The sequence below is a fragment of the Dietzia sp. IBK-p2-15D genome, assembly GCF_057773105.1.
Genome location: NZ_JBYMTK010000007.1, coordinates 55771 through 113441, shown reverse-complemented (window position 1 = coordinate 113441; position 57671 = coordinate 55771). Strand labels below are relative to the sequence as shown.

The 57671-nt window shown below is 71.4% G+C and carries 48 protein-coding genes and 1 tRNA gene (1 of these 49 running past the window's edge); 23 read left to right on the top strand and 26 right to left on the bottom strand.

Annotated elements, in window-relative coordinates:
* Positions 1 to 122 precede the first annotated feature (122 nt).
* Positions 123 to 1892 carry a phosphoenolpyruvate--protein phosphotransferase gene (locus AC3DEV_RS10990; protein WP_488372120.1) on the bottom strand — a complete coding sequence of 590 codons (1770 nt, stop codon included), beginning with the start codon at positions 1890 to 1892 and terminating at the stop codon, positions 123 to 125.
* A 140-nt stretch (positions 1893 to 2032) separates the two neighbouring features.
* On the opposite strand from AC3DEV_RS10990, the gene AC3DEV_RS10985 reads away from it, so the two are divergent.
* The 9 genes from AC3DEV_RS10985 (at position 2033) to AC3DEV_RS10945 (ending at position 10115) form a co-directional block, all read left to right on the top strand.
* Positions 2033 to 2800: a DeoR/GlpR family DNA-binding transcription regulator gene (locus AC3DEV_RS10985; RefSeq protein ID WP_463059680.1), complete on the top strand. Its 768-nt coding sequence runs from the start codon at positions 2033 to 2035 to the stop codon at positions 2798 to 2800.
* A complete protein-coding gene (locus tag AC3DEV_RS10980; RefSeq protein ID WP_488372119.1) occupies positions 2797 to 3756 on the top strand; it encodes a 1-phosphofructokinase family hexose kinase in 960 nt (319 codons plus the stop codon). The genes AC3DEV_RS10985 and AC3DEV_RS10980 overlap by 4 nt, the downstream gene beginning before the upstream one ends.
* A 113-nt stretch (positions 3757 to 3869) precedes the next feature.
* On the top strand, positions 3870 to 5939 hold the full coding sequence (locus tag AC3DEV_RS10975) for a PTS fructose transporter subunit IIABC (RefSeq protein ID WP_488372118.1): 2070 nt from the start codon (positions 3870 to 3872) through the stop codon (positions 5937 to 5939).
* 64 nt (positions 5940 to 6003) lie between these two features.
* Positions 6004 to 6261, top strand: a complete 258-nt coding sequence (locus AC3DEV_RS10970; RefSeq protein WP_096906493.1) for an HPr family phosphocarrier protein — start codon at positions 6004 to 6006, stop codon at positions 6259 to 6261.
* Entirely contained in the window at positions 6258 to 7169 is a 912-nt protein-coding gene (locus AC3DEV_RS10965) for an NAD(P)H-binding protein (protein ID WP_488372117.1), read from the top strand. Before AC3DEV_RS10970 ends, AC3DEV_RS10965 begins: the two co-directional genes overlap by 4 nt.
* Positions 7170 to 7315: 146 nt before the next feature.
* Positions 7316 to 8530, top strand: coding sequence for an oxidoreductase (locus tag AC3DEV_RS10960; RefSeq protein WP_488372115.1), 1215 nt, complete (start codon positions 7316 to 7318; stop codon positions 8528 to 8530).
* Between the two features lie 84 nt (positions 8531 to 8614).
* A complete protein-coding gene (locus AC3DEV_RS10955) occupies positions 8615 to 9112 on the top strand; it encodes a beta-class carbonic anhydrase (protein ID WP_488372114.1) in 498 nt (165 codons plus the stop codon).
* Positions 9113 to 9251: 139 nt separating this feature from the next.
* Positions 9252 to 9770, top strand: a complete 519-nt coding sequence (locus AC3DEV_RS10950) for an HdeD family acid-resistance protein (protein WP_488372113.1) — start codon at positions 9252 to 9254, stop codon at positions 9768 to 9770.
* 168 nt (positions 9771 to 9938) lie between these two features.
* Positions 9939 to 10115, top strand: a complete 177-nt coding sequence (locus tag AC3DEV_RS10945) for a hypothetical protein (protein ID WP_317469498.1) — start codon at positions 9939 to 9941, stop codon at positions 10113 to 10115.
* Positions 10116 to 10205: 90 nt separating this feature from the next.
* Here AC3DEV_RS10945 and AC3DEV_RS10940 read toward each other — a convergent pair whose 3' ends face one another.
* The 6 genes from AC3DEV_RS10940 to AC3DEV_RS10915 form a co-directional block, all read right to left on the bottom strand.
* Positions 10206 to 11636, bottom strand: coding sequence for an MFS transporter (locus AC3DEV_RS10940; RefSeq protein WP_488372112.1), 1431 nt, complete (start codon positions 11634 to 11636; stop codon positions 10206 to 10208).
* A 220-nt stretch (positions 11637 to 11856) separates the two neighbouring features.
* Complete coding sequence (locus AC3DEV_RS10935) at positions 11857 to 12420, bottom strand: dihydrofolate reductase family protein (protein WP_488372111.1); 564 nt, start codon at positions 12418 to 12420, stop codon at positions 11857 to 11859.
* A gap of 123 nt (positions 12421 to 12543) precedes the next feature.
* A complete protein-coding gene (locus AC3DEV_RS10930; RefSeq protein WP_488372110.1) occupies positions 12544 to 13935 on the bottom strand; it encodes an NAD(P)/FAD-dependent oxidoreductase in 1392 nt (463 codons plus the stop codon).
* Positions 13936 to 14052: 117 nt separating this feature from the next.
* On the bottom strand, positions 14053 to 14745 hold the full coding sequence (locus AC3DEV_RS10925; protein WP_488372109.1) for a phosphatase PAP2 family protein: 693 nt from the start codon (positions 14743 to 14745) through the stop codon (positions 14053 to 14055).
* Between the two features lie 31 nt (positions 14746 to 14776).
* Positions 14777 to 15481 carry an ABC transporter ATP-binding protein gene (locus AC3DEV_RS10920; protein ID WP_488372196.1) on the bottom strand — a complete coding sequence of 235 codons (705 nt, stop codon included), beginning with the start codon at positions 15479 to 15481 and terminating at the stop codon, positions 14777 to 14779.
* A 164-nt stretch (positions 15482 to 15645) separates the two neighbouring features.
* On the bottom strand, positions 15646 to 16698 hold the full coding sequence (locus AC3DEV_RS10915; RefSeq protein WP_132064123.1) for an FtsX-like permease family protein: 1053 nt from the start codon (positions 16696 to 16698) through the stop codon (positions 15646 to 15648).
* Positions 16699 to 16866: 168 nt separating this feature from the next.
* Between AC3DEV_RS10915 and AC3DEV_RS10910 the strand changes: the two genes are divergently transcribed.
* On the top strand, positions 16867 to 18183 hold the full coding sequence (locus AC3DEV_RS10910) for a sensor histidine kinase (protein ID WP_488372108.1): 1317 nt from the start codon (positions 16867 to 16869) through the stop codon (positions 18181 to 18183).
* Positions 18180 to 18812, top strand: a complete 633-nt coding sequence (locus AC3DEV_RS10905; RefSeq protein WP_067713118.1) for a response regulator transcription factor — start codon at positions 18180 to 18182, stop codon at positions 18810 to 18812. The genes AC3DEV_RS10910 and AC3DEV_RS10905 overlap by 4 nt, the downstream gene beginning before the upstream one ends.
* Here the strand turns inward: AC3DEV_RS10905 and AC3DEV_RS10900 are convergent.
* Positions 18760 to 20058, bottom strand: coding sequence for an MFS transporter (locus tag AC3DEV_RS10900; protein WP_488372107.1), 1299 nt, complete (start codon positions 20056 to 20058; stop codon positions 18760 to 18762). The two genes, AC3DEV_RS10905 and AC3DEV_RS10900, sit on opposite strands and share 53 nt — an antisense overlap.
* A 184-nt stretch (positions 20059 to 20242) precedes the next feature.
* On the opposite strand from AC3DEV_RS10900, the gene AC3DEV_RS10895 reads away from it, so the two are divergent.
* Both AC3DEV_RS10895 and tal read left to right on the top strand, forming a co-directional pair.
* Positions 20243 to 21052 (top strand): SDR family NAD(P)-dependent oxidoreductase, encoded by an 810-nt coding sequence (locus tag AC3DEV_RS10895; RefSeq protein WP_488372106.1) that lies wholly within the window; start codon positions 20243 to 20245, stop codon positions 21050 to 21052.
* 95 nt (positions 21053 to 21147) lie between these two features.
* Positions 21148 to 22260 (top strand): transaldolase, encoded by a 1113-nt coding sequence (gene tal, locus AC3DEV_RS10890; protein ID WP_488372105.1) that lies wholly within the window; start codon positions 21148 to 21150, stop codon positions 22258 to 22260.
* Positions 22261 to 22389: 129 nt separating this feature from the next.
* Here tal and AC3DEV_RS10885 read toward each other — a convergent pair whose 3' ends face one another.
* The 6 genes from AC3DEV_RS10885 to AC3DEV_RS10860 form a co-directional block, all read right to left on the bottom strand.
* Positions 22390 to 23190 (bottom strand): metal-dependent hydrolase, encoded by an 801-nt coding sequence (locus tag AC3DEV_RS10885; RefSeq protein ID WP_488372104.1) that lies wholly within the window; start codon positions 23188 to 23190, stop codon positions 22390 to 22392.
* A 175-nt stretch (positions 23191 to 23365) separates the two neighbouring features.
* The gene (gene dnaB / locus AC3DEV_RS10880; protein ID WP_119192298.1) at positions 23366 to 25189 is read right to left on the bottom strand and encodes a replicative DNA helicase; all 1824 of its coding nucleotides are present in this window, start codon (positions 25187 to 25189) and stop codon (positions 23366 to 23368) included.
* 486 nt (positions 25190 to 25675) lie between these two features.
* The gene (gene rplI / locus AC3DEV_RS10875; RefSeq protein ID WP_067720010.1) at positions 25676 to 26128 is read right to left on the bottom strand and encodes a 50S ribosomal protein L9; all 453 of its coding nucleotides are present in this window, start codon (positions 26126 to 26128) and stop codon (positions 25676 to 25678) included.
* 115 nt (positions 26129 to 26243) lie between these two features.
* A complete protein-coding gene (locus AC3DEV_RS10870; protein ID WP_067720013.1) occupies positions 26244 to 26819 on the bottom strand; it encodes a single-stranded DNA-binding protein in 576 nt (191 codons plus the stop codon).
* 105 nt (positions 26820 to 26924) lie between these two features.
* Positions 26925 to 27212 carry a 30S ribosomal protein S6 gene (gene rpsF / locus AC3DEV_RS10865; protein ID WP_067720016.1) on the bottom strand — a complete coding sequence of 96 codons (288 nt, stop codon included), beginning with the start codon at positions 27210 to 27212 and terminating at the stop codon, positions 26925 to 26927.
* 157 nt (positions 27213 to 27369) lie between these two features.
* The gene (locus tag AC3DEV_RS10860; protein WP_067720216.1) at positions 27370 to 27630 is read right to left on the bottom strand and encodes a LuxR C-terminal-related transcriptional regulator; all 261 of its coding nucleotides are present in this window, start codon (positions 27628 to 27630) and stop codon (positions 27370 to 27372) included.
* A gap of 279 nt (positions 27631 to 27909) precedes the next feature.
* Between AC3DEV_RS10860 and AC3DEV_RS10855 the strand changes: the two genes are divergently transcribed.
* Positions 27910 to 31806 carry an NACHT and WD repeat domain-containing protein gene (locus AC3DEV_RS10855; RefSeq protein ID WP_488372103.1) on the top strand — a complete coding sequence of 1299 codons (3897 nt, stop codon included), beginning with the start codon at positions 27910 to 27912 and terminating at the stop codon, positions 31804 to 31806.
* 49 nt (positions 31807 to 31855) lie between these two features.
* Here the strand turns inward: AC3DEV_RS10855 and AC3DEV_RS10850 are convergent, their stop codons facing one another.
* The 4 genes from AC3DEV_RS10850 to AC3DEV_RS10835 form a co-directional block, all read right to left on the bottom strand.
* On the bottom strand, positions 31856 to 32047 hold the full coding sequence (locus AC3DEV_RS10850) for a hypothetical protein (protein WP_119192320.1): 192 nt from the start codon (positions 32045 to 32047) through the stop codon (positions 31856 to 31858).
* Entirely contained in the window at positions 32044 to 33606 is a 1563-nt protein-coding gene (locus tag AC3DEV_RS10845) for a glycosyltransferase family 87 protein (protein ID WP_488372102.1), read from the bottom strand. The genes AC3DEV_RS10850 and AC3DEV_RS10845 overlap by 4 nt, the downstream gene beginning before the upstream one ends.
* A gap of 42 nt (positions 33607 to 33648) precedes the next feature.
* A complete protein-coding gene (locus AC3DEV_RS10840) occupies positions 33649 to 35958 on the bottom strand; it encodes a transglycosylase domain-containing protein (protein WP_269529510.1) in 2310 nt (769 codons plus the stop codon).
* 130 nt (positions 35959 to 36088) lie between these two features.
* Positions 36089 to 36577 carry a DUF5318 family protein gene (locus AC3DEV_RS10835; protein WP_253702278.1) on the bottom strand — a complete coding sequence of 163 codons (489 nt, stop codon included), beginning with the start codon at positions 36575 to 36577 and terminating at the stop codon, positions 36089 to 36091.
* Between the two features lie 188 nt (positions 36578 to 36765).
* Here AC3DEV_RS10835 and AC3DEV_RS10830 point away from each other — a divergent pair, with 188 nt between their 5' ends.
* The 5 genes from AC3DEV_RS10830 to AC3DEV_RS10810 all read left to right on the top strand — a co-directional run bounded on the left by AC3DEV_RS10830 (position 36766) and on the right by AC3DEV_RS10810 (position 40003).
* On the top strand, positions 36766 to 37317 hold the full coding sequence (locus AC3DEV_RS10830) for a PadR family transcriptional regulator (RefSeq protein ID WP_067720031.1): 552 nt from the start codon (positions 36766 to 36768) through the stop codon (positions 37315 to 37317).
* Positions 37314 to 38402: an inositol-3-phosphate synthase gene (locus AC3DEV_RS10825; protein WP_067720034.1), complete on the top strand. Its 1089-nt coding sequence runs from the start codon at positions 37314 to 37316 to the stop codon at positions 38400 to 38402. The genes AC3DEV_RS10830 and AC3DEV_RS10825 overlap by 4 nt, the downstream gene beginning before the upstream one ends.
* A 21-nt stretch (positions 38403 to 38423) precedes the next feature.
* Positions 38424 to 38996 carry a hypothetical protein gene (locus AC3DEV_RS10820; protein WP_488372101.1) on the top strand — a complete coding sequence of 191 codons (573 nt, stop codon included), beginning with the start codon at positions 38424 to 38426 and terminating at the stop codon, positions 38994 to 38996.
* A 133-nt stretch (positions 38997 to 39129) separates the two neighbouring features.
* Positions 39130 to 39798: a HemK2/MTQ2 family protein methyltransferase gene (locus AC3DEV_RS10815; protein WP_488372100.1), complete on the top strand. Its 669-nt coding sequence runs from the start codon at positions 39130 to 39132 to the stop codon at positions 39796 to 39798.
* Positions 39799 to 39832: 34 nt separating this feature from the next.
* The gene (locus tag AC3DEV_RS10810; RefSeq protein ID WP_067720218.1) at positions 39833 to 40003 is read left to right on the top strand and encodes a CDGSH iron-sulfur domain-containing protein; all 171 of its coding nucleotides are present in this window, start codon (positions 39833 to 39835) and stop codon (positions 40001 to 40003) included.
* 168 nt (positions 40004 to 40171) lie between these two features.
* Here AC3DEV_RS10810 and AC3DEV_RS10805 read toward each other — a convergent pair whose 3' ends face one another.
* Complete coding sequence (locus AC3DEV_RS10805; RefSeq protein WP_488372099.1) at positions 40172 to 41188, bottom strand: iron-containing redox enzyme family protein; 1017 nt, start codon at positions 41186 to 41188, stop codon at positions 40172 to 40174.
* Between the two features lie 9 nt (positions 41189 to 41197).
* Entirely contained in the window at positions 41198 to 42472 is a 1275-nt protein-coding gene (locus AC3DEV_RS10800) for a hypothetical protein (protein ID WP_488372098.1), read from the bottom strand.
* 193 nt (positions 42473 to 42665) lie between these two features.
* Between AC3DEV_RS10800 and fdh the strand changes: the two genes are divergently transcribed.
* The 3 genes from fdh to nrfD are packed head-to-tail and all read left to right on the top strand — an operon-like array spanning position 42666 to position 47998.
* Complete coding sequence (fdh, locus tag AC3DEV_RS10795) at positions 42666 to 45920, top strand: formate dehydrogenase (RefSeq protein ID WP_488372195.1); 3255 nt, start codon at positions 42666 to 42668, stop codon at positions 45918 to 45920.
* A 3-nt stretch (positions 45921 to 45923) separates the two neighbouring features.
* On the top strand, positions 45924 to 46892 hold the full coding sequence (locus AC3DEV_RS10790) for a 4Fe-4S dicluster domain-containing protein (protein ID WP_488372097.1): 969 nt from the start codon (positions 45924 to 45926) through the stop codon (positions 46890 to 46892).
* Positions 46892 to 47998, top strand: a complete 1107-nt coding sequence (gene nrfD / locus AC3DEV_RS10785) for an NrfD/PsrC family molybdoenzyme membrane anchor subunit (protein WP_488372096.1) — start codon at positions 46892 to 46894, stop codon at positions 47996 to 47998. Before AC3DEV_RS10790 ends, nrfD begins: the two co-directional genes overlap by 1 nt.
* A 71-nt stretch (positions 47999 to 48069) precedes the next feature.
* Here nrfD and selB read toward each other — a convergent pair whose 3' ends face one another.
* From selB to AC3DEV_RS10770, 3 genes are all read right to left on the bottom strand, one after another.
* Positions 48070 to 49833 (bottom strand): selenocysteine-specific translation elongation factor, encoded by a 1764-nt coding sequence (gene selB / locus AC3DEV_RS10780; protein ID WP_488372095.1) that lies wholly within the window; start codon positions 49831 to 49833, stop codon positions 48070 to 48072.
* Positions 49833 to 51095 carry an L-seryl-tRNA(Sec) selenium transferase gene (gene selA, locus AC3DEV_RS10775; RefSeq protein WP_488372194.1) on the bottom strand — a complete coding sequence of 421 codons (1263 nt, stop codon included), beginning with the start codon at positions 51093 to 51095 and terminating at the stop codon, positions 49833 to 49835. Before selA ends, selB begins: the two co-directional genes overlap by 1 nt.
* 119 nt (positions 51096 to 51214) lie before the next feature.
* A tRNA-Sec gene (locus AC3DEV_RS10770) sits at positions 51215 to 51310 on the bottom strand.
* 71 nt (positions 51311 to 51381) lie between these two features.
* Here AC3DEV_RS10770 and selD point away from each other — a divergent pair.
* Positions 51382 to 52392, top strand: coding sequence for a selenide, water dikinase SelD (gene selD, locus AC3DEV_RS10765; RefSeq protein WP_488372094.1), 1011 nt, complete (start codon positions 51382 to 51384; stop codon positions 52390 to 52392).
* 166 nt (positions 52393 to 52558) lie between these two features.
* On the opposite strand, the gene AC3DEV_RS10760 is transcribed toward selD, so the two are convergent.
* The 3 genes in view from AC3DEV_RS10760 to AC3DEV_RS10750 are tightly spaced (each overlapping or abutting the next) and all read right to left on the bottom strand, a layout consistent with a single transcriptional unit that may run on beyond the window.
* A complete protein-coding gene (locus tag AC3DEV_RS10760) occupies positions 52559 to 53746 on the bottom strand; it encodes a M20 family metallopeptidase (RefSeq protein WP_488372093.1) in 1188 nt (395 codons plus the stop codon).
* A complete protein-coding gene (locus tag AC3DEV_RS10755; protein ID WP_488372092.1) occupies positions 53724 to 55613 on the bottom strand; it encodes a S9 family peptidase in 1890 nt (629 codons plus the stop codon). Before AC3DEV_RS10755 ends, AC3DEV_RS10760 begins: the two co-directional genes overlap by 23 nt.
* Positions 55606 to 57671: the 3' portion of a glutamate-cysteine ligase family protein gene (locus tag AC3DEV_RS10750; RefSeq protein ID WP_488372091.1), read on the bottom strand. 541 nt of this gene lie beyond the right edge of the window; only the last 2066 of its 2607 coding nucleotides appear in the window; the start codon falls outside the window, past its right edge; the stop codon is at positions 55606 to 55608. The genes AC3DEV_RS10755 and AC3DEV_RS10750 overlap by 8 nt, the downstream gene beginning before the upstream one ends.

The window sequence follows — 57671 nt, the reverse complement described above, 5'->3', positions numbered from 1 at the left end:
GGTAACTCCGCGATCCGAGCACCACAGCCCGGTCGCGCAGAGCGGGACGGTCGCACCGAGCGGGACGGTCGCACCGAGCGGGACGGTCGCGCCGAGCGGGACGGTCGCGCCGAGCGGGACGGTCAGTTCCGGGCGGCCAGCACCGCGTCCCTGGCCTCGAGCGCCGTGTCACTGTCCAACGCCAGGGCCGCGAGCTCCCGGCACTGCTCGAGGGTGGCCCCCGCCAGGGCGGCTCCGACGAACGGCAGCGCGGCGGTGGCCACGGAGAGCGAGCTGACTCCGAGCCCCAGCAGGACGCACGCCAGGTTGGGGTCCGCCGCCGCCTCACCGCACACCCCGACCGGGATCGTGCGACCGTCCGGCGACCGGCCCGCGGCCTCGGCAACCGCCCGGATGAGCCGGAGCACGGCGGGTTGCCAGGGGTCGGTGAGGGCTGCCAGGTCGGACGACATCCGGTCGGCGGCCATGACGTACTGCGTGAGGTCGTTGGTGCCGATCGACAGGAAGTCAACGTGCGGGAGGAACCTGTCGACGGCCACCGCGACCGACGGCACCTCGACCATGATCCCGGGGGTCAGGCCGCGCCGACGGCACCGGTCGGCGAAGTCGCGGGCCTCGTCGACGGTGGCGACCATGGGGGCCATGACCCACGGTGAGGACTGCGCCCCGCCCACCCGGCGGCCGGCCGCGGCGAGGGCGTCGAGTTGCCGGTCCAGCAGCCCGGGGTCGATGAGATCCACGCGGATGCCGCGGACGCCCAGGGCCGGGTTGTCCTCCTCGGTCATGCCCGCGAACGCCAGCGGTTTGTCCGAGCCCGCATCGAGGGTCCTCGTGACGACCCGGCCGTCCGGGAATGCGCCGAGCACCCGGGCGTAGAGGTCGACCTGCTCGTCGTGGGTCGGTTCGGCGGCCCGGTCGAGGAACGCCAGCTCGGTGCGGAACAGGCCGATCCCGCCGGCCGGGCCCGACGCCGCGTTCTCGGCGCCCTCGCCGTCCTGGACGTTGGCCAGCAGGCGTACGGAGTGCCCGTCGGCCAGGACGGCGGGGCCGCTCCAGTCGGCGGCGGCGGCCCGGGTGCGCCGGTCCGCCTCAGCGGCCGCTCGGGCCGGGCCCTCCTCGGGCTCGACGGTGACCGTGCCCGCGGCGGCGTCCACCAGTACGTTCGTGCCGTCGGTGATCGCGGCGAGTCCCCCGGCGGCGACCATGCACGGGATGCCGAGCTGCCGGGCGATGATCGCCGTGTGTGAGGTGGGCCCGCCGTGCTCGCAGACGATCGCCAGCACCATGTCCGGGTCGAGCCCGGCGGTGTCCGCCGGGGCGAGGTCGTCGGCCATGAGCACGCCCGGCGCGTCGAAGTCGGGGACGCCCGGTTCGGGCAGGCCGCGCAGCTCGGCCACCACGCGCGCGCAGATGTCGCGGAGGTCGGTGATGCGTTCGGCCTGCCGACCGCCGACACGCGCGAACATCGCGGCGAAGGTCTCCGTGGCCGCCACCGCCGCGGCCTCGACCGCCACGCCCTTCTTCAGTTCCTTGACCACCGCCTTGGCCCAGCCACGGTCCCGGGCGAGGACGGCGTTGGCGGACAGGACCTCTGCACTGACGCCGGTGGCGAGGGCGGCCCGTTGATCCAGTCGGTCGGCCACGGTCCGGGCCGCTGCGACGAAGCGTTCGCGGCCCTTCTCGATCTGCGCCTCGTCCGGCGCACCCGCTGCCTCGGCTCCCGTCGCCGTCCCGGTTCCCGCCGCGCCCGCGGCCCCCGGGTCGACCGCCGCGCCCGCGGCCCCCGGGTCGAGGCCATCCGGCCTGACGACCCACCGGGCGGGCCCGTAGGCCAGGCCGGCGACCACGCCGGTGCCGCGGATGACCGTCCCGGACTTCGACTGCTGCGTCATGGGAGCTCCTAGCGGACCGGACGTCCACGTCCGGCTCATCGATCGACTATGTGACGAGAATAACTAAATCGGCTTGACTTTCCAACCGTATCGGGCAGAATCCAACACAATCGGTCACAACAGCGGAGAGGTCGGAGCCCATGTACGGGAGCGAACGACGGCGACACATCACGGAGACGCTGGCCGCCTCCGGGCGGGTGACCGTCGCCGACCTCGCGGCAGACCTCGACGTGAGCGCCGAGACGATCCGCCGTGACCTGTCGCTGCTGGAATCCGAGGGGCACCTCGAACGCACCCACGGCGGGGCGGTCCCGGCGGTGCCCGGTGGCCGCGTCGAGCGGACCCTCGCCGCCCGGCGGTCGGAGAACGTGGACGCGAAGTCCGCGATCGGCCGGGCTGCGTTGCGGCTGCTCCCCGCCGTGGGCGGCACGGTCCTGCTCGATGCCGGCTCCACCACGGACCGCCTCGCCGCATCGCTGCCGGCCGACCACGGCCTCACCCTCATCACGAACTCGATCCCCGTCGCGGACGGCCTGCACCGCGCGGCGTCGGAGGACCTCCACGTCCTCGGCGGGACGGTCCGCGGCCTCACCGGGGCGTGCGTGGGTCCGTCGGTGCTCCGGGCGCTGGAGGCGATCCGGGTGGACGTCGCCTTCGTGGGCACGAACGGGCTCCACCCCGAGCGCGGACTCACCACACAGGACCCGGACGAGGCGGCGGTCAAGAACGCCATGTGCCGGGCGGCCCGCCGGGTGGTGGTACTCGCGGACTCGAGCAAGTTCGGGCACGAGTTCCTGGTCTCGTTCGCCCCGCTGGACGGGGTCGACGTCCTGGTCACCGACGCTCCCCCGCCGGGCCCGCTGGCCTCGGCGCTGGACACCCACGGAATCGAGGTCGTGCTGCCATGATCGTCACCCTCACCATGAACCCGTCGGTGGACCGGACCGCGCAACTGCCCGCGCCGCTCACCGTGGGCGGGGTCAACCGCATCGCGGCCGTCGACGACTCCCCGGGCGGCAAGGGCGTCAACGTCGCCCGCGTCCTCACCGGCGGGGGGGTCCGGGGGCAGGCGGTGTTCCCGGCCCCGGCGGACGACCCGTTCGTGGCGATGTGCGCCGGGGCAGGCGTCGCGACGTCCGTCGTCCCCGCGCACGGCGCCGTGCGGATCAACCTCACTCTCGCGGACCCCGCCGGAACCACCACCAAGATCAACGCCCCCGGGCCCGAGCTCGACGGCGCCACGATCGACCGGGCCCGCTCCACGATCGCCGCCCTCGCCGGTGAGGCGACGTGGGTGGTGCTGTGCGGGTCCCTGCCACGCGGCGTGCCCGACGACTTCTACGCGGACCTGGTCGGTGCACTCCGCCCCGCGGGGGCCCGCCTCGCCGTCGACACCTCCGACGCACCACTGGCCGCCCTCGCGGCACGGCTGCCCGGCGCGGCCCCCGACCTGGTCAAACCCAACGGCGAGGAGCTCGGGCAGCTGGCCGGCGTCGATGGCTCCGAGTTGGAGCGACGCGCCGCCGCCGGCGACACGGACCCCGTGGTGGACGCCGCGCGGGCGTTGCGCGCCCGCGGCGTGGGCGCAACCCTGGTCACCCTGGGCGGCGCCGGTGCCGTCTTGGTCGACGACGACGAGGCGTGGTACGCGAACACCCCACCCGTGCAGGTCAGATCCACGGTCGGGGCCGGAGACTCCGCGCTCGCGGGCTACCTGCTGGCCGAGTCCCGCGGACTCCCGCCGCGGGACCGGCTGCTGTGGGCGGTCAACCACGGCAGCGTCGCCGCCTCACTGCCCGGTACCGGACTGCCGCTGGGCCTCGACCCGACCACGTTCCGCGCCACCGTGCGGCGACTCGACTGACCCGCCGCACCGGCGTCCTGCACCCGCAGACCGCCTCCCAGCCCCTCTCACCCAGCCCCCTCCCACCCAGCACCCTCCCACCCAGCACCCTCGGAAGAACACGGAGCACGGCAATGAACCAGCCGATCATCGAGACCGCCGCGGTGCGGCTCGACGCCGACCTCGGCGCCACCAAACAGGAGGTGATCCGGGCGCTGGCCCGGACCCTCGTCGACGCCGGCCGGGCCGACGATCACGACGCGCTCGTACGCGATCTGTTCGCCCGCGAGGACAAGGCGGCCACCGGTATGAAGGGCGGGATCGCGATCCCGCACTGCAAGTCCGAGGCGGTGTCCGAACCGAGCCTGGCCTTCGCGCGGCTCGACCCGCCCGTGGACTTCGGCGCCAAGGACGGGCCCGCCGACCTCGTGCTGATGATCGGCGCCCCCGCGGGCGGCGGCAAGGAGCACCTGAAGATCCTGGCCACCCTCGCCCGAAACCTGGTGCGCTCCGAGTTCGTGGACTCCCTCCGGTCGGCCGCCACGCCGGACGAGGCGGTCGCGGTCATCGAGGGCGTGCTCAGGCCGGAGGAGAAGACCTCGTCGTCGTCGTCCTCGACCCCCGGCTCGGCAGCGGGCGCGGCGCCGGCCCGGGTGGTCGCGGTGACCGCCTGCCCCACCGGCATCGCCCACACCTACATGGCCGCCGACTCGCTCGCCCAGGCCGCGGAGGCGCGCGGCGTCGAACTGCACGTGGAGACCCAGGGCTCGGCCGGGGCGACCCCCCTCGATGCGGCGGTGATCGAGGCCGCGGACGCGGTCGTGTTCGCCACGGACGTCGGGGTGCGCGACCGCGGCCGGTTCGCCGGCAAACCCGTCGTCGAGTACGGGGTCAAGAAGGCCATCGACGCGCCCGACCAGGTCCTCGACGAGGCGCTGGCCGCGGCCCAGGACCCCCGGGCACGGCGCGTGTCGGCGGACTCCGGCGCCGCCGACGGCGGCTCCGGCTCGGGCGGGTCCGGCTCCGACGAGCACTGGGCTCGCGGTCTGCAGCGCGCCGTCATGACCGGTGTGTCGTACATGATCCCCTTCGTCGCCGCCGGCGGGCTCCTGCTCGCGCTGGGGTTCCTGTTCGCCGGGTACGACGTGGCGTTCGTGTGGGAGGAGCTCGCCACCGGGTTCTCACTCACCGACCTGCCCGGCGAGGTGTGGTACCTCGACGGTGAGATCGTGTCCGCCGGGACCGCCGGGGCCGAGGTCCTCACCCACTCCGGGCTGCGGCTCTACATGGGAGCCGTGCTGTTCGCGATCGGCCAGGCCGCGATGGGCTTCATGATCGCCGTCCTGTCGGGCTACATCGCCTACGGCCTGGCCGACCGTCCCGGCATCGCACCGGGCTTCGTAGGCGGCGCGCTGTCGGCGACCCTCGGCGCCGGGTTCATCGGCGCGCTCGTCACCGGCATCCTCGCCGGCTACCTCGTGCGGTGGATGACCACCTGGAAGACGCCGCGCTGGCTCGCCGGTCTCATGCCGGTGGTCCTCATCCCGCTCATCGGCTCGCTGGCGATCGGCCTGCTGATGTTCCTGCTGCTCGGCCGCCCGCTGGCCTCACTGACCTCCGCCATGGAGTCGTGGCTGGGTGGCATGACCGGCTCCTCGGTGATCCTGCTGGGCGTCATCCTGGGCCTGATGATGTGCTTCGACCTGGGCGGGCCGATCAACAAGGCGGCGTACACGTTCGCCACGGCCGGTCTGGTCGCCGACAACCCGGCGACGCTGCGGATCATGGCCGCGGTGATGGCCGCCGGCATGGTTCCGCCGCTCGCGATGGGCTTGGCGACCGTCGTGCGCAAGCGCCTGTTCAGCCCGGTGGAGCAGGAGAACGGCCGCGCCGCGTTCCTGCTGGGCGCCAGCTTCATCACCGAGGGGGCGATCCCGTTCGCCGCCGCCGACCCGCTCCGCGTCATCCCGTCGATGATGGCCGGTGGTGCTGTGACCGGTGCGCTCATCATGGCGTTCTCGGTCGAGTCGTACGCGCCCCACGGCGGGCTGTTCGTGGTGTTCGCCATCAACCCGGTCTGGGGCTACCTCCTGGCGATCCTCGCCGGCACCCTCGTCGCGTGCGCGGCCGTGGTGGTCGCCAAGACCACCCGCCGCGAGCCCACCCCGGCCCCGGCCGCGGCGGCACAGCCGGTCGCGGCCTGAGGCGCGAACCTGCACGATGACGGGGGAACCCCCCGGGCCACCCGAATACAACAGAGGAGTCACCATGCCCAGCACCACCGTCACCGTCGGATCGGCCGAGGGCCTCCACGCCCGCCCCGCGGGGATCATCGCCGAGGCCGCCGAGAAGTACGAGACCGACATCGAGATCGCCTACGACGACGAGGAGGCCGACGCCGCGTCCGCGATGCTCATCATGGCGCTCGGCGCCGAGAAGGGCGCCACGGTGACCGTCAGCGGAGAGGATGCCGACGCGGTGGCCGAGATCGCCGCGCTCATCGAGCAGGATCTCGACGCGGAATGACCGTCCTGGTCGTGGGATCCGGCGGGTATCTCGGTTCGCGCCTGGTACCCGCCCTGCTCGACCGCGGTCACCGCGTCCGGGCCGGCGTCACGGACCCCGGCCGTGCCGCGACGCACCCCTGGTCCGATCGGGTCGAGAAGGTGCGGTGCGACGTCGTCGACCCGGCGAGTCTCGCGGCGGCCCTCGACGGGGTCGACGAGGTGGTCTACCTGGTCCACCGGATGGGCGGCGGTGCCGACTTCCGCCGCGAGGACGCCGAGGGCGCGGAGGCGATGCGCCGGGCGATGGCCGCCGCCGGCACGGAGCGATGTGTCTACGTCTCCGGACTGGCCCCCTCGGGGGATGACCGACTGCCGCTCTCGCAACACATGGCGTCGCGGCTCGAGGTGGAATCGCTGCTCTCGGCCGGGCCCACGCCCGTGTTCACGCTGCGGGCCGGGGTGATCCTGGGCGCGGGCTCGACGAGTTTCGAGGTCCTCCGCACGCTCTGCGAGCTGCTCCCCGTCCAGCCCGTGCCCCGATGGATGCGACACCGGAGGGTCGAGCCCGTCGCCGAGCGGGACGTCGTGGAGGCCGTGTGTCACGCCCTGGACGGAGAGCCCCGCACCGGCCACGCGGACCTCGGCTGCGGGGAGGCCCTGACCTACCCCGCGCTGCTCGCGCGCTACTCCCGCATCGCCGGGCTGCCGACGGTGCGCCTCCCCGTGCCCGGGGTGCCGTGGGACCTCGTCGCCGCCGGACTGGCACCCCTGGTCGATCAGGACGGGGCGACGGTCAGCGCGCTGATCGAGAGCCTGCAACACGACATGGTGGTCGGCGATCCCGCCGCGGACCTGTTCCCGGAGGGGTGGCGGATGACCGGGGTCGACGACGCGATCCAGGTCGCGCTCGCGGACGCCGCAGGTTAGGTGGGATGTCCAGCGCGGCCACCGCCGATGCGACATCCGCCCACCCGCTTAGGTAACCTCGATCACAACTGACACTCGTCAATCCGCGAGAGTCTCGAGATCGAGGCCCGAGACGACCGCCCGAGGAAACAAAGAGGTCGCGCATCATGACGTCGCGTATCGCCACCCCGCCGGTCGCCCCGGGCCGTGAGGCCCTGTTCCGTCCCCTCGAGGTCCGGTCACTCCACCTGGCCAATCGCCTCGTCATGTCCCCCATGACGCGCATGGGATGCCCCGACGGCCTGCCGGACGAGGTCAATCGCGACTACTACGCCGACCGTGCCGCAGGCGGAACCGGGCTCGTCGTCACCGAGGGCATCGGCGTCGACCACCCGACCTCGGTCGACCATTCGTGGATCCCCCGCCTCGACACGCCGGAATCCGTATCGGCTTGGCGTGTGGTCACCGACGCCGTCCACGCCGCCGGCGGCCGGATCATCGCCCAGCTCTGGCACGTCGGCCCGCTCTGGGGCGCGAACGCCCGCTTCGACCGGGCCCACCGCGACCGGCTGATGGAGATGCACCCCATGCGCCCGTCCGGCCGGTGGGGAACCCCGGGCGTCACCACGTACTCCGAGCGCAGCGTCGCCCGCTGGTCGCCCGAGGTGCCGCCGATGACCGACACCGACATCTCCGAGGTCATCGACGCGTTCGCCCGCTCCGCGCGCCTGGCGATGGACGCCGGTTTCGACGGCGTGACGCTGCACGGCGGCCACGGGTATCTGCTCGACGCGTTCGTCTGGGCCGACACCAACCGCCGCACCGACGACTGGGGCGGCGACCTGGCCGCACGCAGTCGCTTCCCCGCCGCGGTCGTGTCCGCCGTCCGCGCCGCGATCGGCCCCGACGCGCCGCTGTTCTACCGCTTCTCCCAGCACACCCAACAGGACTACACGGTCCGCAAGGCGACCACTCCCGACGAACTGGGCGTCTACCTGGGCGCACTCGCCGAGGCCGGGGTCGATCTGCTCGACGCCTCGACCAGGCGGTTCAGCGACGCGGCATTCCCCGACCTGGGAGGTGACGACGGCGAGGTGACCCTGGCCGGATGGGCCCGCCGGCTCACCGGCCTGCCGTCCGGCGCCGTGGGCGGGGTGGGGATCGGGACGTCCCTGCGCGAGCAGAAGTCGGGCAAGCCGGCCATCGCCGCGGACAACATCGATGCGGTCGTGGAGTGCATGGAGCGCGGCGAGTTCGACCTCATCTCCGTGGGTCGTCTCCATTTGGCGGATCCGTCGATCGCCGAGGTCCTGCGCACGGCCGGGCCACTGCCGGAGTTCGTGCGCGAGGTCCACGAGATGCCGTTGCGCTCCCCCGCCTGACCTGCCGCGCCCCGACCGGGTCCGTGAGCTGCCGCTGCGCGACCGACCCTGGCCGGGCCGCCGAAACGGGACTAACCTTCGGCCATGACCGTCACCGACGAACTGCTCGAGGCCGCCAAGGCCTACCAGGCCGACTTCGACAAGGGCGACCTGCCCATGCCGCCCGGGCGGAAGATCGCCGTGGTGGCCTGCATGGACGCCCGTCTCAACCCGTACGGCCTGCTGGGCCTGACCGAGGGCGACGCGCACGTCATCCGCAACGCCGGCGGGGTCGTCACCGACGACGTCCTGCGCTCGCTGACGATCAGCCAGCGTCTCCTGGGTACCGAGGAGATCGTCCTGATCCACCACACGGACTGCGGGATGCTCACCTTCCGCGACGACGACCTCAAGGACCGGATCGAATCCGACACCGGCCTGCGGCCCCGCTGGGCGCCGGAGTCGTTCCCCGAGCCGGAGGCCGACGTGCGCCAGTCGATCGCCCGCGCCGAGTCCGATCCGTTCCTGCTCCACGCCACCGCCGTCCGCGGCTTCGTCTACGACGTCGGCACCGGCGAACTGCGCGAGGTCGAGCGCGACTGACGACACGCCACGGGAACTCGGTACGGCCGAGATCGGGCAAGTTCAATATTCGTCCACTTTTGGTCGAGCCTCCCCCTCCAACCCGATCGGAGCCCCCGCCGTGTCCGCACCAAGTCACGCGTCCGCACCCACCCGCACCGTGAATCCGTTTCGCGTCGCGTTGTTGATCGGCGGCCTCATCGCCGCCGGTTTCGGCATCGCGGTCCTGTTCTGGCCCGTGAAGACCGCCCTCGCAGTGACCGGGCTGCTCGCCGTGTACGCGATCGTCTCCGGAATCGTGTACATCGCGGTCGCGGTCATCGCCGGATGGCAGAGCACGGGTAGCAGGATCGGGCATGCGCTCCTCGGCCTACTGTTCGTCATCGCCGGCGCCTACGCGTTCGCTTCGCTGGAGGAATCCGCTGTCTTCCTCGCCCTGTTCGTCAGCGTCATGGTCGGCGTCATGTGGATCGTCGAGGGCTTCACCGCACTGTTCACCCTCGGCGAGACCGGTTCCACCTCGGTGACGATCCTCTTCGCGATCATCTCCGTCCTCGCCGGGTTCGCGCTGCTCAGCACCCCGGTGTGGGGCGCGGGGTTCCTCTGGTGGCTCTTCGCGATCTCCCTCGTCGTCCTCGGCGTCCTCAACGTGGCCCGCGCTTTCCCGCTTAGGGGCTGACGGCCGGACCACCCAAACCCGCCTCCCCGCACGCGGGCACCCCGGGAGATGTTCCAGAGACCGGTAGCGCACCGGTCGAGCCCAGTGCGGATCGCTGTTAACCTCGGCCCCGGCGCACCGGTTGTGACCCGGATCGCCTCATCACCCCGACGAAAGGACTCCCCTGCAATGGGTTCAGACGCTCTCGGTTCCCTCGGTTCTCTCGCGGCGGGCTCCCTCGCCGCCCCGCTCCTTGGTTCGCTCGGTCTCGGCTCCCTTCTCCAGGGGGCCGGCAGTGACATCGGCAGCGCGACCGACTCCCTGACCGGGCTGTTGCCCACGGACCTCCTCGGCGGCTTCTCCTGACCCGGACGGGATACACGAAAGACCCCGGGACGCAGTTCTTCGTCCCGGGGTCTTCTGTGTCTCGCGCCGGAGATCGGCGTCACGACGGCGTCAGGTGTGTGCGCCCTCGGCCTGCTGCTCGTCGGAGTACATGGACGTCTTGCTGGTCTCGGGGGCGAGGACCAGCGAGATGATGGTGAGCACGCTCAGGCCGACCAGGTAGTAGCCGACGTAGGCGACCGAGTAGGTCTGCACCAGCCACACCGCGACGAACGGGGTCAGCGCCGCGCCCAGGATCGCGGAGAAGTTGTACGCCACTCCCGAGCCCGTGTAGCGCGTGTGGGTGGGGAACAACTCGGGAAGCACCGCGGACATCGGCCCGAAGGTCAGCCCCATGAGCATCATGCCGACGCACAGGAAGAGCAGCATCCGCACCACGTCGAGGTCCTCGCCCGTACCCATCGCGTCCGGGTCGAGCCACCAGCCGAAGCTCAGGCCGAACAGGATGATGGCGGCGGTGACGCCGATGAGCATCCGACGACGCCCGAGGACGTCGGCCAACCAACCGGCGATCGGGACGAACGCGGCGAACAGCAGGATCGCGATCACCTGGATGATGAGGAACGACTGGTAGCCGTAGCCGAGCCCGCCGGCGTCCGCGCCACCGATCGCGAACGACAGGATCCACGTGGTCATCAGGTAGAACAGGCCGTACGTGGCCAGCATGATGAACGTACCGAGGATGATCTCCCACCAGTTGCGGCGGAAGACCTCGGAGACCGGGGTCTTGACCCGCTCGTTGTTGGCGATCGCCCGGGCGAAGACCGGCGTCTCCTCGATGCGGAGCCGGACGTAGAGGCCGACGGCGACCATCACGATCGACAACAGGAACGGCAGGCGCCATCCCCACACCAGGAACGGGTCGCCCAGTTCCGCAGCGGTGGAATCGTAGGAGAACCAGATCGTGAGCAGCAGGAAGATGCCGTTGGCCAGGATGAAGCCGAACGGGGCGCCGAGCTGCGGCCACATGGCGGCGAACGCACGCTTGCCCGGCTGCGCCGTCTCGGAGGCCAGGAGCGCCGCACCCGACCACTCGCCACCCAGGCCGATGCCCTGGAAGAAGCGCAGGATCGTCAGCATCGCCGGCGCCCAGAGACCGATCTGGTGGATCGTCGGCAGCAGGCCGATGAGGAACGTCGCGATACCCATGGTCAGCAGCGCGCCGACGAGGGTGACCTTCCGGCCGAGACGGTCCCCGTAGTGACCGAAGACGATGGACCCGAGCGGCCGCGCGATGAACGCCGTACCGAAGGTGGCCATCGAGGCCAGCAGAGCGGTGCCGGAGTCACCGCCTGCGAAGAACAGCAGCGGGAAGACCGACACCGCGGCCGTCGCGAAGATGTAGAAGTCGTAGAACTCGATCGTGGTCCCGATGAGCGAGGCGAGGATGATCCGGCGCCGGGGCACCGGCTCGGCCGAGATCGTCTCGGGGACCGCGGTACCCGTCCCGTGGGGCCCTGTGGACCCGTCCGGCGTTGCCATGTTCCTCCTAGGACGTCTGAACGGCGCAATTACTGTCGACCACCGACCGTCGACCGCGACAAGCGTAGGCGGCCAGGTGATGTGGGTCACCCTGACCGGTGGTGGCTGTGCACGTGGCACAGCTCAGCTCGTCGATTTTCGCGATCGCTGCGCACGGTGTCCAATCCCTTCCCCGCCGCGGGGCGTGACGGGGGTGGCGCGGGTGATGCCGTGCGCCGGGTCAGCGCGTCCGGTAGTGGGAGTACGCGGTCCCGCCGGCGAAGACGCGATGGGCGGCGAGCTCCAGGTCCAGCGTCGTGTCCGGGGGCAGCGCGCGCAGTCCGCCGCCCACGACCCTGGGGACGACGAACAACCGGAGATCCGAGACCAGCCCCGCGCGGATCGCCGCGCCGGCCGTGGTGGGTCCGAAGATCTCCACCTCGCCCGGTGCCTCGTCGACTATGCGGCGCAGTGTGTCCAGGTCGAGTCGCGGGACCAGGCGATCACGATCGGACACGAGGTCGTTCGCGGTCATCGTCGAGGACACCACGGTGCGCGGGATCGCCTTCCACCGCTCCGCGAACTCGTGCTCGTCGGGGCTCCACGAGTCGTCCTCCGGTGGGGACAGCCAGTACTCCATCAGCTTGTACGTCCGCCGTCCGAGCACCTCGTGGACGACGGGCCCCAGGCGTTCCACGTGGAACCGGAACACCTCGCCGCTCGGGGCGGACCAGTTGAAGTCGCCACTCGCGTCCGCGGCGTACCCGTCGACCGAGACGGTCGCGGTGTAGGTCAGCGTGCCCATGGCCGTCCTCCAGCCCTTGTCCATGATGTGGGCGGTCGTGATGAGGGCAGTGTAGTGCCGTGCCCAGGTTCCAGACTGAGCGTTTCCCGCGATTCGGTGTCCGGGGCCCGCGACGGCGTCGGGTCAGTCGGACACCGCGCGGTCGGCGTCCCGACGCTCCCGCTCCTGCGCCTCGGCGATGGCCTGACGTGCGTAGACCCACCGGGCGGTGGAGTTCAGGTGCGAGCGGTGGTCACCGATGTGCAGCCCCCAGGACAGCAGGGTGATGACGCGGTTCCGGAAGCCGATGAGGAAGGCCAGGTGCACCACCAGCCACAGAACCCAGGCGAGGAAGCCGTGGAGCTCGAGCGGCCCGATCTTGGCCACCGCGCTGTAGCGCGACACCGTCGCCATCGACCCCTTGTCGAAGTACTTGAACGGCGGGCGCTCGGACGGGGACCGTCCCCCCTCGACCTCGCGGACGATCTGCTTGGCGACGTATTTGCCGCCCTGGATCGCGACGGGGGAGACGCCCGGCAGGTTGTCGAGGTTGATCATGTCGCCGATCACGAAGATCTCCGGGTGCCCGGGCAACGAGAGATCGGGATTCACCAGGACGCGGCCCGCCCGGTCCACCTCGGCGCTGGTCTGGTCGGCGAGCATCTGGCCCAGTGGGCTCGCCTGGACGCCGGCCGACCAGATCTTGCAGGTCGAGTCGATCCGGCGGAGCGATCCGTCGGGGTCCTTGACCTCGATTCCGCTGTAGTCCACATCGGTCACCATGGCGTTGAGCTGGACCTCCACACCCAGTTCCTCCAGCCGCCTGCGGGCCGCGTTGCCGAGCTTCGGCCCGAAGGGCGGCAGGACGGCGGGGGCGGCATCGATGAGGATGATGCGGGCCCGGCCCGGGTCGATCCGGCGGAAGCTGTTCTTCAGGGTCCGCTGCGCCAGCTCCGCGATCTGTCCGGCCATCTCCACGCCCGTGGGACCGGCGCCGACCACCACGAACGTCAGGAGGCGACGACGTTCCGCGTCGTCCTCGGTCACCTCGGCCTGTTCGAAGCAGCCCATGATCCTGCTCCGCAGTTCCAGGGCGTCATCGATGGACTTCATGCCGGGAGCCCAGCGCTCGAAGTGGTCGTTCCCGAAATAGGACTGGTTCGCGCCGGCGGCGACGACAAGGTTGTCGTACTCCAGTTCGAAGTCCACGTGCCCGGCGGCCGCGTGGACGGTCCGCGCGGCCACGTCGATCCGGTCCACCTCACCGAGGGCGACCGTGGCGTTCTCCTGATCGCGGAGGACCAACCGGGTGGAGGGCGCGATCTCCCCGACCGACAGGATTCCGGTCGCCACCTGGTACAGCAGGGGCTGGAAGAGATGGTGGCCGGTCCTGGCGACCAGGGTGACGTCCACGTCCGCCTTGTCGAGGGCGCGGGCGGCGGCGAGGCCTCCGAAACCCGACCCGATGATGACGACGCGGTGGCGACGATCCGCCGGGGCCTGAGCACCCGTCACCGGATGAGAGTTCATGGTCATGGCGCCTCCTCGACCCACTACTGTCCGGGTTCCGAGCCCCGCGGGGCCCACTCCCGCCGATCCTAGACCGCCCGACCGGGCCGGGGTCCCGAGCCGCCGAACCGTGCCGGACCGGAGTCAGACCCAGTCCGCGAGCGTCGGCGCGTATCGGCGGAGCACGCGGGTCACGATTAGCAGGATCACCACGAGGATCCCGACCCACAGGACGGTCAGACACCAGCCCGCGAGGACGTCGCTGGGGAAGTGGACCCCCAGGTAGACGCGGGACGCGCCAACCGCGAGGACGTAGACCACCGCCACCGCGAGCGCGGCCCACCGGTACCGGCTGCCCCAGGTCAGGACGACCAGCGGCGCCGCGAGCGACATCGACCCCATCGCGTGCCCACTGGGGAAGGAGAAGGTGTTCTCCGCCGACAGGTGCTCCCAGAAATCCGGGCGCGATCGCTCGAAGGCCGGCTTGAGGGCGACGTTGAGCCTGGACGACCCGTACACCGCGGCCAGCACGAGGAAGGCGCCCCCGAATCTGCGCAGGACGCACAGCAGCAGCGCGATCACGACGGAGGCCGCGAGCACGAACTGTCCGCCGAGGTAGCTCGCGGTCTCCGCCGCGGCCGTGAGCCAGGGCGTCGTCGCCCCGTGCACCCACATCATCACCGGCCGGTCCATGGAGACGGTCTCGTCGTCGGAGACGGCGAACGCCAGCCCGGCGAAGACCGCCAGGAGGACCAGGAGGAACCCGGCGCCCGCCGCCGGTGCCCTCCACCGGGACGCCCCGGGGGAGGGCCGGGGGTCGCCGTCGTCGATGGTCATCGCCCCAGCGTAGGGACGCGCACCGGGAAAATCAGGAAAAACTACTGCCGGGCGCCGCGGTGGTGACCGCTCCGTCGACCAGGTGGACCTGCGCGTCGCACCGGGCCGCCATCGTGGCATCGTGTGTGACGAGCATGAGCGCCACGTCGAGCTCACGCGCGGTACCGAGCAGGAGGTCCATGACGACCCGACCGGACGCGGAGTCCAGCGCACTCGTCGGTTCGTCGGCGAGCAGGAGCGACGGCCCGCTCATCAGGGCGCGCGCCACGGCCACCCGCTGCCGCTGCCCGCCGGACAGCGCCCCGACCGACCGGTCCGCGGCGTCACCCAGTCCCACCACGCCGAGCAGCTCGTCGGCGCGCTCGCGGGCGTGGAGCCGTCGGGCGCGGGACGGCCGCGACCCCAGCCACACCATGGCCTCGAGCTGTTCCCGGGCCGTGAGCGACTCGATGAGGTTGGCCTGCTGGAACACGATGCCGATCTCTCGTCGACGCAGCTCGGCCCCCCGGCGCGCGTCCACCGCGGCCAGGTCCACCGCCCCGTCCACGGTCTCCAGCCACACGTGCCCGGAGTCCGGTCGGGCGAGCGTGGCGGCGACGGCGAGCAGGCTCGACTTCCCCGATCCCGAGGGGCCGGTCACCGCGAGGCTGCGGCCCCGCCCGATCGAGAGCGAGACGTCGTCGACGGCGGTGACCGTGCCGTGGCCGTCGGGGAAGGTCAGGACGACGTTCTCCATCCGCAGTGCGGTCGGGACGGGCGCGGTGGTCACGGGGGCATCGTGGAGGGCGGTACGGGTCAGGGCGGTACGGGGCATGGCGGTTCTCCTGGTGGTGGGTCGCGGTGAGGACGCGGGGGTCGACGACGACGACGAGGTGAGGCAGGTGCCGGACTCGGAGCCGGTCATCGGGCCGCCCCCAGTGCCGAGTTGGGGTCGGCGGTCAGCACGGGCCGCAGTGAGACGGCGGCGCCCGCGAGGCCGAGCACGGCGAGCAGTGCGGCCGGCACGAGGGTGGTCGCGGCCGAGACGACGAACGGCACGGTGCCGCCGACCGCCAGGCCGACCAGGGCGGCGATGCCGACCCCGCCCACGACGCCCACGGCCAGGACGACCGCGGCCTGGCCGACCGAGTCGCGGACGACCGCGGCGGTGGACGCCCCGAGCGCCTTGAGCACGGCGACGTCACGTCGGCGCTGCATCCCCCAGACGGCGAAGAACGCGCCCACGACCAGCGCGGTGACGGCGAGGAGCATGGTGGTCATCGTGCTCAGCGAGGTGTTCTCGGCCCGGTGCGAGGGCAGTGCCCCGACGAGTCCGTCGGCCTCGACCAGCGTGAGGCCGGCGTCGGCGGCGACGGCCTCCGGGTCGGCGTCCGCCGCCACGGCCACGGTGGTGGCGGCCCCGCCGCGCGGAGCGAGCGAGTGCCAGGTGTCGAGGTCGGTGACGACGACGGGGGTGTGCGAATGCCAGAGATCACCGGTGTGTCCGGCGACCGCCAACGCGCTGCCCCCGAGGCTGATAACGCCGACGTCGGCGCCCACCTCGTCGTCGACACCGTCGGAGACCAGGACCTCCCCCGGCGCCGGTGGCGCCACCGATCCCACCTCGTCGGCCAGTCCCACGGCGACGACGGAGACGCCGGTTTCGGTGCCGTCGTCCAGGGTGATCCGGGCGAGTCCCACCGGGACGGCCGACGGGTCCCCGGCGGCAACGGTGGCCACCTGGTCGGCGGTGAGTGCGGCGCGGTCGAGGTCGACGGCGCCGGAGTCGTCGGCGGGGAGGACGAAGCCGGAGCCGTCCGAACCGAGCGCGCGGAGCGCGGACACGCTCTGGTGCGCCAGCCCGGCGGTCAGGCCGAGTAGGCCCGCCACCAGGACGGACAGCATCAGTACGACGCCCGTGATGAGGGCGAAGCGCCACCGCGCCGTGCGGAGCTCGCGGAGTGCGAAGAACATTGGGTCCCTTTCGTGGGGTCTGCCTGTCGTGGAGGTCTGCCTCCAGGCTCGTCCCGCCGACGCCGCACCGGATCGGCCACGAGGGTGGTTCCGCGGCGACGAACGGTGGGGCCGGCCTCCATCGTTCGATGGATGCCGGGTGCCCCACCGGGGACTAGCGTCGACCGGGTGATCCCCGCGCCCGCGTCCGCCGCCGCGCCTGCCCCTGCGCCGACCACCGCCGCCGAGCTCCCGCCGGAGTCGGCGGGGGTGCGTGCGGTGTTCGCGCAGCTCGAGGTGGCACTGCACACGTTGGTGGCCGCGCTGCTGGCCCTCACGTTGGTCAGCGCGCACCGGGACACCTCCGGCATGCCCGATCCGCCGGCGGTCGCCGCCGCGGTGGGGTTCACGGTCGTGTACGTCGCGGGGACGGTGTGGGCGCGCCGCCGCCCGACGACCACTGCCGTCCGGGTCGGTTGGCTGGTCGCGGTCCTGGCGTTGTGGGCGTGCCTGGTGATCCGGGTTCCCGAGGCCGCCTACCTGGCGTTTCCTCTGTTCTTCCTGGTCCAGTTCCTGCTCGGCGTGTGGGCGGGCACCGCGGCGGTGGCGGCGCTGGCCGCCGTGGCGGTCGTCGCCCTGGGCCTGCATCACGGGTTCACTCCCGCCGGGGTCATCGGCCCGACGGTGGGAGCGCTCGTGGCCCTCGGTCTGGGCGCCGGTGTGCGGGCACTGCACCGCGAGTCCCAGGCCCGGCGGGAGGTGATCGCCGAGCTCGTGGCCACCCGCTCGGCGCTCGCCGCGCGGGAACGGGAGGTGGGCCGGGAGGCCGAGCGCGCACGGTTGGCCGGGGAGATCCACGACACCGTCGCGCAGGGGCTCGCGAGCATCGGGATGCTGTTGCACGCGGCCGAGCGCACCGCGCCCTCGAGCCCCGCCGTCGACCAGATCCGTCTGGCCCGCGAGGTGGCGGGTGAGAACCTCACCGAGACGCGCAGGCTCATCGCCGCCCTGCGGCCCACGCCGCTCGACGGCGTGTCGCTGGCCGGGGCGCTGGGCCGTGTGGCTGCGAGGTGCCGGGCCGAGAATCCCGGGCTCGAGGTGTCCGTCGCGACGGAGTACGCGGGCGAGAACGCCGGCGAGCACGCCACCGAGCCCTCCAGCGAGCCCTCCACCGAGCCGCCGGCGGAGCTCGCCGCGGTGCTCGTCCGGGTGGCGCAGGAGGCCCTGACGAACGCGGTGCGGCACGGTGCGCCGCAGCGGATCACACTGACCCTGTCCGGCTCCCCCACCGCCGTGGTCCTGGAGATCGCCGACGACGGCCACGGCTTCGACGTCGCCGCCCCGCGCACCGCTGCCTCGTTCGGACTCGACGGCATGGCGCGGCGGGTGGGCGACCTGGGCGGGCGGTTCCAGGTCGACTCCGAGCCGGGGTCGGGCACGGTGGTCCGTGCCGAGCTGCCGGTGCGGGAGACGGCGCCGGGGACCCGGTTGAGAGACGAGAGATGACGACGACGAGGACGCGTGTCCTGATCGCGGACGATCACGCGGTGGTGCGAACCGGGCTGCGTGCACTGCTCGCCGCCGATCCCGCGATCGAGGTGGTCGCCGAGGCGGCGGCGGCCGGCGCTGCCGTGGAGCGGTGCCGGATCGGGGACGTGGACGTGGTGTTGATGGACCTGCGGTTCGCGGGGGATGCCACCGCCGGTGTGCTGGCCACCGCCGCGATCCGCGACCTGGCCGACCCCCCGCAGGTGTTGGTGCTGACGAGCCACGACACTGACGCGGACATTATCGGCGCCATCGAGGCCGGGGCCTGCGGTTATCTGCTCAAGGACGCCGGCCCTGACGAGCTGTTGGGCGCGGTGCGCGCTGCCGCTGCCGGCGAGAGCGCGCTGTCCCCCACTGTCGCCGCGAGGCTGATCAGCCGGATGCGCGACCCGCGGCCGGTGCTGACCGAGCGGGAGGCGGAGGTCCTGCGCGCCGTCGCCACCGGGGCGACCAATCGGCAGGCCGCCGCGTCACTCCACGTATCGGAGGCGACGGTCAAGACCCACCTCGTCCACGTCTTCGACAAGCTCGGCGTCACCTCCCGGACCGCGGCGGTGGCGCGGGCGCGTGAACTAGGACTGGTGTGAGGGTCTCGTACATGCGGATCGCCACGGCGGCCGCCGACACCGCGCTGACCGCGGCGGCGGCCCACACCGCGGCGTGCATTCCCATGGCGTCGGCGACGATCCCCCCGAAAACCGCGCCGACCGCGTATCCCAGATCGCGCCACACGCGGTAGACCCCGACGGCTCGTCCCCGCCACACGGGGTGGGCCACGTCGCCGATCGCCGCCAACAGCGTGGGATAGACCATCGCGGTCCCGGCTCCCAGGATCACGGTCCCGACCGCCCACGTGCTGAATCCACTGCCGAGCGCGATGACGACCAGCGCGACCGCCTGGGTGGCCATTCCCACCGAGATCAGGTGCTTGCGGCCGATCCGGTCCGAGAGCGCGCCGGTGAACAGCTGTCCCACGCCCCAGACGGCGGGGTAGAGCGCGAACAGGAGCCCGATCTGCCCCACGGACAGACCCGCGGTGGCGAACAACAGGGGGAACAGTCCCCAGGACAGCCCGAAGTTGAGGTTGTTGACGAGCCCGGCCTGGCTGGCCGAGGACAGAGCCGGTTCCTTGAAGCTGGTCTGGATCGCGATCTCGCGGTCCGTCATGTCGGCGTGGAGATGGTCGTGCAGTCCGTCGGGGCGGGCGGTGTGCCGCCCCGCGTCCACCAGGGCGTGATCGCGGGTCTCGCGGACGAAGATCCCGGACAGCACCAGGGCCAGGGCCGTATAGGCCACTCCGACCAGGAACGGCGCCGGTCGCAGACCGTACTGCCCGGCCAGGTAGCCGGCGAGCAGCGAGGTCACCGCGACCGCGCCGTATCCTGCCGCCTCGTTGAGCCCCATCGCCAGACCACGCTGTCGCGGCCCGACGAGGTCGATCTTCATGACCACGGTCGTGGACCAGGTCAGGCCCTGGTTGATGCCCAGCAGGATGTTCGCGGCCACCACCCAGCCCCACTCGGGCGCCCAGATGAGCATGAGCGGGACCGGGATGGCGAAGAGCCACCCGACCAACAGGACGGGTTTGCGTCCGTATCGATCCGAGAATGTCCCGGCGAAGTAGTTCGCGATCGCCTTGGTGACACCGAAGGCCGCGACGTAGGTGAAGATGAAGGTGTAGCCGGTCAGGCCGAAGACGTCCGTCGCCAGCAGGGGCAGCACGGTCTGCTGCTGTCCCACCATGCCGCCGACCAGCGCATTGATCGCCACCAGCAGCGTGAACTGGGCGGCGTTGGCCTCGAGACCGAGTACGGGTGCGCGTTCGGTGGGCATGCTCCCCTTTCATGACTGAGTCCGCTGTGTGGTCAGCCCACGGCGCACTATACCCCAGCGGGTATTGATCCTGCCGGTTTCGCCAACTGTACACAGTTGACTACAGTCAAGCTGCACACACTTGACTACAGCGGCGAGGTCAGTGCTTGTCCCGCCTCGCCCCGCACCCACATCGGAGGATCATATGACCGGAAACCGTCCCGAGATCGCGGCCACACCCGGCACTGATCGCGCGAGCCGCCTGGCAGGAAAGACCGCGATCGTCACCGGAGGCGGACAGGGCGTGGGCCGCGGGATCTCGCTCGGCTTGGCCGAGTCAGGCGCCTCGGTCCTGCTGGTCGGGCGGACGGTGGAGAAGCTCGAGAAGGTCGCCGAGGAGATTCGCGCGATCGGCGGTGCGGCCGAATGCCTGCCGGTCAACATCACCGCGGAGGGCGCACCCGAGGCGATCGTGGACGCAGCGGTCACGCATTTCGGAGGGGTCGACATCCTCGTCAACAACGCGAACATGGCCCGGCCCCTGCCACTGTCCGACTACCCCGACGACGGTTTTCGCAAGGCCTTCGAGTCCGGCCCCCGCGTGTCGCTCACGCTGATGAAGCTGACCCGCCCTCTCATGGCGCAGAGGGGCGGTGGGGTGATCATCAACCTGGTGACCTCGGCAGCCGTCCGGTGGGATCCCTCCAACTACGGCATCTACGGAGCCGTGAAGGAGAGCATGCGCGCCCTCACACGGGCCGCCACGTACGAATGGGCCGGCGACGGAATCCGCGCTCTCAACGTCGCTCCGCATGCCCACAGTCCCGGGCTGGACTGGTGGATGGACAACAACCCCGAGGAAGCCGCCGAGTTCCTCTCCGCCATCCCCGCCGGCCGCGTGGGTGACCCGGTGACCGACATCGGCCGCCCGGTCGCCTGGCTCTGCTCGGCGGAGGCCTCGTACCTGAGCGGAGCGACCATCCCGCTCGACGGGGGCCAATCCCGCTGGGGCTGACCACCGCCCTCCCCCAGCCGCATCACCGGACCACCGCACCACCGACCGCTGCACCAGCGGAACACCAACTGTCAGTTCGATCAGGAGCACAAACGATGTCCCAGAATGCGCAACTTGCCGAGCTGTCCCGAGCCGGGGTGTCGGTCTGGCTCGACGACCTGTCCCGGGACCTCATCTCCTCCGGACGCCTCGCGGAACTGGTGGAGACCCGGTCCGTGGTCGGGGTGACGACGAACCCGGCGATCTTCCACGCCGCGCTGACGAGCGGGACGGCGTACGACCAGCAGGTCAGCCACCTCCGAGGCCGAGGTCATGAGGTGGACGCCGTGATCCAGGCCGTCACCACCGACGATGTCCGTGCCGCCTGCGACATCCTGGCGCCGGTGTACGAGCGAACCGGGACAGTAGACGGGCGAGTATCGATCGAGGTCGATCCGCGACTGGCTCACGATGCCGAGGCCACGGTGGCACAGGCAAAGGAGCTGTGGCAGATCGTGGACCGACCCAACCTGCTGATCAAGATTCCGGCCACCACGGCCGGGCTGGAGGCGATCAGTCGGGTGCTGGCCGAAGGCATCAGCGTGAACGTCACACTGATCTTCTCCGTCGAGCGCTACACACAGGTCGTTCAGTCCTACCTGGACGGTCTGGACGCCGCCGCCCTGGCCGGCCACGACCTGTCGTCCATCCACTCCGTGGCGTCGTTCTTCGTCTCGCGGGTCGATACCGAGGTCGATGCCAGACTCGAGGCCATCGGCACACCGGCAGCGCTGGCTCTGAAGGGCCAGGCCGCGCTGGCCAATGCCTGGCTGGCCTACGCCGAGTATCAGCAGCACTTCGAGAGCTCCGACCGGTTCCGGAGCCTGGCCGGCCGCGGCGCCCGACCGCAGCGGCCGCTGTGGGCGTCAACCGGCGTGAAGGACACGCGGTACAGCGACACCCTGTATGTCAGTGAGTTGGTCGCACCGGCGACGGTCAACACGATGCCGGCGGCGACCATGGAGTCGTTCGCCGTCCACGGAGTCATTTCTTCGGAATCGAGCACCACAAGGTTTGCCGAGCCTGCAGCGCTGTTCGAGGCGCTCGGTGAGGTCGGGATCGACATGAATGACGTCTTCGCTCAGCTTGAGCGCGAGGGCGTCGCCAAGTTCGACACGGCCTGGAACGAACTGATCACAGCGATGGGCGCACAACTAGCGTCCCGGTGACGACGCGCGCGTTCTAGCCTGCCGCAGGTCGGAGGTCTGCGCGATGGGCACGCCTCCGCGGCGGATGCGACGGGCCCCGCAGGAGCAGGACTCGTGGACGACGCCGCTAGTTCGCTACCGGACCCCGTCTCAGTGGAAGGTGCCGGTCACCCAGGGTGCGCCGATCAGGTGTGGCGCCCGCACCACGCAGTAGGCCAAAACAACTGTGACGCCGGTACAGGCAGCGGCCAACATTCTGTCCATGCCGGCGCCCGCACGGATTCGCAGTGGTCCCGGTAGGCGGAAGTTCCACCATCGCTCGCCTCCGATACTGACGACGCCGCCGAGTAGAGGCACGCCCCGCTTGGTGATCACGTCGCCGAGGATGTGCATCGCGACACCGGCAGTGACCGCTGCGCCGAGCGCGGCGCTGCCGACCGAAGCCGGCAGCGCAAACCACGCTGCTACTGCAAGCGCCAACGAGAGCCCGGTGACGTAGATCCAATCCTGCTTCTTGGCCCAGTTCGGTGCCAGGCCGCGTATGGCCAGGCCAAGCATGAAGAACAGCACCCCGATAGCGCCGTTCTTACCGAACGCCGAGACGAGGGCGGCCGTGCCGGCGCCCGCAAGAAGTGCGAACCACAACGTGTGGGTCGCGGTGCGGTGCCCGTTGCTGATCCGGGCGTCCTTGCGCGTCATCGTCAGGTCGTAGATGGTCTTCGAGACCCGCTCCGTGATGTGAGCGAGGGCCCTCGAGGCCAGCCCGAAGCTGCGGGCCAGCGTGCTCTGCGGTGTGTCGAGATCCGGGAGAAGCGCCGCTCCGGCGGTGACACCCGCAAACACGAGCACCTCCGTGGGTGAGGTGGCCCCACCCCATTCGACTGGGAGGAAGGCCCCGATAGCCAACCCCGCGCCGGCGCCGCTCATCGCGTGCGTAGGTCCCATCACCATGTGCAGCGCACCTTACTGTCCACCGAGGCTCGCCCCCGGATACGGACCGGGCCCCCTGGACCAGAGCGACCGCACCGACGATGGATCTCGCCAACCGTGCGCTGAACGCCCAGCGGCAATTCACTGACACCGTAGCGTCGGGCTGACAACCTGTTTCCACAACCGACGACGAGAGCTACAGCCCCCGCGCCATATCCACGAACCGCGAGTAGTGCAGCTGGTGCGCCACCGTGATCGTGGACGTGGGACCACCGCGGTGCTTACCCAGGATCAGGTCCGCCTCGCCGGCCCGAGGGTCGTCGCGCTCGGAGGCGTCCGGGCGGTGCAGCAGCATGACGATGTCGGCGTCCTGCTCCAGTGAGCCGGACTCACGCAGGTCGGACACCTGGGGACGCTTGTCGGTTCGCTGCTCGGGGCCACGGTTCAGCTGGGAGATCGCGATCAATGGGACGTCGATCTCCTTGGCCAACAGCTTGAGCTGACGAGAGAACTCGGAGACCTCCTGCTGACGGGACTCCACCTTCTTGCCCGACGACATCAGCTGCAGGTAGTCCACCACGATCAGCCGCAGGTCGTGCTTCTGCTTGAGCCGGCGGGCCTTGGCGCGGATCTCCATCATCGTCATGTTGGGCGAGTCATCGATGAACAGCGGCGCCTCGGAGATCTCCCCCATGCGCCGGGCCATCCGGGTCCAGTCCTCATCGCTCATCTTGCCCGACTTCATATCGGACAACTTCACGCGTGCCTCGGCACTCATGAGGCGCATGACGATCTCCGTGCGGCTCATCTCCAGCGAGAACACCACCGAGGAGAGCCCGTGCTTGATGGAACAGGACCGCATGATGTCCAGGCCGATGGTCGAGTTGTGCGTGGGGATCGCGGTGGGCCCGGCCAGATACAGGTGATCGGCGGCGGCGACCTCGATGCACCTGACCGGGACGCTCTCCGCACTGCGCACGTCGGTGATGAGCCGGGCCGCCCGGCCGGAGCCGGGATTCTCGGGGACGACGATGCCGAAGTCGCAGACCAGCATTAGGGTGTCGAGTGACTTGGTGGTGACGACCTGCTCGGTGCCGCCCATTTCGATACGCCACTCGTGCTCGGCGTCGGCGACCAGCTCGGTGCCGTCGTTGAACCGCACTGTGAAGCACGGGCGGTCCTGCCACACCTCGGTCACGGCGACGACCTCGGTGGGCTGCCCGTCGGCATCCAGCACCCGGTCCCCCACGGCGACCTCGCCCATGGTGGTCTGCCCGTCGGGCGTGGGCAGGACGGTGTCGAGGGCCAGCGCCTTACCCACGCCGGGGCGGGCGGCGATGATGATCATCTGGCCACCGTGCAGACCGTTGGTCACGGCGTCCAGGTCGGCGAATCCGGTGGGCACACCCTGGGCGAGCCCACCAGCGGTGTGGATCGCGTCGATCTCGTCCATCGTGGGCTGCAGCAGCTCCTCGATGATCACGAAGTCCTCGGTGGTGCGCCGCTCGGTGACCTCGAAGATCTCCGCCTGGGCGCGGTCCACCACCTCGGCGACGTCCGCGCCCTCGGACCCCGAGTAGCCGAACTGCACGATCCGGGTGCCGGCGTCGACCAGGCGACGCAGCACCGCCTTCTCCGCGACGATCTGCGCGTAGTACCCGGCGTTGGCCGCGGTGGGGACGGTGGAGATGAGCGTGTGCAGGTAAGGGGCACCGCCGGCACGGCGGAGGTCGCCCCGGCGGTCGAGCTCGGCGGCCACGGTGACGGCGTCTGCCGGCTCACCGCGTGCGTACAGGTCGAGGATGACGTCGTAGATCGCCTGGTGCGCGGGCTTGTAGAAGTCGCCCGGCTGGATCTCCTCCACCACGTCCGCGATGGCGTCCTTGCTCAACAGCATCCCGCCGAGCACGGACTGCTCGGCGGTGAGGTCCTGCGGCGGGGTGCGGCCGAACTCCCCGCCGCCACCTTCATCCGGCGGAGGCGGCATCTCGCCGGGACCGCTGAATCCCCCCTGCGCCATGACCGCTCCTCTCCGCTGTAGAACTCGTACCGCCACCGACCCCGATCAGGCACCGACCCGAACGGGCACCGACCCTGAACAGGCGCCGAGCGACCCCTCCACTGTAGGTCACCGGACCGACACGCCCGGCGCCCCGCCCACCCGGTTATCCACAGGTTTGTCCACATTTGCGAGAGAGCACCTGTGGACAACTGTGAATGGATGTGGGTTACGCAGGGCCGATGGGCGTATCACTGTGGACAACCGGTGGAAACCGCTGGCCACTTTCAGCAAAACCGCAGGTCACCATCATCGTCGCAGGTCGCGGCGCCGGTGGAGAACGGCGCTTACCACGTCACAAACAGGGACACAATGGATAACGAAAGATGAACGGCACTGATCCGAGAACCGTCCGGACCCTAGGCATTACAACTAGATATCCACAGGCCGTCCACAAAAGCGAGGGCCCCGACCGTCACTGTGACGATCGGGGCCCTTCGCGGTGAATCAGGCGGGGACGACCTCGACCGCGACGCGCGCGGTGGTGTCGTGACCCAGGTCGACGACGACGCTGTGGGCGCCGGTCGACTTGATGTGCTCCTTGGGCATCTCGACGGCACGCTTGTCGAGAGTCGGTCCGCCCGCGGCCTTGATGGCGGAGGCGACATCGCCCGCGGTGACCGAGCCGAACAGCTTGCCGGTGTCCGAGGTCTTGACCGCGACCTTGACGTCGGCCAGCGACTCGAGCTTCTGCTTGAGCTCGTTGGCGTGGTCCGAGTCGCGCACCTCACGAGCCTCCTGGGCCCGCTTGATGGAGTCGACCTGGCGCTCGGCGCCACGGGTGGCCACGATGGCCAGCCCGCGCGGGAGCAGGAAGTTACGACCGTATCCGCCCTTGACCTCGACGATGTCGCCCGGCGCACCGAGCTTGTCGACGTCGGCGGTGAGGATCAGCTTCATGATCCGTCTACCTTTCTTTCCTCCGACGGACCCGACCTGGGCCGGGATGTCGCGAGGTCATGTCTCATGCTTATGGGGTGGGACGCGGGTGGCGCCCCGGGGAATTCGACGCGCTCTAGAACGGGGGCTCGTCGTCCATGCCACCGAAGCCACCGGAACCGCCGGCCTGCGGGGCGCTGCCCCACGGGTCGTCGTTCTGCTGACCACGGCCCTGGCCGCCGCCGTAACCGCCCTGCGGCTGACCGCCACCCTGGAAGCCGCCGCCCTGCTGGCCGCCACCCTGGAAACCGCCGCCCTGCTGGCCGCCGCCCCCGCCGCCTTCACGGTTGGTGCGGGTCACCTTGGCGGTGGCGTACTTGAGCGACGGGCCGACCTCGTCGACCTCCACCTCGTAGACGGTGCGCTTCTCGCCCTCACGGGTTTCATACGACCGCTGGCGCAGCCGACCGTTGACGATGACGCGCATGCCCTTCTGGAGCGACTCGGCGACGTTCTCCGCCGCCTGCCGCCAGACGTTGCAGGTGAGGAACAGGCCTTCGCCGTCCTCCCACTGGTTGGTCTGCGAATTGAAGCGACGTGGCGTGGAGGCGATCCGGAAGTTCGCCACCGCGGCACCCGACGGCGTGAACCGCAGCTCGGGGTCCGCGACGATGTTCCCGACCACTGTGATAGGGGTGTCGCCCTGTGCCATGCGCTTGTCCTCCGTGTTGAAGCCGGCGTATTACAGCCTGAGGTGGATGGTGATCGAAGGCCGACCGACCGCGCCCAGATTACCGGTGCGGTCGGACACTCCGGGTCACTTGTCGGCGCGGAGCACCTTGGTGCGGAGAACGTTCTCGTTCAGACCGAGCTGACGATCCAGCTCCTTGACCGCGTCCGGCTCGGACTTGATCTGCGCGACGGCGTAGATGCCCTCGGTCTGCTTGTTGATCTCGTAGGCGAAGCGGCGCTTCCCCCAGACATCGACCTTGTCGACCGATCCGCCCTCTTGCCGGATCACGTTGAGGAACGTGTCCAGCGACGGCGCCACGGTGCGCTCGTCGAGACTGGGATCGAGGATGACCATCACTTCGTATTGACGCATGGGACCTCATCACCTCCTGTGGACTACAGATTCGGCCACGGTGTCTCCGTGGCAGGAGGGTCGTTGCGTCAGCAACCGCTCAAGGCTACCCCGGTGACCTCGGCAGACGAAATCCCCGTCGGCGGCGGCAGCGCCGTCGCACGGGCGCGCCACCCCCTCACAGGTCGTCGAGTCTGACGTAGCCGTCCTCCACCGCTCGCAGCAGCAACCGGACCTTGGTCCGCGCGGGCCGGCCGACGGCGTCGTACTTGGAGCGCACCCGCTGGATGTAGGTGCTGACGGTGGAGTCGGCCAGGAACAGCCGCTCGGTGACCTCGCGCTTGCTGTCCGAGGCGAGCCAGGCGATGAGGACCTCGACCTCCCGGTCACTGAGGTCCGGACGGGCCGCGGCGGGGCGGAAAGGAATCGTGGCGGTCATGGCGCCCTCTCGTTCGATGAGTTCCGATTCATTCTGGCGACGGCCGGTCACGGCGTGAACTTCCCCCGAATTGTCAGTACAAGTCCGTACGGATGCGTCCTACGATCGTATGAAACCCCAGCACATGACCTCCGAATCCCTTCCGTACGCCGGCCGCTCGGCCGTACGATGTTGACCGTGCACACCCCCCGCGAGCCCGTCGAGGGCGCAGTTGGACGATCAGCTCCTTCTCAGATTCAGACTCGTGAGGAGCTCGGCACCGCGCTCACCGCTCTCCGGGTGACGGCCGGACTCTCGGTCCGCGACGTCGTGCGGCTTGTCCCCTCCCTGACCCTCGGGACCGCCTCGGGCTGGTTCTCGGGCCAGCACGTGCCGACCCGCGCGAGCGAGGCGACGCTCGTAGAGCTGCTCCGTCTGCTCGGTGTCGGCGGGGACGCGGGCTCGGATACGGGCCCGGCCGGCACGGGCCCTGCCGGCACGGACCCTGCCGGCACGGACCCCGCCCGCGCAGACTCCGCCACCGCGGCCACCATCGACGAGTGGCGGGCGGCCGTCGAGCGGGTCCGGATGCGTCCGGGGCCCCGACGCACCACCCGCCGCACGCAGAACGGCGCCCGCCCCGGGGAGACCGGATCGTCGACGGACCCCGCTGCCCCGACCGCGACCGACCCGACCGACGCCCGACCGACGCCCCGCTCGGCCGTGCCCCAGCCCGATGACACCGGCAGCCCGTATGTCGGCCTGCGCTCGTACCTCAGTGACGACGCCGCCCTCTTCCACGGTCGCGGGGCCGAGATCGACCAGGTCCTGGCCCGCGTGACCGCCTCACGGACGCGGCCGCTCGTCGTGGTGGGCGCCTCCGGGTCGGGCAAGTCGTCACTGCTCGCCGCCGGACTCGCCCCGCGGTGGGTCGCCGAGGGTTCGACCGTGGCGATCGTGCGCCCGGCCGGGATCACCGGCGAACTCGCGAGCGCCACCGGCCACCTCGTCGTCGACCAACTCGAGGAGCTCTGGGCGGACGAGGTGAGCCCCGCGCGCCGCGCGGAGGTGCTCGACGTGCTCGCCACCCGCGCCGCCGAGGGCCGGCCGACGATCCTCGCCCTGCGCGCGGACTTCTTCCAGCCCGCCCTCGCCGAGCCCGTCCTGCGCGACGCCCTGGACGACCCGGTGGTGATCGGCCCGCCCAGCCGCGAGCAGCTCGCCGAGATCATCGTCGAGCCCGCACGCTCCCTCGGCTACACGGTCGAGCCCTCGCTGGTGAACCTGCTGCTCGACGCGGTCGCCCCCGCCGACGGCGGCGCCGACGAACGCTCCCTCCTGCCGCTGCTGTCCCACGTGCTGCTGGTGTGCTGGGAGCGCAGCCGCCGCCGCCGCATCACCGTGGACGACTACTACTCCTCCGGCGGGGTGGAGGGCGCCGTCCGCGCGTCGGCGGAAGCCGCCTACCAGGAACTGGATCCGCCCGGCCGGGCCGCCTGCAGGACCCTGTTCCTCCGGCTGGTCGACGTCCGTTCGGCCCGTCCCGTCCGCCGTCACGCCCCGCTCGCCGAGCTGTCCGAGGACCTCCTCGTCGTCGCCACCCCCTTCGCCCACGCGGGCCTGCTCACCGTCGACGGCGAGGCGGTGACCCCCACCCACGAGGTCCTCTTCTCCTCGTGGCCGCGCCTGGTCGACTGGATCGACGCGGACCGGGAGGGCCTGCGCACCCTCGCGCGCGTGCGCTCCGCCGCCGCCGACTGGGAGGGGTCGGGGCGCGACGAGTCCGCGTTGCCCCCCGCCTCGGCCACCGCGGACTACCTGAGGTGGAGGGACGACGACGACGGCCCCAGCGCCCACCTGGCGGAATCGGAGCGGCAGTTCCTCGCCGCCGCCGAATCCCATCACCGGTCCGTCGCCCGGAGGGACCGCAGGCGCATCCGTACGCTGACCGTGCTGGCGGCGTCGTTGGCGGTGGTGACCGTCCTGGCCCTGGTCGCGAGCGGTGTCGCACTCCGCGCCGGCGCGGACGCCCGCCACACCCGCGACGTGGCCCTGTCCCGCTCCGGATCGGTCTCCTCCACCACCGCCTTCTCCCGCGACCCGGGCCTGGGCCGCGCGTTGGCGCTGGCCGCCTACCGGATCCACCCCACCACCGAGGCGCGCTCGGCGCTGCTCAACACCAGCCGCGCCGACGTGCCACTGCGGTTCGAGGCCGCACCCGGCAGTGGACGGGTCGTCGCGCTGCCGGACGACGGCGGTGTCGCCGCCGTCAGCTCGGACGGAGTCCTGCGGATCTTCCGCGCGGGCGACCCCGCGGCGGTCGCGACCCTCGCCCTGGGCGTCGGGGAGCGCCACGAGCTGTACGCCGCCGACCTGTCGCCGGGCAGCTCGGTCCTCGGGGTCGCCGGACAGGGCGCGGTGCACCTGGTCGACCTGCGCGATCCCACCGAGCCCACGATCCTGGCCGCCCTCGAGGAGGGTGCCGGGCCGTTCCACTCCGTCGCGTTCTCCCCCGACGGCACCACCCTCGCGGCCGGCACCGGTGACGGTCGTGTCCTGCGGTGGCCGCTGGGCATGCGCGGCGGGGCGCTGGCCGTCACCGACCAGCGCGCGCGGGTCGCCGTCCCCGATCCCGGGGCCGAGGTCGCCAAGCCCGTCGAAGCGCTGGCATGGCTGCCCGACTGCCAGACCCTGCTGGCGGCCAACCGCACCGCGGGCGTCAAGACGCTGCTCGACGCCGACGCGTCCGGCCGGGCTCGCCGCGGGCCGGACCTCGACACCGGGCCGGTCGCGATCCCGCTCGCCCTCGCGGTGAGCCCCGACGGGACCCGGATCGCGGCCGGGACCACCGACCGGTCCGTGCAGCGCTGGCAGCTGGACGGCGACGGCGGTGCTGACGGCGCCGCCGTCCTCGAGGGTGCCCGCCCGCTACCCGAACTGACCGGGTGGAACGCCTACGTCCACGACGTCACCTACGACGACCTGGGACGGCTCGCCGCCGCCGGCTCCGACGAGCGGGTCCGCGTCTACGACCCTGTCGGCCGGATGCTCACCGAATTGCCGGCCTCGCAGGTCGCGACCGGGGTCCGCTTCACCGACTCCGACCGCCTCGTGACCTATTCGGTCGACGGCCTGGTCCGACTCTGGCCGCTGGGACGCCTGGGCGCGGCCTCGGAGTCCAACTCGATCTTCCAGACCGCGTCCTCGGCGGATCGGACCACCGGGGTCCTCGGCGTCACCGCCGCGGAACTGCACTACACCGTCGTCGACACCACCGGCCCGGTCCCGCGCGAGACCGGCCGCGTCGTCCCCGACGCCGGGACCCGGTTCTCCGGCTCCGTGGCCATGTCCCCCGACGGGCGCGTCGTCTACGCGGGGCTTGCCGACGGGGGCCTGCAGGTGTTCACCGCACCGTTCGGGCCGGCCACCCGGTCGATCGCGACCCTGCCCGTGACCTCCGGCGTGGTGGTGGCCAGCCCGCTCAGCCCCGACGGGCGCACCCTGGCCGTGTGCAGCGACACCAGCCCGGACCTGGGACTGGTCGACGTCACCGATCCCGCCGAGCCCACGCTCCGGGTCACGGTGCCGCTGCCCGACCCGTGCGTCGTCGCCGAGTTCTCGGCCGACTCCGGGCAACTCGTCGTGCCGACCCTCGGGCCCGAGACGGTCATCCTCGACACCGCAGACCCCGACCGGCCCACCGTCGCCCACCGGCTCACCACCGGGATCGGGGCCTCGCCGTCGGCCGGGTACGCGCACGGCTCGCCACTGCTGGCCACCTCCGGCGGGGACAAGACGATCCGACTGTGGGACATGCCCGACGCGACCGCGCCCCGCGAACTGTCCTCGTTCACCGCGCCGCCCGGGGAGATCTACTGGACCGCCTTCTCCGCGGACGACGACCTGCTCATGCTCACCTCGAGCACGGGCCAGGTCACCGTGGTGGACGTCTCCGACCCGACCGGGCCGCAACCGTGGGCGGTGCTGGGATCGACCACCGATCCCCTGCTCTACCAGGGTCGCAGCGCCTCGCCCACGGGCGGCCTGCTCGCGGTGGGCGTCGAGGGCGCCATGTGGATGTGGCAGCTCGACCCGGACCGGGTGGTGAGCGAGGCCTGCGCCGGTGGCGTGCAGCTCACCGCCGAGGAATGGGGTCGCCACTTCCCGGACACCGAGCCGTTCGACCTGTGCGGCTGAGCGGGTCGCGCAGTGGGAGCGCCGGGCCGCTGACCGGGGGCGGGGGCGGTCAGCCGTGTTGGAGGCCGATCGTCAACGCCTGCGTGACCGGGATGACGGTGAGGAACAGGAAGGCCGCCACCGTCCAGCCGATCCACACGGGTTGGCGCCACCCGGCCCGGTAGCCGCCGGCAGCGGTGACCATGCAGATGAAGCCGATCAGGATGCAGACGAACATCCAGATCATGGAGTTGGTGCTCATGGGGCGGCGTCCTCTTTCCGGGGGGCGTCGGCGGAGTCGCGCCTCGCGGGCGGGGCGACGACGAGGGGTTCGTCCGGGTCGGCGAGCACCCCGGCCAGCGGGTCCGGGCCCTCGGGTGTGCCCTGGTGCGTCACGCGGACGCGATCCAGGTGGGGGCGGTAGATCTCGAGGATGACCACCGCGCAGATCGCCACGACCAGCAGGTCGCGGACCAGGACGAGCGGGTGGAACACGTCCGCGCCGATCCCCTTGTTGTCCACGCCGTGGAAGTACGACATGTGCGCCACCCAGAGCAGGGCGTCGAACGCCATCCACGGCAGCAGGAGCCGCACGCGGGGGACGGCGAGCACCGCGAGGGGCACCAGCCAGAGCGAGTACTGCGGACTCCACACCTTGTTCGTGAGCAGGAAGAAGGCCACGATGAGGAACGCCAGCTGCGCGACCCGGGGCGTGACGGGCGCGGTGAGTCCGATGACGAGCACCGCGATGCAGCCGAGCGCGAACAACCCCAACGACACCAGGTTGAGGGTCGCGGGGGCCTCCCCCGCCGCGCGGGCCGCGTCGAAGCCCTGCCACCCGGTGAGGGTCTGGATGACCGCGTAGATGCTCTCGGGGTTGGCGGGTCTGTCCGAGTTGAGTCGGTAGAACTCCCGCCAGCCCTCGGGGAACGGGATCATGATCGGCAGGTTCACGGCCAGCCAGGCCACCACCGCGGCCGCGGCCGCCTTACCCAGCTCGGCGAAGCGCCGACGGCGCAGGGCCACCACCAGCAGTGCGCCGAACAGGAACAGCGGGTACAGCTTCGCCGCCACGCCCAGGCCCAGCACGACCCCGGCCCAGACCGGGCGCGAACGGGCCCACAGCAACAGCGCGACGGAGGCGAACGCGATCGCCATCAGGTCGTAGTTGGTGAAAGCCTGGAAGATGATGAGCGGACTGGCCGCCATGAGCAGCGTGTCCCAGGGTCTGCGCCCCGCGGACAGGTAGGTGGCCCACACGGCGACCATCCACGCCAACGCCAGCAGGACACTGCCCAGGACGAAATACTTGGCCACCTCGATGAGCCCGCCGGGGAAGACCGCGTGCCAGGCCTGGGCCGCCTGCGCCGTGACGTACTGGAACATCCCGGACACCACCGGGTACTCCATGTAGCGGACCTCGCCGTTGTCGGCGATCCACATGTACTTGTACGGGAAGGCGCCGGTGTTCAACCCCTCGGCCGAGTACAGCGGCAGCGGGTCCGCGTAACACGCCTTGTAGTACTGGCGGCCGTCCCAGTTGAGGCCCGGCTGCGAACCGTCGGTGGGATGGGTGGTCTCCAGGCAGGCGGCCTTGGAGAAGAACCCGAACGCCAGGAAGATCACGGCGAACAGCATGATCACGCGCAGCGGGGTCCAGAACCGTTGACGGCCGACCACCGCGTGGCGACCGACCGGCCCACCCCACGCCGCGAGGGCCTCCGCGCCGACCCCGTCACCGGGGCGGACCCGCTCGTGCGGCTCCAGGGAGCGGAGGTCGTCGTCGAGCGGCAGCGGGGAGATACGGCCGTTGCTCTGCACGGTCACACCCTAGCGGCGGGGGCGGGGGCCGGTCGCCCGGGATCAGGCCCCGCCGTCCCCGCCGCCTGCGCCACCGGTGCCTCCGTCTCCTCCGGTGCCGCCTCCGGTACCACCACCGGCACCGCCACCACCGCCGCCGGGGACCGGGGCGGGCTCGGGCGCGGGCGCCGGGGCGGGTGCGGGTGCGGGCGCACCGGCGCCCGGGATGACGATCTCCGGCAGTCCGGGGACCTGGAGCGTGAGCGGGCCGGGAGCCTGCGGCGCCGGCGCGGGCTGGACCGGGGCCGGGGCCTGACTGGTCTGGGGGACGTAGTCATCGGTGCCGGCACCGGTACCGGTCCCGCCCGTGGTGCCCGAACCGCTCCCGTAGGACTGCCCCTGGGACGCGCCGGCCTGGCCGCCGATGTACCCGGGCTCGGGGAAGCTCTCCCATTCCGTGCCGGACAGGGCGCCGTCCATCGTGGACTTCCAGATGTCGGCGGGCAGTGACGCGCCGTACATGGTGCCGCCCCAGGCGTTGAGCAGCGGCTGGTTGTCGTCGGTCCCCACCCAGACGGCCGTCGCGATCGACGGGGTGTAGCCGACGAACCAGGCGTCCTTGTTGTACCCGGTCTCGCCGAGCTGGGTGGTGCCCGATTTCGAGGCCGAGGGCCGCCCGCCGGCCAGCGAGTGACCGTTCGAGTAGGCGGCGATGGGCTGCATCGCGGAGGTGAGGTTGTTGGCGACGTCGGGGTCGACCACCTCCTCGCCCTCGATCGAGGAGTTGTCCAGCAGCACCTCGCCGTCGGCGGTCTCGACCCGCTCGATGAAGTGGGTCGGCCGGTGGACGCCCTCTGCGGCGAAGGTCGCCAGGCCGGTCGCCATGTCCCGCACGCGGATCGGGTACTGGCCCAGGATGAGGCCGTCGTAGGGATCCTCGCCCTGCTCGCTCAGCGTCTCCCACGGTAGACCCGGGATCTGCTTGGGGATGCCGGTGCGGTGGGCCATGTCGCGGACGTCGTTGGCCCCGTCGTCCAGCATGCGCTGGAGCCGGATGAACGAGGTGTTGAGCGACAGCAGCAACGCCTGGGAGATGGAGCACGAGCCACAGGACCGGCCGTCGACGTTGGTGACCGTGACGTTGCCCGTGGTCACGGGCGCGGACGAGATCTGGGTCCCCAGGCCGATGCCCTGGTCGAGGGCGGCGGCGACGCCGAAGATCTTGAACGTCGAACCGGTCTGCAGGGGGGCGTTGGCGTAGTCCCAGCCCTCGGCCTCCTCGCCGCCGTAGTACCCGATCACGCCGCCCGTCTTGGGATTGATCGACACGATGGCGGTCCGGTTCTCCGGCCTCTCGCCCTGCATGTTCGATCGGGCGGCGTCGACGACCGCCGACTGGGTCTGGGGGTCGATCGTCGTGGTGATCTTCAGCCCCCGGGTGTTGAGCATCTGCTCGTCGATCCCGGCCGCCGCGAGCTCGCCCAGCACCTGACGACGGATGGGTCCGTTGCTCGGGTCGCCGACGTTCTGCTCGATCGCCTGCGGGTCCTCGACGACCTGCGGGAACGCCGCATTGCCGCGCTGCTGGGCATCGATCGCGCCCATCTCCCGCATCCCGTCCATGACGTAGTTCCAGCGGCCCTCGGCCGCGGCCCGGTTGTTGAGCGGGTCGAGCGCCGACGGCGACTGGATGACGCCGGCGAGCAGCGCGCCCTCCTCGATCGTGAGCGCCTCGACCGGCTTGTTGAAGTAGGCGGTGGACGCGGCGGCGATGCCGTAGGCGCCGCGGCCGAAGTAGATGGTGTTGAGGTAGGCCTCGAGGATCTGGTCCTTGGACCACTCGTTCGTCATCTTGGCCGCGATGACGATCTCCTTGGCCTTGCGTTGGTACGTGGGGGCGTCACCGACCATCGTGTTCTTGACGTACTGCTGGGTGATGGTCGAGCCACCGCCCGCGCCGGCCTCGCCGGTGATCTGCCCGATCACCGCGCGACCGATGCCGGTGGGGTCGTACCCCTCGTTGGTGTAGAAACTGCGGTCCTCGGCGGCGATCACCGCGTTGCGCACGTGGACGGGGATCGCGTCGAGCTCGATGAGCGTGCGGTTGCCCTCCGGGGGCACGATCCGGCCGATCATCGTGGTGCCGTCGCTGGAGTAGATCTCGGAGATCTGTTCGGTGCGGACGCTGCCGGGGCTGGGGATCTCGGTGCGGTTGTACATCACCCCCGCGATGGCCAGGGGGATCACGAGTACGACGACGGCGAGGAGGATCACCGTCGTCCAGACCGGATGGCGACGGGCCCAGCCGCGCCGGTCCGAGCTGGAGCTCCGGCCCTCGTCGGCGGACCGGTTCGTCCTGCCATTCTGCGACATGTTCTACCCTCCTGCGAGCCGACCCGTCTGGCCCGGGAGTCCCCCGGTTGCGGTGCTCTGGCGACCATTGTGTACGAAATCGCGACCGATTCTGTACTCCGGAACCCGCGTCGGGCACTCCGGGCGGGCGTCAGCTGTGTCGGCGGAGCTCTCGCGCCGCTCGTCGCACGCGCTTTCCGGCACCCGGGGTGAGCCCCACCTCGTAGGAGAGGATGAGGTGGTTCCAGGAGCAGCTGCGGCACACCTCCACCACGTGGACGGTGAACTCGTCGTGGGTCAGGGCGAGGTGCTCTATCTCGTCCCGACCGCGGGCCGACCCGGACGCCGGCCCGAGGTCGTCGCCGAACACCCAGGAGACCTCCGTGAGGTTCTCCTTGCGGCACACCGGGCAGACCGTCTCCGTCTCCACGCCGTGGAAACCGGCGGCCCGCAGGAGGTAGACGTCCGCGTCGCACACCTCGCGGAGCGAGAGCGCGCCCTCGCGCAGGCCCCCCAGCACACCGCGGCGGCGCAGCGCGAAGTCCACCACCCGTCGACGCTGTAGCGCCGCACGGCCGGTGGGGTCCTCGGGCCCCGGCGGGGGGCCGGGTCGCGGGGAGCGGGAGTCGGCCTGGTCCACGGCGTCCAGCCTACGGCCCCCGCAGCGGGCCCGGGCCGGAGCGAGCCGCGGAGCGTGCCGACACGTCGGACCGATGCCACTACTCGGTATATCGGCCCGATACATCAGCGGGTGTACAGTCTGAAACCGTCGCATGACACACGGCGCATGACGCGCACAGGCACGAGTCACGGGAAGGGGGAGGTGGAGTGCTCGAACTGGCCATCCTGGGTCTGCTCGACGAACGGCCGATGCACGGCTACGAGCTGCGCAAGCGACTCTCCGAGATGCTCGGGACGGTCCGGACCGTGTCCTTCGGATCCCTCTACCCCACTCTGCGCCGCCTCCAGCAGCAGGGCGACATCGTCGAGGACTCCTCGGCCGCCACCGCCACCAGGCCGCCCGCCACCGCGCGGCGCGGGCGCAAGACCTACCGCATCACCACCCGCGGCAAGGGGACGTTGGCGGCCCTGCTCGACGAGCCGGTGTCGGCGTCGTTCGCCGACGACGGTTTCGGCGTCCACCTCGCGTTCTTCGACCGCACTCCCGGGCCCGCCCGGGTGCGCCTTCTCGAGGGTCGGCGTCGGGTGCTGGAGGAGCGTCGCGAGAGCCAACGCGACGCCGCCACCCGCGCCGGGCCCACCGAACTGCGCTACGCCCGGCAACTCACGTTGCTCGGGCTGGAGACCAGCGAGCGCGAGCTGCGCTGGATCAATGAACTCATCCGGACAGAGAACCCATCACAAGGAGATCCCCAATGACCGACAAGAAGGTGCGCGTCGCGATCGTCGGCGTCGGCAACTGCGCGTCCTCGCTCGTGCAGGGCGTCGAGTTCTACGCCGGCGCCGCGATCGACCAGACCGTTCCCGGACTCATGCACGTCAAGTTCGGCGACTACCACGTGGGCGACGTCGAGTTCGTCGCCGCGTTCGACGTGGACGGCAAGAAGGTCGGCATGGACCTCGCCGAGGCGATCAACGCCTCCGAGAACAACACCCTGAAGCTCTGCGACGTGCCGCCGACCGGCGTCACCGTGCAGCGCGGACCCACCCTCGACGGCCTGGGCAAGTACTACCGCGAGACCATCGAGGAGTCCGCCGCCGAGCCCGTCGACATCGTGCAGGCCCTGCGTGACGCCGAGGTCGACGTCGTGGTCAGCTACCTGCCCGTCGGTTCGGAAGAGGCCGACAAGTTCTACGCGCAGTGCTGCATCGACGCGGGCGTCGCGTTCGTCAACGCCCTGCCCGTGTTCATCGCCTCCGACCCGGAGTGGGCCGAGAAGTTCCGCAGCGCCGGCGTCCCGATCGTCGGCGACGACATCAAGAGCCAGGTCGGTGCCACCATCACCCACCGCGTCATGGCCAAGCTCTTCGAGGACCGCGGCGTCGCGCTGGACCGCACGTACCAGCTCAACGTCGGCGGCAACATGGACTTCAAGAACATGCTCGAGCGTGACCGCCTGGAGTCCAAGAAGGTCTCCAAGACCCAGGCCGTGACCTCCAACCTGGAGGGGTCGCTCAAGGACAAGATCCACGACCGCAACGTCCACATCGGCCCCTCCGACTACGTGGAGTGGCTCGACGACCGCAAGTGGGCGTACGTTCGTCTCGAGGGACGCGCGTTCGGTGACGCCCCGATCAACCTCGAGTACAAGCTCGAGGTGTGGGACTCGCCCAACTCGGCGGGCATCATCATCGACGCCGTCCGCGCGGCCAAGATCGCCAAGGACCGCGGTATCGGCGGACCGATCCTGCCGGCCTCGGCGTACCTGATGAAGTCGCCGCCGGAGCAGATGGCGGACGACAAAGCCCGCGCCGAGCTCGAGGCCTTCATCATCGGGGCCTGACCAGCGCAGCAGAAGGATCGTATGAATACAGCGACGAACCACCCGCACACCACCACGGGGCGTCGTCGTGTCCCGGCCGTCATCGCACTCGCGATGGCGGCCGGTGTCGCACTCGCGGCCTGTTCCGCCGACACCGCGGACGACTCCGCCACCTCGCCGACGACGCGGCCCGACACCTCGTCGTCGTCGTCATCCTCGACTCCCGCCCCCACCACCACGGCCCCCGACACCGCGCAGCCCGTCTCCGTGCCCCCCGCGCCGGCACCGCCGGTCTCCCCCGCCCCCGCGCCCCGACTGCCCGCCAACGTCGTCGGCACCGGTGGGCCCTGCCAGATGCTCGGCGAGGTCGCCCAGGCCGAGGACGGTTCCGCCCTGTTCTGCACCGAGGACCCCGGGGGCGCCGGCCCCCTGTGGCTGCCGCAGGGCGGCACGGGTGGGACCGGCGGGGCCGCGGTCGCGGACGCCACCGGGCAGGCGCGACCCGGCGGACCGTGCGCGCAGGAGGGCCTCGCGGTCACCTCCGCCGACGGCGCCGTGCTCACCTGCCGTCTCACCGGCGGCGGCGACGTCCCCGGCGGCCTCTACTGGCGGTAGGCCACGGGACGCCGGCCCGGCGGGCGGGACGGGCAGGCCGGGCGGGCCGGGGGGGGACCGCATCCGGTTGCAGGTGGGGCGCTTCGCCGATTGACTGGACAACATCTGTCCCGAAGCTCAACCGGAGGCCCCGATGACCCAGACCCGGTTCACCCATATCGAGGTCGACGACGGTGTCTATGCGCCCCAGGACGACTCCTGGCTCATCTGTGAGGCGCTCGACCAGTGCGATCTGGTCGCCGGGCGGCGTGTCCTCGACATCTGTACAGGCAGCGGCATCCTCGCCATCGAGACCGCACTCAAGGGTGCCCGGGAGGTGCTCGCCTACGACATCTCCCCCGCCGCCGTCGCGTGTGCGTCCCGCAACGCCGAGCGGGCCGGGGTGCAGGTGGACGTCCGGGTCGGCACCCTCGACGACGCCCGCCGGGCCGGGCCCTACGACGTGGTGGTCTCCAATCCGCCGTACGTCCCGTCCGACGCCCCGCTCGAGGGCACCGGACCCAACCGGGCGTGGGACGCCGGCGCCAACGGCCGCGTGGTGCTGGATCAACTGTGCGACCTCGCCCCGGACCTCGTCTCGCCCGGCGGGAGCATGATGATCGTGCACTCGGAGTTCTCGGACCCCCCGCAGACCATCCGCAAGCTCGAGCAGTCGGGGTTCACCGCGCGGACCGTCGCCTCCCGCGTCGTGGACTTCGGTCCCGTCATGACCTCGTACGCCGAGCGACTCGAGGCCGCCGGCCTGCTCGAGCCCGGTCGCCGCGAGGAGGAGCTGGTGGTGATCCGCGTTGACCGCGTCTGACGCCCGGCGGGTGCGGATCGTGCCCGGGGGACCGATGCTCATCGAGGGCCCGGTCGACATGACGACGCCCGACGGCGAGCGCGTCTGCTCGGACCGCTTCATGGTGGCCGTGTGCACGTGTCGGCGCAGCAAGACCTACCCGTTGTGCGACACGAGCCACCGCCGCAAGGTACGGGCAACCGACCCGGCCCGCGACGACGACTGAGCGCGGCCCCGGGGCGGCGTCGGACCCCTTTCCGCGAATCCGCTACTCGGAATCGGGATCTGCTACCCCGATGCGCATAGCGAATCCCGATTCGGAGTAGCCGATTTTCTGGGGCGGTGGGGCGGGCGGTGGGGCGGGCGGCTCGCCGGGAGACTGGCCTGGAGGCTGTCAGGACAGGAGCGAGGACTCCCCGCGCTTCCACGCGGCGAGCATCTTCTCCGCGGCCAGGTCGTCGAGATAGTCCAGCGCGCGCATACCGAACACCACGTCGGCGGCCAGTTCCGGCTCACGGCGCACCAGATCGCCCACGACGTCGTGCCGCATGACCTGCTCGTGGACCGCATCGGCCTCCACGTGCTCGGCGTAGAAGTGGACGCACTCCTCGGGAGCGCCCAGCCGACGCAGTCCGGCCACCAGGCGGGCCGATCCCGGCGACGAGGTGATCTCGATGGCCGCGAAATGGCCGATCGCCGCGCCCCGCAGTGACCGGTGCAGGCCGAACATCGACATGAGGTTGACCGTCGCCAGCGTCTCTGCCGATACCCGGTCGAGGTAACCGAGGTAGGTCGGGTCCAGCTCGGCGGCGCTCATGAGGTCGGCCCACAACTGCTGGTGCACGCGCTCACCCCGCCCACCACCGAACTCGTCGAACTCCACCGCGACGAACGAGGCCTTGGCCTGACCCTGCAGGCGCGGGATCGTGAACGCGTGCGGGTCACCCTCCTTGAGGTGGTACAGGGACCGGTGGGCGAAGTACTCGCGCAGATGGTCCCACGACCCCTCGTCCTTGAAGTACCAGGACGGTCCGGTGCCGGAGGTCGCCTCGACCGACAGTGCGTCCATCTCGGCCACGGGGTCGTCGCCGGGCTCGACGGCCGACCGCAGGTGCCCGAGGAAGACCCGCTCGAGGTCCCGCCGAAGCCGCAGCACCTCCGGTTCCCACTCCAGCTCCGCGTCGACCCCGTCGAAACCCCGGTAGTGCAGTTCGTACAGCGTGTACAGGGCGAGCTGCAGGTCCCGGCCCAGCGGATCAGTGTCCGCCGGTACCGGCGGCAGGTCCTGCACGGCGCCAGACGACAACGCCGCGACGACCGCCTCGGACAGCGGACCACAGGCGACGGGAAGCGACGGTGCGGTCGTGGCGGAGCCCTGCGCGGGGGCGGCGTCGATCGGTGCAGCTGTCATATCCCTTGTCTACCCCCTCGGCCGGTCGTCCTCCACCTCGCGCGGCCCCCCGTCGCGGGAGCTCTGGTTCCCGTTCCCGCTCTCGCCGCCGCCGTCGTCGTCGTTGTCGCCGTTGTTCTCGCTGCTGTCGTTTTCGTCGTCGTTCTCGTCGTCGTTCTCGTCGTCGTTCTCGTCGTCGTTCTCGTCGTCGTCGTACTCGCGCTCGATCCGCTCCTGTTCCTCCTGCTCGTCGCTGTCGGCATCCCCACTCTCGTAGCTGTCGAACATCTTGCGGCGTTCGTGCCAACGCAGGCTGTAGGTGGCTTCGCGGACGGCGTCCTCGTCGTCGAAGTTCGACCCGAGCGCCCCGGCGAAGGCGCCGAGACAACTGGACAGCCAGGCCAGGTGGACGTAGTCCCAGATTGAGACGGGCCGCTCGAGCTGCGTCTCGAGGTATCCGGCGTCCATCACGGCGATCGCCAGCACGAACATGGCGGCCAGCAGGCCGAGGTACATGATGCCGACGCCGGTACCGACCGTCAGGACGGTGGCCGCGTTGTCCATCCGCCGGTTGCTCGCCGTGAGCCCGTCATCCGGGCGGGTCCACAGGCCGTTGCGGAGGATGAGCCACACCACCAGGGTGAGCACGCCCATCACGCTGATCAGCAGCAGCCGGAGCGGATGCAACGCCACCGCGAGCGAGGCGATACTCCCGTAGAAGATGCCGAAGGCGCCGGTCCCCGCTCCGGCGGCCACGACACCGGTCAGCGCCGTCATCATCCGGGTCGGCCGGTTGTTGCGCACCATCCCCGTCAGCAACCGGGCCTTGTTGAGGAAGCCTCGGCAGTGCTCGGGGGGCAGGTCGTCCGTCGCGGGTGCGCCCAGCCCACTCTGGTGGGTGCCCGCACGCACCAGCTTCAGGACGAGCTTGCGGACCTTCGAACGCACTCTGACGACGCCGAACACCGGGATACACACCAGCGCCGCGGTGGTCGAGCCGCTCACGTCGTAGAGCAGCGGGTCCCCGTCGGAACGGGTGGCGAGGTCCGTCAGATAGAGCACGAAGTCCCAGTCGTGTTCCTGCAGCAGCCGGGGGGCGTGCTCGGTGAGCCGGATCTCGCCGTCCGGTCCGAGCGGGAGGGTCTCCTGGTCGACCTCCACCCGCCACCGACCCCCGAGTTCGCTGGACAGGTCGTCCGCGAGATCGTCCGCGATCGCCACCGCGACCCTCCGGGGCACGCCCGGATCGGCCATGAGACCGACGGTCGCCCACACCTCGTCCTCGTTCCAAGTCTGCTCGTCCACCCCACCATCATGGCCCCGGGAGAGGATTCGCCAAATCGGTTGCGAAGGCCATAGTGCTGGCGTTACATGGCACGGAACCCAGGTGGTGCGGACAGGAGAACGGGAGGCGACGATGTCGGAACAGGCGAGGTCGGAACAGGCGAGGTCGGAACGCCAGCCCGACCCCGGCCGGCCGCGCGCGTCGCGGCCGGAACTGGGCCGACGCGGTTCACCGCTGAACTGGCCCGTCTGGCGGCAGTTCACCGGTGAGGATCTGCTCGGTCGCGGCTCCGCGACCCGCTCCCGGCGTTCCCTCGAGATCACCCCCCGCACCGCCACCGCCGACAAGGTGGTCAAGAGTGTCTGCCCGTTCTGTGCGGTCGGGTGCGCCCAGGACGTCTACGTCTCCGGTGGCAAGGTCACCCAGATCGAGGGTGACGACGACAGCCCCATCTCCCGCGGCCGCCTGTGCCCCAAGGGTTCGGCGAGCAAGCAGCTCGTCACCAACCCGGACCGCATCACCACGGTGCTCCACCGCAAGCCGTACGCGACGGAGTGGGAGGAACTCGACCTCGACACTGCCCTGGAGATGGTCGCCGACCGCGTGCTGGAGTCGCGGAAGGAGTTCTGGGAGGAGACGGACTCGAACGGTGACACCGTCCGGCGCACCCGGGGTCTCGCGAGCCTGGGCGGGGCGACGCTGGACAACGAGGAAAACTACCTCATGAAGAAGCTCTACACGGCGCTCGGCGCCATCGAGGTGGAGAACCAGGCGCGCATTTGACACTCCTCCACCGTTCCCGGTCTGGGAACCTCATTCGGGCGTGGTGGTGCCACGAACTACCAGCAGGACCTCGCGAACGCCGACTGCATCGTCATCCAGGGTTCCAACATGGCCGAGGCGCACCCGGTGGGGTTCCAGTGGGTCATGGAGGCCAAGCAGCGTGGCGCCACGATCATCCACGTCGACCCCCGGTTCACGCGCACCAGTGCGCTCGCTGACCAGCACGTACCCATCCGTGCGGGGTCGGATATCGCGTTCCTCGGCGGGCTGATCAACTACGTCCTGACCAACGACGCCTGGTTCTCGGAGTACGTGCTGGCCTACACCAACGCGTCGACGATCATCGGCGAGGACTTCGAGGACACCGAGGACCTCGCGGGCCTGTTCTCCGGCTTCGACGCCGACGACCGGACCTACGACCTGGAGTCCTGGCAGTACGCGGGTGCCCAGAACGACATGCCCGACGAGGGCCGCGACGACGACGATGCCGAGGACGAGGCCTCCGAGACCCCCGGCGCCGCCGGCGCCCGCGCGTCCGACACGACCGAGGATCCCCCGCGCGACGAGACCCTGCAGCACCCGCACTGCGTCTTCCAGATCCTCAAACGGCACTTCAGCCGCTACACGCCGGAGATGGTCGAGCGGACCTGCGGCGTCGCCGCCGAGGACTTCCTCCGTGTCGCCCGTGCGCTGACCGAGAACTCGGGACGGGAACGCACCACCGCGTTCTGTTACGCCGTCGGCTGGACCCAGCACACCGTGGGAGTGCAGTACATTCGCACGGCCGCGATCCTCCAGCTGTTGCTCGGCAACATCGGGCGCCCCGGTGGCGGCATCATGGCGCTGCGCGGCCACGCCAGCATCCAGGGCTCCACCGACATCCCGACGCTGTACGACCTCATGCCCGGGTACCTACCCACGCCGAACGCCGGCGAGCAGCCGGACCTCGACAGTTACATCGGCACCGACGACGTGGCGCAGGGTTTCTGGGGCCACATGCGCTCGTATACCGTCAGCCTGCTCAAGGCCTGGTGGGGCGACGCCGCCACCGCGGACAACGACTTCGCCTACGACTACCTGCCCAAGCTCACGGGCAAGCACGACTCGACCGTCACGGTGCAGCGGCAGATCAACGAAGGCGGCGGCGGGTACTTCCTCGTCGGCGAGAACCCCGCCGTGGGCACCGCCAACGGGCGGATGCAGCGCGCCGGGCTGGCCAACCTCGACTGGCTGGTCGTCCGCGACCTCGTGATGATCGAGAGCGCCGACTTCTGGCGCAGGGGCCCGGAGATCGAGACCGGCGAGATGCGCCCGGAGGACATCGGCACCGAGGTCTTCTTCTTCCCGGCCGCCAACCACGTGGAGAAGAAGGGCACGTTCACCAACACGCAGCGGTTGCTGCAGTGGCGACACCAGGCCGTCGAGCCACCGGGGGACGCGCGCAGTGAACTGTGGTTCTACTATCACCTCGGACGCCGTCTGAAGGAGAAGCTGGCCGACTCCACCGACCCCCGAGACCGGCCGCTACTGGATTTGACCTGGGACTACCCGATGGAGCCGGGCTCGGACGACGAACCCGACGCCGAGGCCGTGCTGGCCGAGATCAACGGCCGCGGCGCGGACGGCGAACCCCTGTCGACGTTCACCCAGCTCAAGCCGGACGGCTCGACCTCGTGCGGGTGTTGGATCTACTGCGGCGTCTACGCCGACGGCGTCAACCAGGCCGCGCGGCGCAAGTCCCGCCACGAGCAGGGCCCGGTGGCCCCGGAGTGGGGCTGGGCCTGGCCGGCGAACCGTCGCATCCTCTACAACCGTGCCTCCGCCGACCCGGAGGGGCGGCCCTGGAGCGAACCCAAGGCACTCATCAGCTGGGATCCGGACGCCGCCGACGGCGCCGGCCGATGGGTGGGCGAGGACGTGCCCGACTTCGAGGCCGACAAGGCTCCCGATTACACCCCGCCCGAGGGGGCGGTGGCGCAGGACGCCATCGGTGGGGCGCAGCCGTTCATCATGCAGGACGACGGCCGCGGGTGGCTCTATGCACCGCGCGGTCTGGCCGATGGTCCGCTGCCCGCGCACTACGAGCCGCCCGAGTCACCCGTGGCGAACCCGATCTACCCGGGGCACGACGCCAATCCCGCCCGCGCGATACGCCCCGGTCGGTTCAACGAGACCCAGCCGGGCCACGGGGAGCCGGGCAGCGAGGTGTTCCCGTTCGTGTTCACCACCTACCGCCTGACCGAGCACCACACGGCGGGCGCGATGAGTCGGACGTTGCCCTACCTATCGGAACTGCAGCCGGAGTTCTTCTGCGAGATCAGCCCCGAGCTGGCGCGGGAACGGGGCCTGGTCAACGGGGGCTGGGCGACGATCGTGACCGCCCGCTCCGCGATCGAGGCGCGGGTCCTGGTGACCCGGCGGATGACGCCGCTGCTCATCGACGGTCGCACCCTGCACCAGATCGGGCTGCCCTATCACTGGGGCGGCAACGGCGTGAGCATCGGCGACCCGGCGAACGACCTGCTCGCCCAGTCCCTCGATCCCAACGTGTCCATTCCCGCGACCAAGGCCACGAGCTGTGACATCGTCGCGGGACGCCGACCGCGTGGACCGGCGCTGCTGGAGTTCGTCGAGGGCTACCGTCGGCGTGCGGGAGTCATCACCGAACCGGGAACGGAGAGCTGAATCATGTCCGCCTTCCTGTCCGATCTCGGGCGGTCCTTCTTCGGGGACATCGACCCCGCCGAGGACAACGGCTACTCGGACCCGCCGCCCCGCAAGGGCTTCTTCACCGACACCAGCGTGTGCATCGGCTGCAAGGCCTGCGAGGTGGCGTGCAAGGAGTGGAACCTCATCCCCTCCGACGGCCTCGAGCTCACCGGCATGTCCTACGACAACACGCAGGCGCTGGGTGCGTCGACGTGGCGGCACGTCGCGTTCATCGAGCAGGAGGTGCCGGCCCGGCCCGGGGCGCACGCCGCGCCGGCCCCCGCGGCGCCCGCGCCCGTCGATCTGGGCATGCCGGCCCCGACGTTGCCCGGTGAGTCCCCCGACGCCGGCGAGCCCACGGACTTCCGGTGGCTCATGGAGTCGGACGTGTGCAAGCACTGCACGCACGCCGCCTGCGTGGACGTCTGCCCGACGGGGGCGCTCATGCACACCGAGTTCGGCACCGTCGTGGTGCAGAGCGACATCTGCAACGGCTGTGGCTACTGCGTGAGCGCGTGCCCGTACGGCGTGATCGAGCGCCGCTCGGGCCCCGCGGGCGACCCCGCCGTGGGCATCGCCCAGAAGTGCACGCTCTGCTACGACCGACTGACTGAGGGCCAGACCCCCGCCTGCGCCAAGGCGTGCCCCACGGATTCGATCCAGTTCGGTGACCTCGACGAGCTTCGCGAGCGCGCGGCCGGGCGTCTGGACCAGCTGGTCGAGGCGGGCGAGCCGAACGCCCAGCTCTACGGGCACGACTCGAACAACGGCGTCGGCGGCACGGGCGCGTTCTTCCTGCTCTTGGACGACCCGGAGGTGTACGGGCTGCCGCCGGACCCCGTGGTGACGACCCGCTTCGTGGGGACGATGTGGCGGCAGGCCGCCCTGGCCGCGGTGACGCTGCTCGGCGGCGCGGTGGCCGCCTTCGCCGCGGGGGGCGGGGCCTGATGGGCAACGGCGACAGGACCGACCACAACCCAGCCGACCACAACCGAGCTGACCACAACCGGGCCTACGACGACAAGGCGGGCATCACCCCGGGGCCGGGGCAGAAAACGCGGACCCGCCGAAAGGGCAAGGGGGGCCGCGAGCAACTCGTGGTGCCCCCCGCGGAATTCCGCTCCTACTACGGCACACCGATCGTCAAGGCCCCGCCGTGGGAGTACGACATCGCGGCCTACCTCTTCCTCGGCGGGCTGGCCGGTGGCTCGTCCCTTCTCGCCGCCGGTGCGGATCTGGCTGGCCTGCCGAGCCAGCGGCGCTCGGCGCGGATCGTCGCGCTCGGCGGGATCACCGGAAGCCTCTACTACCTGGTCCGCGACCTGGGACGCCCGGAGCGGTTCCACCACATGCTGCGGGTGTTCAAGCTGACCTCCCCGATGAGCGTGGGCACCTGGCTCCTGTCGGCGTACGGCCCGTTCGTGGGGCTGGCCCTGGGGCAGGAGGTCGTCCCGGTGCTGCCGGCCAAGGTCGCGCGCCGACTGCCCACCGATCTCATCACCCGCGCCTCGCGCCCGGCCGGGATCGTCGCCGCCCTCGTGGCGCCGGCGGTCGCGTCCTACACGGCGGTGCTGCTCACTGACACGTCCCTCCCGAGCTGGAGTGCCGCGCGCCGTGAGCTGCCGTTCGTGTTCGTGGGCAGCGCCGCGGCCGCGTCCGGCGGGGTCGGGCTGCTGCTCAATCCGCTCCACGAGACGGGCCCCGCCCGACGGCTGGCCGTGGGCGGCGCGACGCTCGAGCTCGCCGCCGACCGGATCATGCAGCAGTCGATGGGCATCACCGCCGAACCGCTCCACGAGGGCCGGGCCGGGGCGTACCACCGCGCCGCCCAGATCCTCACCACCGCCGGCGCGGTGGGCGCCGTGCTCGGGCGACGCAACCGCGCGCTGTCCGCGGTCGCGGGGATCGCGCTGGCGGCGGGGTCGGCGTGCACCCGCTGGGCGGTGTTCCACGCCGGGATGGCGTCGGCGCAGGACCCGAAGTACGTGGTCATCCCCCAGCGTGAGCGGCGCGACGCCCGCGGTGGCGGCGAGGCGTACGCGGGCGAGAGGTGACCGGACCTCCCCGCGGACGCGTCCGGCCGGCGTGGCCCCCCGCTCTCCGGCGCGGTAACCGACCGCCCCGGTCAGACGACGACGTGGCCGTCGTCGCCCTCGCGGCGGGTGAGCCCCCGCTCGGTGAGCACCTCGAGCAGTGGCATCACCACACGCCTCGAGGTGTCGAGGTGGGTGCGCGCGCCGCTCGGGGTGAACGGCTGCGGTAGTTCGCGGAGCCGTCGCACCGCCTCGTCGACCGCGCCCGGGCCCAGCCACACCCCGGGTCCGACGCCGGTGAGGAGTCCGGCCCGTTCGCAGGCGGCGAGCTCACGCGGTCCGAGGCCCAGCCCGGCCAACTCCCCGGCGGTCGGGGCGTCGAACGGCCTGCCCCGGAACCGCTCGGCCAGGGTGTCCGCCGCCGCGCGGACCGCCGGGGGCAGACCCGGTCCGTCCCCGGCGACCACCCGGCCTCCCTCCGCCCGCAGCGAGGCCGCCGCCGAGTGCTCGAGGACGGCCGTGAGCAGGGATGCGTCGGGCAGCCCGAGGGCGCGGCGGGCCGCCTCGGTGGGCAGGCCCGGATCGAGCGGATCGGCGCGGTCGTGCTCGCGCACAGCCTCGACGAGGGTCTCGGCGAGGGCGGCGACGTGCCCGGGGTCGATCAGCCAGCCGCGGTGCGACTCCTCGAGGGGTGGGACGGTGATCCCCCATGCGCGCAGATCGTCGACGTGGGCCACGCCGCGACGACGCAGCTCCGAGGGCAGGTCCGGGCTTTCCGGTGTCGCCGCCAACTCCTCGGCCCGGCGGCGTGCCGCACCGCGGCGACGCAACGCCGGCGGGGCGGGATCCAGCACGACGGCGCCCGCCGGGATGCGGTCGGCTCCCGGTTCGCGCAGGATGAGCCGGTCCCCCACCCGAAACGGCAGCGGGTCCGCGAGCGTCAGGCGGGCATGCCCCTCGTCGAGGGGCCGCACGTGGGCGGCTGTCGCGGCGGATCCGATGTGCACCATCACCGACTCCGGCAGCGCGTCCATCCGCCCGTCGACGCGCACGTCGAGGGTCTCGACCGGGCGCCACCGCCGCGGGGTGACCAGGGTGCTGCCCCGCGGAATCTCGTCCGCGGCGACGCCGCGCAGATTCACGGCGACCCGCGACACCGCCGCCACCTCGTCGCGCCGCTGCCCGAGCGACTGCAGACCGCGAACGGTGACCTGGGGACCGCCCGGGCCCAGCTCCAGCGTGTCCCCCGCCCGTATGGTGCCCGCGGGAAGCGTGCCGGTGACGACGGTGCCGGCGCCGCCGATGGTGAACGACCGGTCCACCCACAGCCGCACGTCGGCGTCGCTATCGGGCTCCGGCAGAAGCGTGCCCAACCGGGCGAGCTCGCCGCGCAGGGTGTCCATCCCGGCGCCGGTGACGGCCGACACGCACACCGACGGTATGTCGGCCAGGGGTGTCCCGGCCATCGCGTCGCGGGCCTCCGCCAGCGCGAGGTCCGGGTCCAGCAGGTCGCTACGCGTGATGACGAGGACCCCGTGCTCGACGCGCAGCGCGGTGAGCGCGTCAAGGTGTTCGGCGGACTGCGGCATCCAGCCGTCGTCGGCGGCCACCACGAACATCACCGCGGGGACGGGTCCGATCCCGGCCAGCATGGTGGGGACGAACCGCCGGTGGCCGGGCACGTCGACGAACGCGACCGTGCGGCCGTCGTCGAGGGTGGTCGAGGCGTACCCCAGATCGATGGTCAGGCCGCGGCGGCGTTCCTCGTCCCACCGGTCCGGCTCCTCGCCGGTGAGCGCGCGGACGAGCGTCGACTTTCCGTGATCGACGTGACCGGCGGTGGCGACGACGAACATCAGGTGGGCGCCTCCGCCCGGAGCACGAGCCGCGCCAGCTCGTCGTCGTCCCCCGGCGGTACTGCGCGCAGATCCAGGAGGCACCGGCCGTCGGTCACGCGCCCCAGGACGGCGGGGCGTCCGGCGCGCAACGTCTCGGCACAGCGCTCCGGCAGGGACACCGCGGCGCTCGGGAGGTCGACACCGGGCGCGCCCCCACCGCCGACGGCGGCGACGGACCGAACGGCCTCCGCATCAAGCCCCGCCGCGCGCAGTCGTGCGGCGATCCGCTCGGCCCGCGCCCGCAGTTCGGCGGGGTCGGCCTCGAGACCGGCGACGACGGGCGGGCGCGGGCCGCGCAGCGTCGCCTCGAGGGCCGCCAGCGTGAGCTTGTCGACGCGCAACGCGCGCGCGAGCGGATGGCGACGCAGGCGCTGCACGAGCGCGGCGTCGCCGGCCATGATCCCGGCCTGCGGGCCACCGAGGAGCTTGTCGCCGCTGGACGTCACGAGGTCGGCGCCCGCCGCGAGCGTCGTGGTCATGTCCGGCTCGTCCGGCAGCGTGGGGTGGGGGGCGAGCAGCCCCGAGCCGATGTCCACCACCAGCGGCACCCCGAGATCCCGCAGTTCGGCGGGCGGGACGGACGAGGTGAAGCCGCTCACCACGAAGTTGGAGGGGTGGACCTTGAGGACGAAGGCAGTGGTGTCGTCGATCGCGCGGGAGTAGTCCTCGGCGTTGACCCGGTTGGTCGTGCCGACCTCCCGCAACCGGGTCCCCGTGGATTCCAGCAGCTCCGGCAGGCGGAACCCGTCGCCGATCTCCACCATCTCCCCGCGCGCGATGACGATCGTCCGACCCGGCCCGCCCAGCGCGGTCGTCGCGAGCGCCAGGGCGGCCGCGCCGTTGTTCACCACGTGGACGTCGCCCGCCGTGGGCACGGCGGCCCGCAGTGCGTCGAGAGCGCCGCGGCCCCGCCTGCCCCGGCGACCCGTCGCCAGGTCCAGCTCCACGTCATTGGTGCCCGCGGCCTCGGCGAGCGCGCGTACGGCGGCGTCCGACAGCGGCGCCCTGCCGAGGTTGGTGTGCAGCAGGACACCACTGGCGTTGAGGACGGGCGTCAGCGTCACGGGCGCGCCGGGCAGCGCGTCGAGCACCGCGTCGACGATCCCGTCGGGCGGGAGTGCTCCGGCCCGGGCGCGGCCCTGCGCACCGCGGATCTCACCCTTGACCAGCTCGCGGCCCAGCCCGTCGACCGCCTCGGCGAGCCGGGGATCGCGGAGCAGGACGTCGGTGGACGGAATGAGACGACGCGGATCGGGCGACGGCGCCCCCGACCCTGTCCGCGGCTGCTCGGTGATCGTCCGTTCCCCTTTTCGGATCGGTGCCGGTGACGGTGAGGTTGTGGCGGAGGCGGACGGGAATCGAACCCGCCTGACCGAGATACTCGGCCACGTCGGTTTTGAAGACCGCGGGGACCACCAGGTGCCCGGACGCCTCCCTGCCCCACGAGACTAGGCGGTGTTCCCCGGCCGCGCCCACCGATCGGCGCCGCCTCGTTAGGGTCGGACCATGACCACCGAACCCATCTCGCCCGCCGCCCGGCTCACCTCGTACGCGCACGGGGGCGGGTGTGCCTGCAAGATCCCGCCCGGTGCTCTGGAGAACGTCGTTGCCGACCTCATCGGGGCCCCGGTCCGCGATCCGGCCGCGGAACTCATCGTGGGCCTCGACGACGGCGACGACGCGGCGGCGGTGCGGATCACCGGTGGCCGGGCCGTCATCAGCACGGCCGACTTCTTCACCCCCGTCGTCGACGACCCGTACGACTGGGGGCGCATCGCCGCGGCCAACGCACTGTCCGACGTCTACGCGATGGGCGGGACGCCGATCATGGCGATCAACCTGCTGTGCTGGCCGATGGACGTCCTGCCGTACGAGATGGCCGGACAGGTGCTCCGCGGTGCCCAGGAGGTGTCCGGCGCCGCCGGCTGTCACGTGGCCGGCGGGCACAGCGTGGACGACCCCGAGCCCAAGTACGGCATGGCCGTCACCGGGCTGGCGGACCCGGACCGGCTGCTGCGCAACGACGCGGGCCGGGCCGGGGTGCCGCTGTCGCTCACCAAGCCGCTCGGGATCGGGATGCTCAACTGTCGGCATAAGAACACCGGCGAGGTGAGCCGCGAGGCGATCGAGACGATGACCACCCTCAACGACGCCGCCTCCCGCGACGCCCTGGCCGCCGGGGTCGAGTGCGCCACGGACGTCACCGGATTCGGCCTGCTCGGCCACCTGTACAAGATGGCCCGGGCCAGCGGCGTCTCGGCCGTGATCGACCCCGCCGCGGTGCCCTACCTCGAGGGCGCCCGTCAGTCGCTCGCCGACGGATACGTCAGCGGCGGGACGCGCCGCAACCTCGACTGGGTACGTCCGCACCTCGCGGCCGACGTGGACGAGGACGAACTGCTCCTGCTCGCCGACGCGCAGACTTCCGGCGGGCTGCTCGTGGCCGGGGAGATCCCGGGAGGCACCGTGATCGGCGAGCTCGTCCCCGCCGGAGACGCGGCGATCACCGTGCGCTGACGGGGCCGGGCTCCCCGCACCTCGCCGAGAAGAGGGTTTCGCACACCCGCTCTCGGGCGATACCGGCGAAATCCTCTGCTCGGCGGGAGGGTGAGCGCGCGCGGCGGGAGGGTGAGCGCACGAGGGCGGGAGGGTGAGCGCGCGCGGCGGGAGCCGCCCCGCCGGTTCAGGCGGGGCGGTCGAGGCGGGCGAACGCGTCGAAGATGCGGGCCCCGTGGGCCAGCGCCCGCTCGTCCAGCACGAAGCCCGGATGGTGGAGGTCCGTCTCCTCGGACTCGCCGTCCCACACCCCCAACCGCAGGTAGACGCCGGGGATCTCCTCGGTGTACCAGGCGAAGTCCTCGCCGCCGCTGGACTGGTCGGCGGTGCCCACCCCGTCGGTTCCGAGCACCGATTCGACGGCCTTCGCCGCGAGGTCGGCGCACTCGTCGTCGTTCACCACGGGCGGCACACCCTGGATGTACTCGACCTCGGTGCGCGCCCCGTACAGGGCACCGATCCGCTCGACCGTCTCGCGGACCAGCGGCTCGACGGTCGCCCACACATCGCGGTCCGCGCTGCGCAGCGTGCCCCAGATCTCGCCCGAGTCGGGGATGACGTTGGGCGCGGACCCGCCGGCCTTGATCGAGGCCCACGTGAGCACGGTGCCCGACCGCGGGTCGATCCGTCGGTCGATCACGCCCGTGACGCCCGTGACGATCTGGGCCAGGGTGAAGACGGTGTCCTGGGTCTCGTGCGGACGCGCGGTGTGCCCGCCGTCCGAGTGGACGGTGATGCCGATCTTGGCGTTGGACGAGGTGATGGCCCCGCCGGTCACGCCCACCTCGCCGACCCGGCGGTGCGGGTCGCAGTGCAGCGCGAGGATGCGGTCGACGCCCTTGACCACGCCCTCCTCGACGCAGTCCTTGGCACCGCCGGGCATCGTCTCCTCGGCCGGCTGGAAGATCAGGCGCACCGGGCGGGGCGGCGGGTCGGCGACCAGCATCTCGGCGGCGCCCAGCAGCATCGCCGTGTGGCCGTCGTGCCCACAGGAGTGGCTGACGCCCTCGACCTCGGAGGAGAAGGACTCGCCGGACTCCTCGCTCATGGCCAGCGCGTCGATGTCCGCGCGCAGCGCCACCACGTCGGTCGACGTGGCCCCGTCGACGGCGGCGACGTCGCACCACAGCCCGGTGCCCACCTCGAACCGCTCGGGCTTGAGCCCCATCGATCGGAGCTCGCCCTCGATGTACTCGGTCGTCTCCCGCTCCTCGTAGGACAGCTCGGGGTGGGCGTGGATGTGCCGCCGCCACCCGACGAGCCGGCCCTCGAACCCGGTCGGGTCGGGGGTCTCATTCTTCTTGCGTCCGAACATCGAACACCTCCTGGCAGAACTGGACCACCCGGTCGCCGAGAAGCTGCCGGTTGGCCAATTTCACGAATTCATGACCTTCGTCCTCGAACAGCAGGACGTCCACCGGTACGCCGCGCCGGCGCAGGAACTCCACGGCCTGATCGGTCTCGCTGAGCGGCACATTGGTGTCGTGCGCGCCGTGGACGAAGAGCATCGGGACGTCGACGTGGTGATACCGACGTAGGGGCGAGGCCTCCCGCAGCAGCTCACGTTCCTGAAGCGGGTTGCCGTACTTGGGGTAGGCGGCCGCGGCGATCCACGGCTCGGTGGTGCGGTAGAAGGTCTGCAGGTCGCTCATCCCGCATGCGGCGATCCCCCCGCACCACCGGCCGGGGTGGCGGACGAGGGTGGCGTTGACCAGGTAGCCGCCGTAGGACCGGCCCGAGACCACCGCCCGGCCGGGATCGGCGATGCCCTCGTCGATCAGGTGCAGCAGGGCGTCCTCGACGTCGTCGATGCCGGAAAAGCGGCCGTAGCGGTCGTCGGCGTGACTGAAGAAGCGGCCCGATCCGGTCGACCCGCGCACGTTGGGCGCGAAGTAGGTCACGCCGATGTCGAGGTAGCGGCGGGCGATGTCGTTGTACCCGGGGCGCGACTGCCCCTCGGGACCGCCGTGGAGGTGGACCACGGTCGGGCCCGGTTCGTCGCCGATGTCGGGACGGTACAGCCAGCCGCTGAGCTGGAGCCCATCTCGGGCGGTGAACTCGACCAGCGTCGGCGCGGGGTCGGGCTGCTCGGGCGGCCGCCCGGTCCACCTCCGGTTGTCCACGTCGTACATCACGGTGCGGGGCGGCTGGTCCAGGCTCTGGACGGTGAGCGCGAGCAACCTGCCGTCGGCGGTCAGCGAGGGGGACGACGCCACGACCTCCGGGAGCGGCGGCCGGACGATGACCCGGGGGCGTTCCGGCCGCAGGTCGAGGACCTCGATCTCCGACAGGCCGCCGCGCACGTTCCACAACAGGACCGCGGTCGAGCGGTCCAGGCTCACCTCGACCTTGTCGAGATCGGCGTCCCTGCGGAACGCCACCGGCCAGGACTCGGTGGAGTCCTCGTCCGCCTCGACCGCGAGCAGGCCCATCCGGTCGGCCGAGTGGTCGCTGCGCACGATCATCCGCATGGGGCGGTCAGCATCCCCCGCGTCGAGGATGACCCCGGCGTCCGTGGTGGAGCCGGTGTCGACGGGCAGCAGTGGCCACCACCGGCCGTCGGGGACGATGCGCAGCAGCTCGCGGTTCCCGCGGGCACCCACCCGGAACAGCGCGGCACCGTCCCACGCGTGGACCAGTGCGCCGCCCATCCGTCGATCGACGACGGTGTGCTCCCCGGTCTCGGGGTCCACGAGCCGGCCCTCGGCCAGGCCCTCGGAGTCGAACGCCGTCACCGCTAGCAGGTCGCCGTCCCAGCCGACGATCTGGATGGTGGCGTCGCCCACGGTGTCGACGGGGTAGACGTCGTGATCGTCGGGGTCGGTGGTGACCAGCCAGATCCGTTCGCGCTCGCCGCCGTCCGGGGCGACCTCGCAGGCGAGCCACCTGCCGTTGGGCGAGTAGGCCACGCGGCGCACGGGGCCGTCGACGGGCAGCACGACGTCGCGCTCCGGCCCGGCCCCGTCCAGCCCGCCCGGCCCCAGCGGCCTCTGCACGGCGCGCGGGTAGCCGGTGCGCTCGGTGACCACGCACGCCAACATCGACCCGTCGGGCGACAGGTTGGGGGACGTGGTGTGGCGGATCTGGGTGGGCCCCCCGGCGGCGTCGTCGGGGGGTCCCGCGACGTCGCGGGACTCGGCCTCCTCGGTGACCTCGACTTCGACCTCGGTGGTGTCAGGCACGGTGAATCCAGGTGTCCTTTCCGCCGCCTCCGCTCGAGGCGTTGACGACCATGGTGCCCGCCGGGGCCACGCGCGTCAGTGCGACAGGCGGGGCCGTGGCGGCGATCTCTCCCCCCTCACCGTGCCGCAACATGACGAACGCCCGCATGTCGACGTGGCGTCGCTGCAGTTCGCGGCCGTCGAACGTCGGCAGGGTGGACAGTGACTGCACCTCCTGCGCGACGAACCGGTCCCCGTGGCGGCGCAGCTCGTCCCGACGCTCGTCGAGCTCCCGGGGCGAGCATTCCGGGCCCACGGTGATGTCGGACCCGCCGTAGCCGTCGATCGGCTTGACCACCAGCTCGCCGAGCCGGTCGAGGACCTGTCGACGCTGGTCGGGGTCGGCGCACAGGTACGTGTCGACCTGGCCGATGAGGGGCTTCTCGCCCAGGTAGAAATCGATGATCTTCGGGACCATCGCGTAGATCGCCTTGTCGTCGGCAGCACCGTTGCCGGGCGCGTTGACCACGGCGACGCCGTGCTCCGCCATCGCGTTCAGCAGTCCGCTGCGCAGCGCGGTGCCATCTGCGCCCGTAGAGGACAGGAGCATCTCCTCGTCCATACGGACGTAGAGCACATCGATCTTCTGCCGCTCCCCGCCCTCGACCCGCCACAGGGCGGAGTCCTCGCACACCAGGTCCGAGGGCGTCACCAGGGCGCCACCGACCGCCGCCGTGACACTCTTGAGGTCGTACGCCTCGAGTTCGTCCTCGGCGACCACCACGCCGATGGCGGGATCGTCGACCCCCTCGGGCGCGGCCGCCCGCAGGGTGTCGGTCAGCATCGCCAGCGCCTCGCGGGGGTCGTGGACCTCCGACCGCGCACCGAACTCGGGGAAACCCTCGGCGATCCGGTCGCGCAGTGCGACCGCCATCGCCATCCCCCCGGGCATCCGCAGATTGTCCTCGAGCACGATCCACTCGCCCGGCGCCGTGGAGACCAGGTCCACGCCACACACCGGGGCGTGCAGGACGCCCTCGGGCACCGCGCGTCCGGTGGGACGGAATCCCGGTGCCCGCTGGAGCGCCTCCGCGGGAACCACGCCGGCCCGGCTGATCTCGCCCGCCCCGTAGATGTCGCGCAGGAACATCTCCATCGCGCGCGCCCGCTGCTCGATGCCCGCGGAGATCCGCGCCCACTGGTCGGCCGGGACGATCCGCGGGACGGAGTCCAGCGGGAAGACCTGCGGCTCGTCCTTGCCGTACACCTTGAGCGTGATGCCCATGGAGCGCAGCGTGTCGTCCACCTGCTCCTTGCGCTCGCACAGGACCTCGGGGCCCATGTCGGACACGGCCTTGAGCAGGTCCACGTACTCGGGCCGCGGGTTGCCGTCCTCGGAGATGGCCTCGTCGTGCACCTCCTCGGTGACCGCCTCCCCGAGCGGCGAGTAGGCGGCGAGCATGTGCCGCATCCCGCGGTCGTCGGCGGTGTCCCGCGGGCGGATCCGCTCGACGGTCTCGGCCAGCAGGACGGCGATCACGTCGCTGCGGCGTCCCCGACGGCGGTGCGCCGCGCGTTGGCGGGTCGCCGAGGTCGCGGAACCGCGGACCCCGTCGAGCAGGTTCAGCACCAGGTCGAGTTCGCCACCGGCCCGGAGGTGGTCCACGTGGTCGTCGACCAGTCCGGTGAGCACCTCGGTGGCGGGGCGGGGGCGCCCGGTCGCCACGTCCACGAGGTCCCCCTCGAGTCCGGAGCGTGCGGCGCGCCAGAACGCCGCCGCCAGCACGGCGTCGGAGGGTCCGTCCCACCCGCCGGATCCGGTGCCCTGCGCGGCGTCCCGTTCGGCGAGGACGCGGTCGACCGCCGCGCGGAACAGGGCGGCGACGACGACGAGGGTGTCGATCGTGCTGCACGAATCGCAGGCCACGAGTTCGATCCCGTCCCCGTCCCGGGCGGGGCGGACGTCGACCGCGATCCCCTCCCGTCCCGCGACCACGCCGGTGGCGACGATCTCGTCCTCGCAGGCGAGCGCCTCGTCGGCGGTGTCGGCGGCATAGGCGGGCAGGTGTGCGGGCGACC

What these genes read in the sequence shown, in the direction of transcription:
- AC3DEV_RS10990 (WP_488372120.1), bottom strand. Translation starts at nt 1,892, where the DNA reads ATGACGCAGCAGTCGAAGTCCGGGACGGTCATCCGCGGCACCGGCGTG.
- AC3DEV_RS10965 (WP_488372117.1), top strand. Translation starts at nt 6,258, where the DNA reads ATGACCGTCCTGGTCGTGGGATCCGGCGGGTATCTCGGTTCGCGCCTG.
- AC3DEV_RS10870 (WP_067720013.1), bottom strand. Translation starts at nt 26,819, where the DNA reads ATGGCACAGGGCGACACCCCTATCACAGTGGTCGGGAACATCGTCGCG.
- AC3DEV_RS10825 (WP_067720034.1), top strand. Translation starts at nt 37,314, where the DNA reads ATGACCGACAAGAAGGTGCGCGTCGCGATCGTCGGCGTCGGCAACTGC.
- AC3DEV_RS10820 (WP_488372101.1), top strand. Translation starts at nt 38,424, where the DNA reads ATGAATACAGCGACGAACCACCCGCACACCACCACGGGGCGTCGTCGT.
- AC3DEV_RS10955 (WP_488372114.1), top strand. Translation starts at nt 8,615, where the DNA reads ATGACCGTCACCGACGAACTGCTCGAGGCCGCCAAGGCCTACCAGGCC.
- AC3DEV_RS10810 (WP_067720218.1), top strand. Translation starts at nt 39,833, where the DNA reads ATGCTCATCGAGGGCCCGGTCGACATGACGACGCCCGACGGCGAGCGC.
- rplI (WP_067720010.1), bottom strand. Translation starts at nt 26,128, where the DNA reads ATGAAGCTGATCCTCACCGCCGACGTCGACAAGCTCGGTGCGCCGGGC.
- AC3DEV_RS10985 (WP_463059680.1), top strand. Translation starts at nt 2,033, where the DNA reads ATGTACGGGAGCGAACGACGGCGACACATCACGGAGACGCTGGCCGCC.
- AC3DEV_RS10900 (WP_488372107.1), bottom strand. Translation starts at nt 20,058, where the DNA reads ATGCCCACCGAACGCGCACCCGTACTCGGTCTCGAGGCCAACGCCGCC.
- AC3DEV_RS10975 (WP_488372118.1), top strand. Translation starts at nt 3,870, where the DNA reads ATGAACCAGCCGATCATCGAGACCGCCGCGGTGCGGCTCGACGCCGAC.
- rpsF (WP_067720016.1), bottom strand. Translation starts at nt 27,212, where the DNA reads ATGCGTCAATACGAAGTGATGGTCATCCTCGATCCCAGTCTCGACGAG.
- AC3DEV_RS10790 (WP_488372097.1), top strand. Translation starts at nt 45,924, where the DNA reads ATGTCCGCCTTCCTGTCCGATCTCGGGCGGTCCTTCTTCGGGGACATC.
- AC3DEV_RS10915 (WP_132064123.1), bottom strand. Translation starts at nt 16,698, where the DNA reads ATGTTCTTCGCACTCCGCGAGCTCCGCACGGCGCGGTGGCGCTTCGCC.
- AC3DEV_RS10885 (WP_488372104.1), bottom strand. Translation starts at nt 23,190, where the DNA reads ATGGTGATGGGACCTACGCACGCGATGAGCGGCGCCGGCGCGGGGTTG.
- AC3DEV_RS10850 (WP_119192320.1), bottom strand. Translation starts at nt 32,047, where the DNA reads ATGAGCACCAACTCCATGATCTGGATGTTCGTCTGCATCCTGATCGGC.
- AC3DEV_RS10925 (WP_488372109.1), bottom strand. Translation starts at nt 14,745, where the DNA reads ATGACCATCGACGACGGCGACCCCCGGCCCTCCCCCGGGGCGTCCCGG.
- dnaB (WP_119192298.1), bottom strand. Translation starts at nt 25,189, where the DNA reads ATGGCGCAGGGGGGATTCAGCGGTCCCGGCGAGATGCCGCCTCCGCCG.
- selD (WP_488372094.1), top strand. Translation starts at nt 51,382, where the DNA reads ATGACCACCGAACCCATCTCGCCCGCCGCCCGGCTCACCTCGTACGCG.
- AC3DEV_RS10815 (WP_488372100.1), top strand. Translation starts at nt 39,130, where the DNA reads ATGACCCAGACCCGGTTCACCCATATCGAGGTCGACGACGGTGTCTAT.
- AC3DEV_RS10940 (WP_488372112.1), bottom strand. Translation starts at nt 11,636, where the DNA reads ATGGCAACGCCGGACGGGTCCACAGGGCCCCACGGGACGGGTACCGCG.
- AC3DEV_RS10960 (WP_488372115.1), top strand. Translation starts at nt 7,316, where the DNA reads ATGACGTCGCGTATCGCCACCCCGCCGGTCGCCCCGGGCCGTGAGGCC.
- AC3DEV_RS10905 (WP_067713118.1), top strand. Translation starts at nt 18,180, where the DNA reads ATGACGACGACGAGGACGCGTGTCCTGATCGCGGACGATCACGCGGTG.
- AC3DEV_RS10980 (WP_488372119.1), top strand. Translation starts at nt 2,797, where the DNA reads ATGATCGTCACCCTCACCATGAACCCGTCGGTGGACCGGACCGCGCAA.
- AC3DEV_RS10895 (WP_488372106.1), top strand. Translation starts at nt 20,243, where the DNA reads ATGACCGGAAACCGTCCCGAGATCGCGGCCACACCCGGCACTGATCGC.
- AC3DEV_RS10760 (WP_488372093.1), bottom strand. Translation starts at nt 53,746, where the DNA reads ATGTTCGGACGCAAGAAGAATGAGACCCCCGACCCGACCGGGTTCGAG.
- AC3DEV_RS10930 (WP_488372110.1), bottom strand. Translation starts at nt 13,935, where the DNA reads ATGACCATGAACTCTCATCCGGTGACGGGTGCTCAGGCCCCGGCGGAT.
- AC3DEV_RS10945 (WP_317469498.1), top strand. Translation starts at nt 9,939, where the DNA reads ATGGGTTCAGACGCTCTCGGTTCCCTCGGTTCTCTCGCGGCGGGCTCC.
- tal (WP_488372105.1), top strand. Translation starts at nt 21,148, where the DNA reads ATGTCCCAGAATGCGCAACTTGCCGAGCTGTCCCGAGCCGGGGTGTCG.
- AC3DEV_RS10920 (WP_488372196.1), bottom strand. Translation starts at nt 15,481, where the DNA reads ATGGAGAACGTCGTCCTGACCTTCCCCGACGGCCACGGCACGGTCACC.
- selB (WP_488372095.1), bottom strand. Translation starts at nt 49,833, where the DNA reads ATGTTCGTCGTCGCCACCGCCGGTCACGTCGATCACGGAAAGTCGACG.
- AC3DEV_RS10840 (WP_269529510.1), bottom strand. Translation starts at nt 35,958, where the DNA reads ATGTCGCAGAATGGCAGGACGAACCGGTCCGCCGACGAGGGCCGGAGC.
- AC3DEV_RS10805 (WP_488372099.1), bottom strand. Translation starts at nt 41,188, where the DNA reads ATGACAGCTGCACCGATCGACGCCGCCCCCGCGCAGGGCTCCGCCACG.
- nrfD (WP_488372096.1), top strand. Translation starts at nt 46,892, where the DNA reads ATGGGCAACGGCGACAGGACCGACCACAACCCAGCCGACCACAACCGA.
- AC3DEV_RS10860 (WP_067720216.1), bottom strand. Translation starts at nt 27,630, where the DNA reads ATGACCGCCACGATTCCTTTCCGCCCCGCCGCGGCCCGTCCGGACCTC.
- AC3DEV_RS10935 (WP_488372111.1), bottom strand. Translation starts at nt 12,420, where the DNA reads ATGGGCACGCTGACCTACACCGCGACCGTCTCGGTCGACGGGTACGCC.
- AC3DEV_RS10970 (WP_096906493.1), top strand. Translation starts at nt 6,004, where the DNA reads ATGCCCAGCACCACCGTCACCGTCGGATCGGCCGAGGGCCTCCACGCC.